Below are 54583 nucleotides of genomic sequence, written 5' to 3'. Positions count from 1 at the left end.
ACGCTGGCCCGGACCGTCCTTGATCCCCGGGAGGTGCCGGTGGGCGTCGTGACCTCCCTGATCGGGGTCCCGGCGTTCGTGGCCGTGCTGTACCGGACACGGAGGGCAGGGTGACGGGGGCGGAGCCATCGGCGGACAGCACCGGCCGCCGGGCCGGGCGGACCGGGGGCCGTGCCGGCGAGGCGCGGGGCGAGGGGGCTGAGCGGGCTGGGCTGCGTGCCGGCGAGGCGCGAGGCGAGAGGCCCGGGCGGGACGGCCGCCGTGCCGGCGAGGCACGGGGCGAGGGGGCTGAGCGGGCCGACCGCCGTGCCGGTGAGGCACGGGGCGAGGGGGCTGAGCGGGCCGGTCGCTATGCCGGCGAGGTGCGGGCCGGGCGGGTCGAGGGGCCTGGGCGGGTCGGCCGCCGTGCCGGTGGGGCACGGGGCGAGGGGGCTGAGCGGGCTGGGCTCCGTGCCGGCGAGGCGTCGGGCGAGGGGGTTGAGTGGCCCGGGCGACCGGCTGGCGAGGCGCGAGGTGAAGGGGCCGAGGGGCCCGGGCGGCCGGCCGGCGACGTGCGAGCCGAGTGGGGCGGGTGCCGGAGCGACGGGCTGCGGGCCGACGGGGTCGGGCGTCGGACCGACGGACGTCTCATCCTCGACGGCGTCGTCCTCGCGCCGGAGCCCGGCTCCACCGTCGGCGTCCTCGGCCCCAACGGCTCCGGCAAGTCCACGCTCCTGCGGCTGCTGGCCGGGCTGCTCACCCCGACCGCGGGGGTCGTCACCCTCGACGGCACGCCGCTGGGCGACCTGCCCCGCCGTACCGTCGCCCGCCGCCTCGCCGTCGTCGAGCAGCAGTCGGACAGCCAGGTCGAGCTGACGGTGGAGGACGTCGTACGCCTTGGCCGCATTCCGCACCGGCGGGCCTGGACACCCGCCTCGGCGGACGACGAGCGCGCCGTGCGGGCCGCCCTGGAGCGCACCGGCCTCGCCGACCGCGCCGGCCGGCGCTGGCACACCCTCTCGGGCGGCGAGCGCCAGCGCGTCCAGATCGCCCGCGCGCTCGCCCAGGAGCCCCGCGAACTCCTCCTGGACGAGCCCACCAACCACCTCGACATCCACCACCAGCTGGGCCTGCTCGCCCTGGTCGCGCGGTTGCCGGTCACCACCGTCGTCGCCCTGCACGACCTCAACCTCGCGGCGATGTACTGCGACCGGGTCGTCGTGCTGTGCGCGGGCCGGGTCGTGGCGGGCGGAACGCCGGCCGACGTCCTCACCGAGGAGCTGATCGCCGAGGTGTACGGGGTGCGGGCCGCCGTTCACTCGGACGGCCCCGAGGGGCGTCCCCACGTGCGGTTCCTGGGCACGCTGCACTGAGCGACGGCCCGGACGGGTCCGCCACGGTGACCGGAAAGCGGCGCGCATGACTGCGCGTCCGGGCCCACCCGCCTACGCTCGCCTCGTGCTGCGCATCATCGACGCCCGTACCGGCGAGCCGGCCGCCGCCGCCCCGGCCCGCCGTGGCCTGACGCGAGTCGAGGCACACGCGCCCGGCTCCGAACCGACGGACCTGCGGGTGCTGCTCGTCGCGGACCTGCTCGTGCGGGCCCTGGAGATCGGCGGCACACCCGTGTGGGCCATGCTGACCGGCGGCCACCGCCAGGCCGAGCTGCGGGCCCGGGCCACGGCCCTCGGCATCCGCCCCTTCGAGGACAGCCACGACGTCGGCGCGGGCCTGGGCGAGGCCCAGGTCGTCCACGTCGCGGCGGAGGGCGGCACGGCACCGGACGGGCTCCGGATCGCCGTCGCGCCGGTACGGCCCGACCCGCCCCGCCCCTCCGGCCCTCCCGGACCCTCCGGCCCTCCCGGCGCCGCCGACCCGGCCGACCCCGCCCACCCCGCCGACCCCGCCGTCCTGCGTCTCGCACTGTTCGCCCGGCACCACAGCGCCGGCGTCCGGCTGGACGAGGCCGCCCTGGAGGAGGCCCGCACCACCCTGGCCCGCTGGCGCACGGCGGTCGCCCGGTGGGCCCGCCGGCCGTCGCGGCCCGTCCCCGACGACGTGCGGGCGCGGCTGCGCGACGCCTGGGAGGACGACCTCGACGTGCCCGGGGTGCTGGAGGTCCTGCGCCGGGTGGAGAGCGACCCGGAACTGCCGGACGGCGCCCGCTTCGAGACCTACGCCCACGCCGACCGCCTCCTCGCCCTCGACCTCACCCGCGACCTGGGAACCTCCTCATGATCGAACGTGCCGGCACCGGTCCGCTGCGCCGCCTGGTCGTGCTGCGGCACGCCAAGTCCGCCTGGCCCGTGGACGTCGCCGACCACGAACGCCCGCTGGCCCCCCGCGGCCGCCGCGACGCCCCCGCCGCCGGGCGGGCCCTGGCCGAGGCCGACTGCCTGCCCGACCTCGCCCTGTGCTCCACCGCCGTACGCGCCCGCCGCACCTGGGAGCTGGCCGCCGCCGAGTGGGGCACGCCCCCGCCGGTCCGCCACGACCGGCGCCTGTACGCCGCAGGGCCCGCCGGTCTGCTGACCGTCGTGCGGGAGGTGCCCGCCGAGGTGGAGACGCTGCTGCTGATCGGCCACAACCCGGGCCTCGAGGAACTGGTCCTCGCCCTGGCGCGCGACGGCCTCGACGACACCCTGGAACGGGTCCGCACCAAGTTCCCCACCTCGGCGATCGCCGTCCTGTCCTGGCGCGGCACGACCTGGCGGGACCTCGGCCCCGGCACGGCGCTGCTGACGTCCCTGACCGTGCCCCGGGGCGCGAGGAAGTAGCCCCGGGCCCGCGCATAGGCTGGCCCGATGCAGGACGAATACCGCACGGTCGCCCGCGCGGGCGTTCACGAGACCGAGGTCAACCGCTCCCGCTTCCTGTGCGCCCTCGCACCGGCGGCCACCGAGCAGGAGGCCCAGGCGTTCATCGCCGCGGTCCGCAAGGAGCACGCCGACGCCAGCCACAACTGCTGGGCCTACGTCATCGGCGCCGACGCCTCCGTGCAGAAGGCGAGCGACGACGGCGAACCCGGCGGCACCGCCGGCGTCCCCATGCTCCAGATGCTGCTGCGCCGCGACATGCGGTACGTCGTCGCCGTCGTCACCCGCTACTACGGCGGGGTCAAGCTCGGCGCGGGCGGTCTCATCCGCGCGTACGGCGGGGCGGTCGGCGAGGCCCTGGACGCCCTCGGCACGCGCACCCGCCGCAGGTTCCGCCTCGCCACGGTCACCGTCGACCACCAGCGGGCCGGGAAGCTGGAGAACGACCTGCGCGCCACCGGACGCGAGGTCCGGGACGTGAGCTACGGCGAGGCGGTCACCATCGAGATCGCCCTCCCGGACGCGGACGTCGCGCCCTTCCGGGCCTGGCTCGCCGACGTGACCTCCGGCACGGCCGGCTTCGAGCCGGGCGGCGAGGCGTACGGGGACGCCTGACGTTACGCATCGAAGCGGTCATAACGGTCGCTTTCGTGGCGGGAGATGACGGTCGATACGGGAGTAACCACCCGTGCTGTCAGACCCGGCGGTTAGTCTCGGGGGATCATGAGACTGCTGCACACTTCCGACTGGCACCTCGGCCGGGCGTTCCACCGGGTCAACATGCTCGGGGCCCAGGCCGAGTTCATCGCCCACCTCGTCACGACCGTGCGGGAGCGGGCCGTGGACGCGGTGCTGGTGTCGGGAGACGTGTACGACCGGGCGGTGCCGCCGCTCGCCGCGGTCGAGCTGTTCGACGACGCCCTGCACCGTCTCGCGGATCTCGGCGTGCCCACGGTGATGATCTCCGGCAACCACGACTCGGCCCGCCGGCTGGGCGTCGGCGCGGGCCTGATCGGGCGGGCCGGTATCCATCTGCGGACCGAGCCGTCGGCGGCCGGCACCCCGGTGGTGCTGTCCGACGCCCACGGCGACGTCGCCTTCTACGGACTGCCCTACCTCGAACCGGCCCTGGTGAAGGACGAGTTCGGGGTGGAGAAGACCGGCCACGAGGCCGTGCTCGCCGCCGCCATGGACCGGGTCCGCGCCGACCTCGCCGGCCGTGCGCCCGGCACGCGCTCCGTCGTCCTCGCGCACGCCTTCGTCACCGGCGGCGAGCCCAGTGACAGCGAGCGGGACATCACCGTCGGCGGCGTCGCAGCGGTGCCCGCCGGCGTGTTCGACGGCGTCGACTACGTGGCGCTCGGGCACCTGCACGGCTGCCAGACCCTCACCGACCGCGTCCGCTACTCCGGCTCCCCGCTGCCCTACTCCTTCTCGGAGGCGGCCCACCGCAAGAGCATGTGGCTCGTCGACCTCGCCGCCGACGGCTCCGTCACCGCCGAACGCGTCGACTGCCCGGTGCCGCGCCCCCTGGCCCGGATCCGGGGTCCCCTGGAGGAGCTGCTCGCCGACCCGGAGCTGGCCCGGCACGAGGAGGCCTGGGTCGAGGCGACGCTCACCGACCCGGTCCGCCCGGCGGACCCGATGGCCCGGCTGGCCGCGCGCTTCCCGCACACCCTCAGCCTCGTCTTCGAACCCGACCGGGCCGAGGAGGACCCGGAGGTGTCCTACGCCCGCCGCCTGGCCGGCCGCAGCGACCAGCAGATCGCCGAGGACTTCGTCGCCCATGTGCGCGGCGCCGGACCCGACGCCCACGAGCAGGGGGTGCTGCGCGACGCCTTCGACGCGGTGCGCGCCGACGAGGCCGTACGGGAGGTGGCCCGGTGAGGCTCCACCGGCTCACGATCACCGCCTTCGGGCCCTTCGGAGGCACTCAGGCCGTCGACTTCGACGAGCTGTCGGCGGCCGGGCTGTTCCTGCTGCACGGACCGACCGGCGCGGGCAAGACATCCGTCCTGGACGCGGTGTGCTACGCCCTCTACGGCTCGGTCCCGGGCGCCCGGCAGGGCGGCGGGCAGGGCACCACCCTGCGCAGCGACCACGCCGCCCCCGCCACCCGCACCGAGGTCACGCTCCGACTCACCGTCGCCGGACGCCGCCTGGAGGTCACCCGCCAGCCGCCCTGGGAACGCCCCAAGAAGCGTGGCACGGGCACGACGGTGGACAAGGCCCAGACGTGGCTGCGCGAGTACGACGCCACGGCCGGGGCGTGGAAGGACCTCAGCCGCTCCCACCAGGAGATCGGCGAGGAGATCACCCAGCTGCTCGGCATGAGCCGGGAGCAGTTCTGCCAGGTCGTGCTGTTGCCGCAGGGGGACTTCGCGCGGTTCCTGCGCGCCGACGCCGAGGCCCGCGGCAAGCTCCTCGGCCGCCTCTTCGACACCCGCCGCTTCGCCGACGTGGAGAAGCGCCTCGCCGAACGCCGCCGGGCCACCGAGACCCGGGTCCGGGAGGGCGACGCCGCGCTGCTCGCCGACGCCCACCGCATGCAGCAGGCCGCCGGCGACGCCATGGAGCTGCCGGAACTGGCCCCCGGCGAACCCGGGCTCGCCGAGGCCGTGCTGAGCGCCGCCGCCGTCGCCCGCAGCACCGCCCGGGAGCAGCTCACCGTCGCCGCGTGCCGGCTCGCCGCCGCCGAGTCCGCGCAGGCCGCCACCGGCCGTGCCCTGGACGACGTACGCGAACTCGCCCGGCTGCAGCGGCGGTTCGCCGACGCGCGGGAGAAGGCGGCGCTCCTGGAGCAGGGCGCCGAGGCGTACCGCCGGGCGCAGGCGCTGATGGAGCGGGCCCGCAAGGCCGAGGCGGTCGCGCCCGCCCTGGAGCTGCGGGAGTCCGCCGAGGCCGAACACCGCAGGGCGGCCGACGCCGAGGCACGCGCGCGTGCGCTGCTGCCCGAGCGTTTCGCCGGCGAGGGCGCGGCCGGACTCGCCGCCGCCGCCCGTCGCGCCGCCGAGGAACTGGGCGGACTGGACTCCGCCCGCCGCGCCGAGCGGCGCCTGGCCGAACTCCTCGACGAACGCACCGGCCTGGACCGCCAGGAGCGCGCCGACGCCGACCTCCTGCACGAGGCGGAGGCCTGGCTCGACGGCTGGGAGGAGACCCGCGCCGCCCTGCAGGAGCAGGTCGACTCCGCGCAGCGGGCCGCGTCCCGCGCCGAACAGCTCGCCGTCCGGCGCGAACCCGCCCGGCAGCGCCTGAGGGCGGCCCGGCTGCGCGACCAGCTCGCCGAGGACACCGACCGGGCCGTCGAGCAGGTCCGCTCCGTGCGGCAGGAGGCGCTGCGCGCCCAGCAGCACTGGCTCGAACTCAAGGAACAGCGCCTCACCGGCATCGCCGCCGAACTGGCCGCGCAGCTCACCGACGGCGCGCCCTGCGCCGTCTGCGGCGCCACCGAGCACCCCGCCCCCGCCCGCAAGGTCGCCGGGCACGTCGACCGCGAGGCGGAGGAACAGGCCCTCGCCGCCTACCGGCGCGCCGACGCGCAGCGCGCCGACCAGGAACAGCGCCTCGCCGCCGTACGTGAGGCGCTGGCCGCCGCCTCCGCCGAGGCCGGTGACACGCCCACCGCGCACCTGGCCGCCGAGGTGGAGGAGCTGGAGAGGGAGTACGCGCACGCCCGGAGCGCCGCCGCCGAGCTGCACTCCGCGCAGGAGCGGCTGCGGCAGGCCGGGCAGGAGTACGAACGACGTGTCGCCGCCCGGCAGGAAGCCGCCGTGCGGGCCGCGGCCCGGGTCGGTCACCGGGAGCGGCTCGACCGCGAACGGGCCGCGCTGCAACAGGAGCTGGACCTCGCGCGGGGCGAGCTGGACAGCGTCGCGGCACGGGCCGCGCAGCTGCAGCGGCGTACCGCGCTGCTCACGGACGCCGCCGACGCCGCCCGGGTCGCCGAGGACACCGCCCAGCGGCTCAAGGACGCCGACGCGCGGCTCGCCGACGCCGCCTTCCGCGCCGGCTTCGAGACCCCGCAGGCGGCGGCTGACGCGCTGCTCGACCCCGCCGCCCACCGGGAGCTGCAGCACCGGCTCGACGCCTGGCAGACCGAGGAGGCCGCCGTACGGGCCGTGCTCGCCGAGGCCGACACGGCCGCGGCGGCCCAGGAGCCCCGGGCGGACGTCGAGTCGGCGCAACGGGCCGCCGACCTCGCCGCCCGGCGGGTGCGCGATGCCGCCTCCGCGCACGACGCGGCGGGCCGGCGCTGTGCCGAACTCGACCGGCTCTCCGCCCGGGCGGCCGAAGCCGTGCGCCGGCTGGGGCCGCTGCGCGAGGAGCACGACCGGGTCGCCCGCATGGCCGGGCTCACCGCCGGCACGTCCGCCGACAACGAACGCCGGATGCGCCTGGAGTCGTACGTCCTCGCGGCCCGGCTGGAACAGGTCGCCGCCGCGGCGACCGTGCGGCTGCGGCGCATGTCGTCCGGCCGCTACACCCTCGTCCACTCCGACGACCGCACCGGGCGCGGCCGCAGCGGGCTCGGGCTGCACGTCGTCGACGCCTGGACGGGCCGCGAGCGCGACACGGCGACGCTGTCGGGCGGCGAGACGTTCTTCGCCTCCCTCGCGCTCGCCCTCGGCCTCGCCGACGTGGTCACGGACGAGGCGGGCGGGGTGCGGCTGGACACCCTCTTCATCGACGAGGGCTTCGGCAGTCTCGACGACCAGACCCTCGACGAGGTCCTCGACGTCCTCGACTCGCTGCGCGAACGCGACCGCAGCGTCGGCATCGTCAGCCACGTGCCCGACCTGCGGCGGCGGATCCACGCCCAGCTGGAGGTCGTCAAGGGCCGCTCCGGTTCGGTGCTGCGGCAGCGCGGCACGGGCTGAGCTCAGCGGCCCAGGGGGCGCCGGGGGAGGGGCGAGGAGTACACGACGCTCGTCGTCACCGAGCCCAGGGCGCCGATCTTCCCGGACACCTCCTCCAGGTGGCGCATCGAGCGGGCCGTCACCTTGATGACGAAGCAGTCGTCGCCGGTGACGTGGTGCGCCTCCAGGATCTCCGGCGTGACGGCGACGAGGTCGTGGAAGGGCTTGTAGTTGCCGTTGGGGTAGCGCAGCCGCACGAACGCCAGGATCGGCAGCCCGAGCCGCTCCGGGTCGACCACCGCCGCGTACCCCTGGATGACCCCGGCCTCCTCCATGCGCCGCACGCGTTCGGTGACCGCGCTCGCGGACATGGAGACGGCACGGGCCAGTTCGGCGAAACTGGCGCGGCCCTCGCGCTGGAGGACGTCGAGGATGCGCCAGTCGGTGGCGTCCGGGGAATACGCGGTCATGGCCGAGGGATAGCAGGGAAATCCCCGGCGGATCAAGCCGAACGCAGCGGATCGCCGCTTCAGGGAGCGGTTCGGCGGCCGTAGCTTTCTGGTCATGACCACCACCGTGAACCCCGTCCTGCGAGTCGCCCCCGCCGCGCCGGCCGAGACCGCAGCCCATTTCCGCGCCTCCCTCGCCTTCCACACCGACGTGTCCGACGTCGCCGCCGCGCTCGCGTCCGGCGGCGATCCCGGCTTCGTCCTCGTCGACTCCCGCTCGATCGAGGCCTGGGACCGGGGCCGCCTCCCCGGCGCCCTCCACCTGCCGACCGCGCTCGTGGCCGAGCGGGCCGGACAGCTCCTGGACCCGGCGGTGCCGGTCGTGACGTACTGCTGGGGCCCGGGCTGCAACGGGGCCGCGCGGGCGGCCCTGGCCCTCGCCGAACTCGGCTACCGGGTCAAGGAGATGCTCGGTGGCTTCGAGTACTGGGTGCGTGAGGGCTTCACGTTCGAGACCCGGCAGGGCGGTGAGCGCCGGGACGCCGACCCGCTGACGGCGCCCGTGGACGGCGGGGACTGCGGCTGCTGAACCCCCTTGATCACACCGCGACTTGACCCTGTAGGTTCGTGCGCCATGGTGCGATACGCGGAACCGGGCGTCGTGGAGTGGGTGGAGTCGGGCGGCGGGCCGCTGATAGCGGTGCCCGAGACCGTCCTGCCGTTCTGGGCGGGCGCCGACGGCGAGGAGACGGCGTCGGACTACGACCGGGCCTGCGAGGTGGACGCAAGCGTCGGACTGCTGCCGGTGGGCGACTGCACCGCCCTCGTCCTGGGCGACGAGCCCGCCTCCACCGCGTACCTGCCCGACGAGGGCGCCTTCGTCCGGTGGCGGGCCGGCAACTCCGAGGCGGAACTGCTGGCCGGCGTCCCGTCGGCGATCGCCACCGCGGAGTGGGAGCCGGAGGTGCTCTGGAACGTGCCCGGCTCCGTCCTGCTGTTCGACGCGGCCTGGCCCGGCACGGGCCCCACGGACATCGACCAGGTCCGCGTCCCCCTGGAGCCGGGCCGCTACGCCGTCCGCGCGGCACGGGTCCAGCCCGGTCCGGAGACCTGGCTGGACCTGATCCAGCTCCGCCTGCTGGCGCCGCGCTAGCCGGCCCTCAGGACCGGGGCCGTACTGGTGTGCCGCTCCGCCGTGTGGCCGCGACCGGCCGCGGAAGCTCCGCCTCACGAGTTCTCGAGGATCATCCATGCCACGTTTTCCCCACCCCACCCGGGACGAACTGCGCCGCGACCCCCTGCCCCTGCGCGGGCGGACCGCGCTGGTCACCGGCGCCAGCCGCCGCGGCGGCATCGGGCACGCCGTCGCCCGCCGCCTCGCCGCCTACGGGGCGAGTGTCTACCTCCACCACCACGTGCCGCACGACGCGGCCCAGCCCTGGGGCGCCGACCGTCCCGAGGACGTCCTCGCCTCGGTGCGCGAGGCGCTCGGCGACCCGGCCGCCCGGATCCTCGCGGGCCCGGGCGACCTGGCCGACCCGGCCGCGCCCGCCGAACTCGTCGCCCGTGCCGCCGACGCGCTCGGCGGACGCCTCGACATCCTCGTCGCCAACCACGCGCAGAGCGGCTTCGACGGCACCCTCGACGAGATCGACGCCACGATGCTCGACCGGCACTGGGCGGTCGACACCCGGTCCGTGCTGCTGCTGGTCCAGGCGCACGCCCGGCTGCGGCCCGCCGGCCCCGGAGGGCGCGTCGTGATGATGACCTCTGGCCAGGACATCGCGGGTGGCATGCACGGCGAGATCGCCTACGCCCTCCAGAAGGGCGCCCTGGCCTCCATCACCCGCTCCCTGTCGTCCGCGCTCGCCGGGCAGGGGATCACGGTCAACACCGTCAACCCCGGCCCGGTCGACACGGACTACCTGACCGGCGCGGACTACGAGGCCGTCGCCGCTCGCTTCCCCTCCGGCCGGTGGGGGATGCCCGACGATCCGGCCCGCCTCATCGCCTGGCTCGCGACCGACGAGGCGGGCTGGATCACCGGCGAGGTCATCAACTCCGAGGGCGGCTTCCGACGCTGATCACAGGGCGGACAGCTCGTCCACCAGGTCGTCCAGCCCCAGTGAGCCCTGGGACAGCGCCGCCATGTGCCAGGCCTTCGGGTCGAAGGCGTCGCCGTGGCGCCTGCGGGCGTTCTCGCGGCCCAGGAGCCAGGCCCGCTCGCCGAGCTTGTAGCCGATGGCCTGCCCCGGCATGGACAGGTAGCGGGTCAGCTCGCTCTCCACGAAGTCGGCGGGCCGGCTGCTGTGCGCGCCGAAGAACTCCTGCGCCAGCTCCGGCGTCCAGCGCTCGCCGGGGTGGAAGGGCGAGTCGTCCGGGATCGTCAGCTCCAGGTGCATGCCGATGTCGATGATCACGCGCACGGCCCGCATCATCTGCGCGTCCAGGTAGCCGAGCCGGCGCTCCGCGTCGGTCAGGAAGCCCAACTCGTCCATCAGCCGCTCCGCGTACAGGGCCCAGCCCTCGGCGTTGGCGCTCACCATGCCGACGCTCGCCTGGTAACGGGAGAGGTCCTGCGCCACGTGCTTCCACTGGGCCAGCTGCAGGTGGTGGCCGGGCACACCCTCGTGGTACCAGGTCGACACCAGGTCGTAGACCGGGAAGCGGTCCTTGCCCATGGTCGGCAGCCAGGTGCAGCCCGGGCGGGAGAAGTCGTCCGACGGCGGCGTGTAGTACGGGGCCGCGGCGCTGCCCGGTGGCGCGATGCGCGACTCGACCCGGCGCACCCGCTCGGCCAGGTCGAAGTGGGTGCCGTCGAGCGCGTCCATCGCCTCGTCCATCAGGCCCTGCAGCCAGTCGCGCACCTCGTCGACGCCCTCGATGTGCGTGCCGTGCTCGTCGAGATGGGCCAGCGCCACCCACGGCGTGGCCGCACCCGGCAGGATCTTCTCCGCCTCGGCCCTCATCTCGCCGAGGAGGCGGTGGTACTCGGACCAGCCGTAGGCGTACGCCTCGTCCAGGTCGAGGTCGGTGCCGTTGAAGTAGCGGACCCAGCGCGCGTACCGCTCCCGGCCCACCACGTCCGGCGCGCCCTCGATCGCCGGTGCGTACACGTCCCGCATCCAGTCGCGCAGCGCCACCACGGCTTCCGTGGCCGTCCGGGCCGCCGTGTCCAGCTCCGTGCGCAGCGCCTCGGGGCCGGCGGCCGCGTACTGCTCGAACCAGCCCCGGCCCCGGCCGTCCGCGTCGGCCCACTCGCCGAGCTGCGCCACGAACGTGGCCGTGGCGCGGGGCCCGGCGTACAGCTTGCGCTCCAGGCCGAGCGCCAGGGACTCCCGGTAGCCCTCCAGCGCCGCCGGGACCCCGCGCAGCCGCTCGGCGATCGCCGCCCAGTCCTGCTCGGTCTGCGCCGGGGTCACGGTGAACACCTGGCGCACCGCGTGCGCGATCGAGCTGAGGTTGCTGACGGAGCGCAGGCTCTCGTCGGCCTCGTGCACAGCGAGTTCGGCGGTGAGCCGCTCGCGCAGCAGCCGGGCGCAGCGGCGCTCGATGTCGCTGTCCGCGCCGGGCCGCCGCTCGGCCTCGTCCAGCCGGGCCAGCGTCCGGCGCGCCAGCTCCGCGAGCGCCTCCTGGCCCGCGGGGGAGGTGTCGGGCAGCCTGCTGGAACTCTCGGAGACGCCGAGGAACGTGCCGGTGATCGGGTCGAGGGCGACGAGTTCGTCGACGTACGCGTCGGCGACCTCACGGGGCAGCGGGCTCTTGATCTCTGACATGCGGCCATCCTCGTACGACGGACCGCGCACGTCACGCGGATTGAGCCGTGGGCGAAGGCGGCAGCAGCGGCCCGCACTCCCACTGCTGGAAGATCAGCCGGGTCTCCACCCGGGCCACCTCCCGCCGCGCCGTGAACTCGTCCAGCACGAGCCGCTGCAGATCGGCCATGTCGGCGACCGCGACATGGACCAAATAGTCGTCGGGACCGGTCAGATGGAAGACCGTCCGCGACTCCGGCAGCGCCCGGATCCGCTCCACGAACGGCCCGACCAGCTCCCGCCGGTGCGGCCTGACCTGCACCGACAGCAACGCTTGCAGGCCTCGCCCCAGCTTGGCCGGATCCAGCTCCAGCCGGTGCCCGAGGATCACCCCCGAGCGCCGCAGCCGGGCCACCCGGTCCAGACAGGTCGACGGCGCCACCCCGACCTGCGCGGCGAGATCCCGGTACGTCGCCCGGGCGTCGTTCTGCAACAGCCGCAGAAGGTGAAGATCAACCGGGTCCAGTACGACAGAATCGGCCATCGGCCGAACGTAGCACGGGGTTCGCCGCCGCCGACCCGGCCGGTGTTCACCCTTCCGTCATGGACACAGCGAGCATGGGCGCCTACGACGACGTACGCACCGCACCGCGAGCACTCGCCACCGAGGCCGTGCACGCCGGCCGGGAGGATCTCGCCCGGCAGGGACTGCACGCCCCGCCGATCGACCTGTCCACCACCTACCCCTCGTACGACAGCCGCGGCGAGGCGGCCCGGATCGACGCCTTCGCCGCCACCGGCGCGGAGCCGGACGGCCCGCCCGTGTACGGGCGGCTGGGCAACCCGACCGTCGCCCGCTTCGAGACGGCGCTGGCCCGCCTGGAGGGCACCGAGGCGGCGGTCGCCTTCGCCAGCGGCATGGCCGCGCTGAGCGCCGTCCTCCTCGTACGCGGCGCGCTGGGCCTGCGTCACGTCGTCGCCGTGCGCCCCCTGTACGGCTGCAGCGACCACCTGCTCACCGCCGGGCTGCTGGGCTCGGAGGTCACCTGGACCGACCCGTCCGGTGTCGCCGACGCGCTGCGCCCGGACACCGGTCTGGTCATGGTGGAGTCCCCGGCCAACCCGACCCTCGCCGAGGTCGACCTGCGGGCCGTGGCGCACGCCTGCGGCTCGGTGCCGCTGCTGGTGGACAACACCTTCGCCACGCCGGTCCTCCAGCGCCCGGCCGGGCAGGGGGCGCGGCTGGTGCTGCACAGCGCCACCAAGTACCTCGGCGGGCACGGGGACGTGCTGGCGGGCGTGGTCGCCTGCGACGAGGAGTTCGCGGGGCGGCTGCGGCAGGTGCGCTTCGCCACCGGCGGCGTCCTGCACCCGCTGGCCGGCTACCTGCTGCTGCGGGGCCTGTCCACCTTGCCGGTCCGGGTCCGGGCCGCCTCCGCCACGGCGGCCGAACTCGCCCGCCGCCTCGCCGCCGACCCGCGCGTGGTCCGCGTCCACTACCCGCGCATCGGCGGCGCCATGGTCGCCTTCGAGGTCGACGGCGACCCCCACGAGGTCATCGCCGGGGTACGGCTCATCACCCCGGCGGTCAGCCTCGGCAGCGTCGACACCCTCATCCAGCACCCGGCGTCCATCAGTCACCGCATCGTGGACGCGGAGGACCGCAGGGGAGCGGGGGTGAGCGACCGGTTGCTGCGCATGTCCGTGGGCCTGGAGGACGTGGAGGACCTCTGGTCGGATCTCGACCAGGCCCTGAAGCGCTCCGAAAGGGGCGCGGGGAGCGGCGCGACCAGCCACCACGCACCCGCACCCGCCCGCTGACGCACGCCCCTACGGCGCGGAGGCGCTCCCCAGCTCCTCCGCACCCGTGGTCACCACGGACTCGTCCAGCCGCGCCGTGATGACCAGGGTCCCCTCCTCGACCTGGTACTCGAGCGGCAGCCCGAGCCCTCGCATCGCGGCGACCATCCCCGTGTTGGACGCCTGCGTCACGGCGTACACACTCGCGCACCCGGCCTCACGGGCCAGCGCGACCAGCCGTCCCAGCAGCTCCGCGCCCACGCCCCGCCGCTGCCACGCGTCCTCGACGAGCAGCGCGACTTCCGTCTCGTCGCCGTCCCACAGGAGGTGACCGAGCCCGACGATCCGCCCGGAGGCGGTCTGCACGGCGAGGGTGCGGCCGAAGCGCGGGCTCAGCAGGTGGTTGAGGTACCGGTCGGCATCGCCGACCGGCCCGTGGTAGCGCAGCTTCAGCGTGCGCGCCGAGCACCGCTCGTGCATCGCCCTGGCCGCCCCCAGATCACGGGTGTCGGCCCGCCGCACGGTGATGTCGCTGCCCTCGGCGAGGGTCAGCACGTCCCGGCCGCGCGGGACGCGCGGCCCGAGCCGGGCGTCCAGTTCGACCAGGGCCCGGGCCCGGGCGAACTCGGTCGGGGTGAAGGGCAGATAGGGCCGCTCCACGGTGATCACTCCGCCCTCCGGGGCGCGCAGCCGCATCACCGTGTCGTCGAGGGCGCCCTCCACGGGCAGGCCGCCCGCCATCCGGTCGCCACCGGCCGGTGCGGGCTGCGAGCGGATGGTGCACCGGCCCAGCAACTGGCGCAGTGCCAGCGGCAGTTCCGCCGCGTCCAGGGCGGTGCGGGCGGCGAGGGAGAGCACCCGGGTCGGCGCGTCCACCAGGTCGTGCGCGTCGGCCCGCTCGATCCAGGTGTCGCTGCCGCCGGCCGAGGAGACCGCCGTGGTGATCGCGGAGGCCGGCAGGTCGCCGGGGGCCCGCAGCAGGAACTCGTCCACCGTGCCCTCGGCCAGCGGATGCGTCTGGAGACTGAGGATGTCGACCCGGTGTCCGGCCAGGGCCGCGCACAGGGCGGCCAGGGATCCCGGTTCGTCCTTCACCGTGGTCCGCATCCGCCACAGGGTGTGCGCCCCCGGCACCGGCTCCGGTGCCGGGGACTCGGTATCACTCGTCGGCGGCGCGTGTTCGTGGCGTCGCGTTCGCCGGGACCGGAACGCCTCCGCGAACCGCTGCCACCGGGTGGCGGGTCGGCAGTCGTCGTTCCGGTGCGGCACCTGGGTCACTTCTCGCGTCATGCACCCACTGTGACGGAACGGTGTTGCGTCATCGAGAACGCACTGTGACCAGAGGGTAAAGGGGCCAGTTTCCCCCCATTGTCGACGCTTCAAACGTTGCGTTCCGTGCCTACTGGCCGACCCGGCCCGGCTGAAGGACCTTGGTGAACAGCACGGTGCCGTCCTGCTCGCGCAGACGCACCGTCAGCTCGCCACTGCCGCCGTCGATGTCGACCTCGCCGAAGAACTGGTAACCGCCGGCCGGGGAGACGTTGGCGGTGGTCGGGGCCTTCACGAACACCCGCTCGGGGCCGAAGGTCGCGTCCAGCGCGCTCGCCGGGAAGGCACCGGCGTTCAGCGGGCCCGAGACGAACTCCCAGAACGGCTCGAAGTCGGTGAAGGCGGCCCTCGACGGCTGGTAGTGCTGGGCCGAGGTGTGGTGCACGTCGGCGGTCAGCCACACCGTGCCGGTGATCCGCCGGTGCTTGATGTGCCGCAGCACCTCGGCGATCTGCAGCTCACGGCCGAGCGGCTTGCCCGGGTCGCCCTGGGCGACGGCCTCGATGTCCGTGCCGTCCGGCACGACCAGGCCGAGCGGCATGTCGGAGGCGATCACCTTCCACACCGCCCGGGAGCGGGACAGCTCGCGCTTGAGCCACTCCAGCTGCTCGCGCCCCAGGATGCCCTGCGCGTCGACGGGCTGGGTACCGGGGGAGTTGGCGTTGCGGTAGGTGCGCATGTCCAGGACGAAGACGTCCAGCAGCGGGCCGTGGTGCTGCACCCGGTAGACCCGGCCGTCGGGGCGGCGCAGCGTGGAGATCGGGAAGTACTCCGAGAACGCCTGGCGGGCCCGTGCGGCGAGCACGTCGACGCGCTTCTCGGTGTACCGGGCGTCGGTGAGGATCTCGCCCGGGTACCAGTTGTTGGTGACCTCGTGGTCGTCCCACTGGATGATGGACGGCACCCGGGCGTTGAAGGCCCGCAGGTTCTCGTCGAGCAGGTTGTAGCGGAAGTTGCCGCGGAACTCCCCGAGCGTCTCGGCGACCTTCGCCTTCTCCTCGGTGGTGACGTTCCGCCAGGTGCGGCCGTCCGGCAGGGCCACGGTCGCGCTGATCGGGCCGTCGGCGTAGATGTTGTCACCGCTGCACAGGAAGAAGTCGGGGTCCAGCGCGGCCATCGCGTTGTAGATCGTGTAGCCGCCGAACTCCGGGTTGATGCCCCAGCCCTGACCGGCCAGGTCGCCGGACCAGACGAAGCGCACCCCGTCGCGCCGCTTCACGGAGGCCGTACGGAAGGTGCCGGTGACCGGCTCGCCCGTGCGGCGCGGGTCGTCCGGGTCGGCGAGCAGCACACGGTAGTGGATCTGCTCGCCGGGCGGCAGGCCGCGCAGCCGGGTCGTGCCGGTGAAGTCCGTGCCGGAGCCCAGCAGCGGGCCGTGCCATCTGCGCGGGTTGCGGAACGACTCGGTGGCCGACGTCTCGACGATCATCCGGGCCGGCCGGTCGGAGCGCACCCACACCAGCCCGGAGTCGCAGGTCACGTCGCCCGCCTGGACACCCCAGCCCGCGGCGGGACGCCCCGAGCGCGCGAAGGCGGGCGCCGCGCCGAGCGCGGTGGGCAGGGACAGGGCCGCCGACGCGGCGAGGGAGCCGCGCAGGACGCTACGGCGCCCGGGGAACGGACGGTGGGACATGGATACGCCTCCAGGGACGGGATCCGGCCAGTGTGCACAGCCACAACTACTGGCACGCCGCAGCGCCCACACCAACCCCAAGTGAACAACCGACCGCGGGGTGAGGGAACCCGGCCGGGGGCGGTGTCAGCCGGTGGCGGCCCGCGCCATCAGCCGCACACCCTCGGCGATCCGGGCGGGCGGCACGTGCGCGTAGCCCAGCACGAGCCGGACCTCCTTCGCCTCGGCGCCCTGCTCGCCGGGAGCGTGGGCGTAGGCCGACAGCGGGCGCACCGCTACCCCGGCCGCCGACACGCGCGCGAGGAACCGCTCCTCGGGGCCGTACCGCTCCGGCAGCGTGGCGATGACGTGCAGTCCCGCGGCGATCCCGGACACCCGGGAGCCGGGGAAGTGCGCCTCCAGGGCGGCGACCAGCGCGTCGCGCCGCTCGCGGTAGGCGCGCTGGCAGCGGCGCAGCTGGCGGTCGTAGTCGCCGCGCTCCAGGAAACGGGCGAACAGGGCCTGGTCGAGGGCGGGGTGGCCGAGGTCCATGGTGCGTTTGCGCTCGACGACGTCGTCCGTCCACGCCTCCGGCACCAGCAGCCAGCCCAGCCGCAGGCCCGGGGCGAGCGACTTGCTGACCGAGCCCGTGTAGGCGACGTGGTCCGGGTCGAGCCCCTGGAGGGCGCCGACGGGGGCGCGGTCGTAGCGGAAGTCGCCGTCGTAGTCGTCCTCCAGGACGATGCCGTCCACGGACCGCGCCCAGTCCAGCAGCCCGGCGCGGCGGCGGGCCGAGCAGGCGACGCCGGTGGGGAACTGGTGGGCCGGTGTCGTCACCACGGCCCGCACGCCCGATGCCCGCAGCGGCTCCAGGGCGATCCCCTCACCGTCCACGGGCACGGGTACGGCCCGGACCCCGGCCGCCGCGTACAGCGTGTCGTGCTGGGGACTGCCGGGGTCCTCCACCCCGACCGTGCGCACCCCGCGCGCGTGCAGCGCGAAACCGAGCAGGGTCGTCGCCTGGGCGACTCCGGAGACCACCACGATCCGCTCCGGGTCGGCCACCACGCCCCGCCGCCGGGCCAGCAGTTCGGCCAGGGCCGTCCGCAGCCGGGGCAGCCCGCGCGGATCGGGATAACCCAGCTCCTGGTGCGGCAGCTCGGCCAGCACGCCGCGCTGGGCGGCCGCCCACGCCGAGCGCGGGAACAACGCGAGGTCCGGTGTCCCGGGCACGAAGTCCGCGCGGGTGCCGGGCGAGCGCGGGGCGAGGTCGTGCGCGCGCGGCGGCGCGGCCCGTACGGCCGCGCCCACCCAGGTCCCGGCACCCCGGCCGCTGCGCAGGTAACCCTCCGCCGTCAGCTGCTCGTACGCCTCCGTGACCAGTCCCCGTGACACCCCCAGGTCGGCCGCGAGGTCCCGGCTCGACGGCAGCCGGGTGCCCGGTGCCAGCCGGCCCGAGCGGACCGCCTCGCGCAGCGCCGCCTGCAGGGAGCGGCCACGCGTGCGTGCCGGTGCCGAAGCGGCCGGGAGGAGCAGCTCCCAGGCCGCGGACGCGGCATCTGTGCCCGCATCGCTCTGCCTTGCCCTCATGAGGGGAGACCTTAGAGGCTCCCGGGCCGGGGCGGTCGCGACCGTGCGGTCAGCGGCTGCCGTCGAGGACGACCCGGGCCACCAGCGCCGGGTCGTCGTTCATGGGGACGTGTCCGCAGCCGGGCAGCCGCACCAGGCGAGCCTTCGGGATGACGTTCTTGGCGCGCACGCCCTGGCGGGGGATGAGCAGCCGGTCCCGGTTGCCCCACGCGACGGTGACCGGCGTGCCGACGATGTCGTCGGTGAACCGCACGGTCCGGCCCGAGCGGAGTGTCTCCGAGAAGCCCTGGGCCCGGGCCAGCGCGAGCGTCTCGGCGACCACGGCCTCGGGAGCGCGGCGTCCCGGCCGGGCGTAGACGGTGCTCGTCAGCAGGGTCCGGCCGATCGCCGGGCGGGCCAGCCGCTCGACCACGGGCGGCGGGATCCGCCGGGCGATCTGCCGCATCGCGCTCAGCACCGTGAAGGCGTAGCGCCGTTCGGCGTCGTTCCAGAACCCGGCGGGGGACAGGGCCGTGACGGACCGCACCAGCCGCGCCCGGGCCAGGTCCAGGGCCAGCAGGCCGCCCAGCGAGTTGCCCGCCACGTGCGGCCGTTCGATCTCCAGCGCCGCGCACAGCGCCACCAGCACGGCGCTCATCGTCGGCAGGTCGTGCGCCATGCCGTCCGGGAGCGCCGGCGACTCACCGCAGCCGGGCAGGTCCACGGCGATCACGTCGCGCTCGGCGGCCAGCGCCGGGAGCACCGGGTCCCAGACCTGCCGGTGGTGGCCGATGCCGTGCAGCAGCAGGAGGGGTTCGCCGCTGCCCCGGCGGGTGTACGCGAGGGTCACGTGCTGTTCGCCGCGCGCGGTGGCGACGGGGAAGGAGACGGTGGTGGGCATGTGGTGCTCCTCGGCTGGACTCGCTGACGGACGCCGTAGACAGCTTGTCAGCAATTGCTACCGACGGGTAGGGCCGGGATGGCGCCGCGTTTCCGGGCCGCAGCGCGCCGACGTGCCCGGACTTGTCCGGGCACAGGCGGTTCCGCCTGGACAGGGCCGCGGCCGTGGGCTGGGATGGAGCCGTGACCACCGAGACCGCGACCGACGTGTTCGAAGCACACCGCCCCGTCCTGCTGGGCGTCGCCTACCGCATGCTGGGCCGCGTGGCCGACGCGGAGGACGTCGTCCAGGACGCCTGGCTGCGCTGGTCCGGCGCCGACCACGCAGACGTGCGCGAACCGCGCGGCTACCTCGTCCGGATCACCACCCGCCTCGCCATCGACCGGCTGCGCCAGATCAAGTCCCGCGGCGAGACCTACGTGGGCCCCTGGCTGCCGGAGCCGTACGTCACCGACTTCGGCGCCACCGTGCCGGACACCGCCGAGCGGGCCGTGCTCGCCGACTCCGTCTCGCTCGCCGTCCTCGTCGTCCTGGAGTCGCTGTCACCGCTGGAACGGGCGGTGTTCGTGCTGCGCGAGGCCTTCGGCTTCCCGTACGCCGACATCGCCGCCATGCTCGACCGCGGCGAACCGGCGGTGCGTCAGCTCGCCGGGCGGGCCCGCAGGCACGTCGAGGAGGGCAGGCCGCGCTACGAGGTCGACCTGGCCCAGCGCCGCGACCTCACCGAACGGTTCCTCGCCGCCGCCGCCGAGGGCGATCTCGAAGGGCTGATGGCGCTGCTCGCCCCGGACGTCCGGCTGGTCGGCGACAGCGGCGGCAAGGCCCGGGCGCCGCTGCGGGTGCTGGAGAGCGCGGACAAGGTGGGCCGCTTCCTCGTGGGCGCCGCGCGCAAGGGGCTGCACGACTTCTCCGTGCGGTTCCTGGAGGTCAACGGCGGCCCGGCCGTGCTGGTCCTGTCCGGCGACGAGCCCGACTCGGTCTTCCAGCTCGACGTCGCCGACGGGCGCATCCAGGCCGTGTACGTCGTGCGCAACCCCGACAAGCTGCGGTCGCTGACCGTCTGACGCAGGCCGCCGCGGCACCGCGAAGGCCGTATTGCTGTGCCGTGAACGTTCCCGGCATTGGTCTTGACCAAGGATCAGGGCCGCCCTATGGTCGCAGAGAAGTGCAACAACCTTTAATAAACAAGGGCGCTAAAACGCCGCCGGCCACGGCTATTGCGGAGGACAGGGTGGGGACCACGCAGCTGGAATCGGTGCCGGAACCGAAGTACTGGCATCTCAAGACCGTGCTCAGCCAAGCGCTCGACTCGGACTTCTCGGTGGGGGAGATCCTGCCCAACGAGCGTGATCTGGCGGCCCGTTTCGGCGTCGCCCGCGCCACGCTCCGCCAGGCCCTGGAGCAACTCGAACTGGAAGGCAGGCTGCAGCGCCGCCGCGGTGTCGGCACGACCGTCGCGCCGCCGCGCATGGGCGTCTCCCTCGGCACCGGCCCGCACACCTGGCCGGGCGGCCCCGAGGACGCCTGGCAGCCGGTCGACTGCACGGCTGCGGTGCCGCCCGCGGCCGTCGCCGACGCCTTGGAGACGGGCCGTGACGAGCCCGTGCACATCGTGCGCCGCTCCCGCGTCTCGCACGGCCGGCCGGTGGCCGCCGAACTGCTCTACGTCCCCGACTTCTCGGTGCCGGAGCTCTCCGGCATCGACGCGCCGTCCGGGGCGGCTCGCGCGCGTGCGGTGCTGCGCGAACTGCAGCGGCGGGACCTGGAGCGGCAGGAGAACGCGGTGGAGCTCGGCTCCGCCGGGGCGGACGACGCGAAGGAACTGGACCGGCTGCCCGGGGCGCCCGTCCTCGTCGTCACGACCCGCTTCGTCGCGGCCGGGCGCACGGCCGCGCTGTCGGTCGCGACGTACCGCGCCGACACATGCCGGCTGACCTTCGGTGACGCGGGGAGCGTGGAGATCCACACGGGGCCGCAACGGAAGGCGTCCTGAGCGTCGCGGCCCGCGGGTGAGGGTGCGTCAGGACCGGTCGCGTCCGCGCGGCGGGAAGGGCGTCGCCCTGCCCTCCACCCTGAAGAGCTGTTCCTCCACGTGGTCCAGGGCGAGGCGCAGGGCCCCCGTGGCCACGGCCGCGTCGCCGAGACGGGACAGGGTCACCTGCGGGGGGCGCAGGCAGTACCGGGCGAGTTCCCGGCGGAGGGGGTCCAGGACGCCGTCCAGGCCCGCCGCCCACCCGCCGACGACGACGAGTTCCGGGTCCAGGGCGAGGGCGAGGGCCGCCACGTCGTGGACCAGGCGCTGGATGAAGCGGTCGACGGCGGCCCGGGCCCGCTGGTCGCCCTCGCGGGCCTGCGCGAAGACCTCGGCGACCGCCTGCTCGTCGAGCGGGTGCAGGGGTTCGTCCGTGGTCGACAGCAACGTCTCGGGCGTCACCTCGCGGCCCAGCAGGTGCAGCGCCCCGATCTCGCCGGCCGCGCCGCCGTAACCCCGGTGCAGCCGCCCGCCGATCAGCGAACCGGCGCCCGGGCTGAGCCCGGCCAGGACGTACACCACGTCGTCGGTCTCGGTGGCCGCGCCCTTCCAGTGCTCGGCGACGGCCGCCGCGTTGGCGTCGTTCTCCACCAGCACCGGGCACTTGAACGACCGGCTGAGCCGATCGCCCAGCCGCAGCCCCGTCCACCCCGGCAGGGCGGTCCCCAGCCGTACCGTGCCGTCCGCCTCGACGATCCCGGGCGTCGCCACGCCTACGGCCCGCAGGGAACCCCGCGCGACGCCGGCCCGCCGCAGCAGCTCGGCCACGGCCCCGCGCAGCCGCTCCAGCCGCTCGTCGGCCTGCGCCGTCTCCGCCACGTCCTTGGCATGGGAGCCGATCACCCGGCCGTCCAGATCGGCGAGCAGCACGGCGACCCGGCGCGCGCCCACCTCCACGCCGAGCAGATGCCCGGCCTCCGCCCGGAACCGGAACCGCCGCGCCGGCCGCCCCTGCCGCCGGGCGGCTCCCTCCTCGGCCGCCTTCTCGACGACCAGGCCGGCCTCGATGAGTCCCTCCACGACGCCCTCGACCGTCGGTCTCGACAGGCCCGTCACCCGGGTGATCTCGGTCAGCGTCGCGCAGTTTGTGGCACGCAGCGCGTGCAGCACCACCGCGGAGTTGATCCTTCGCAGCAGCGAGGGATCCCCGCCGGTCAGCCGCCCCACCGTCCGTCCTCCCAGGTCGTGCGCGTGTTGGCCGGATCGTACTTCGGCACGGCGCGCCCCGGCGAGGGGCGGGCACCGCACCCGGGTGATCAGCCCGGTGCGACGAACCCCGATTCGTACGCCGCGATCACCGCCTGCGTGCGGTCCCGCGCCCCCAGCTTCGCCAGCACCGAGCTGACGTGCGACTTCACGGTCTCCGTCCCGACGACCAGCCGGTCCGCGATCTCCGCGTTGGACAGGCCCCGTGCCATCAGCCGCAGCACCTCCGCCTCGCGCTCGGTCAGCTGCGCCCGCTCCATGGCGGCCCGCGCGGCCCGGTTCCCGCCGCTGTCGCCGTACTCGGCGGCCAACTGCCGCACCGAGGCCGGGAACAGCAGCGACTCGCCCTCGGCGATCAGCCGCACCGCGTGCACGATCTCGGCGGGCCGGGCCCGCTTCAGCAGGAACCCGTCGGCGCCCGCGCGCAGCGCCTCGTAGACGTACTCGTCGTTCTCGAAGGTCGTCACCACGAGGATGCGCGGCGGCTCGTCGACCGACCTCAGCAGCGCCCGGGTGGCCTCGATGCCGTCCAGCAGCGGCATCCGCACGTCCATGGCCACCACGTTCGGCCGCAGTCGCCGCACCAGCGGGATCACCGCCGCCCCGTCGGCCGCCTCCCCGACGACCTCGATGTCGGGCTGCGCCTCCAGCACGGCCCGCAGACCCGCGCGCACGAGGGGTTCGTCGTCGACGAGCAGAACGGTGACCGGCATCGGACCAGCGTAGATCAACTCAGCGGCAGCTCGGCATGGACCTGCCAGTCGCCCTCGTCGGGGCCGGTCCGGGCCCGTCCGCCGAGCAGGGCGGCGCGCTCGCGGATACCGCGCAGGCCGCTGCCGCGCCCTCGGCCCGGTGCCCCGGCCGGCAGCGGATTGCGTATCGCGAGGACGAGCGTGCCGTCGGCGATCCGCACGCGGACCCGGACCGGGACCGCCCCCGCGTGCCGCAGCACGTTCGTGAGCGCCTCCTGAAGGATCCGGTAGCCCTCGCGGGACACCGGCCCGGGCACCGCCTCCACCGGTCCGGTCACCTCGGCGTCCACCTTCGCGCCCGAGGACCGCGCGGACTCCAGCAGTCGGCCGGCGTCCGCCAGGGTCGGTCTGCCGCCGACCGGCTTCCCCGACTCGCGCAGGACGCCGAGCACCCGCTCCAGGTCCTCCAGGGCGGCCCGGCCGGTCTCCTCGATGGCCCCCAGCGCCCGGTCGGTGAACGCGGCATCACCCGCGGCCCGCGCGGCCCCCGCCTGAACGACGGCGACTGTGAGCGCGTGGCCGATGGAGTCGTGCAACTCGCGGGCGATCCGGGTGCGTTCCAGCAGCTGCTCGGTGCGCTCCTCCAGGGCGGCGACCCGCTCGGCGGGGGAGGGGCCCAGCAGCCGCACGGCCAGCGCGGTGACGAGGTGGCCCGACCAGACGACCACCACGGGCAACAGCAGCAGGGGCACGGGCGCGAGCAGGCCGTACCACCAGTGGTGCCCCGAGAGGGGCAGCAGCGCACCGCCCCCCGGCTCCCCGCCCAGGGCCGTCGTCGCCAGGTCGATCGACAGGAGCGGCAACTGCATGGAGAGCATGGCCACGGTGTAGCCGATGACGAGCCGGGCCTCCAGCCACACCACGGTCCGGCCACGGTCGGCCCAGGTGGCCGACGGGGCGGCCCCGATCTCCTCGCTCGCGCTGTCGTGCCGGTGGCCGGTCAGCAGGAGCCGGGCCTGCAGCCCCTCCACGAGCCGCATCGCGGGCACGAGACCGGCGAGCCCGAGCAGCACGGCCGCCGTGGCCTGCGTCCACCACGTCTCCTCGATGAACAGCCACAGGGACGGCCACACGACGGCCATGGCCAGGTGCAGCCATCGCGTGTACGTCACCGCCCGGGTCAACGGGCGCAGCATGCGGACCATGGCGTCATCGTGCCAGCCGCCACCGACAGCGGGCCTCCCCCGCACGGGGGAGGCGATCTCCACCGCCGGGGGAGGCCCCGACCCCGCGCCGACGGCCACGCTTGCCGCCATGACCAGCATCGACGTCCAGGACCTCACCAAGGAGTTCGGCGGCCGGCGAGCCGTGGACCGGCTCTCGTTCCGTGTGCTGCCCGGCCGCGTCACCGGCTTCCTCGGCCCCAACGGCGCGGGGAAGTCCACCACCATGCGGCTGGTGCTCGGCCTCGACCGGCCCACCGCCGGTTCCGCCACGCTCGGCGGACGCGCCTACGCCACCCTGAGCGAACCCCTGCGCCACGTGGGCGCCCTGCTCGACGCGCAGGCGGCGCACGGTGCGCGCACCGCCCGTGACCACCTCCGAATCCTGGCCGTGAGCAACCGCATCCCGGACCGGCGGGTCGACGAGGTGCTGGAGCAGACCGGCCTTGCCTCCGTGGCCCGCCGCCGCGTGCGGACGTACTCCCTGGGCATGCGGCAGCGGCTCGGCATCGCCGCCGCCCTGCTGGGCGACCCCGGCGTGGTCATGCTGGACGAGCCGTCCAACGGGCTCGATCCCGAGGGGATCGCCTGGATCCGGCAGTTGCTGCGCCGCCTCGCGGCGGAGGGCCGCACGGTGCTGGTCTCCAGCCATCTGATGAACGAGACCGCGTCCTTCGCCGACCACCTCGTCGTCCTCGGCCGCGGCCGGCTGCTCGCCGACACCCCGGTGCGGGACTTCATCCACGCGCGTGTGCGTCCCCGGGTGCGGATCCGCACCACCGACCCCGCCGCCCTGAGCAGCGCCCTCGCCCGGCACGGCCACGCCGCCGTGGAACACCCGGACGGGCACTGGATGGTCCCCCACGCGCGCGTGGACGACATCGGCCGTATCGCCTCGGCGGCGGGCGTGCCCGTCCTGGAACTCGCCGCGGAGGAGGCCACCTTGGAGCAGGCCTACTTCGACCTCACCGGCACCGAGACCGAGTTCACCGCACAGCCGCAGGAGGCCTGACCATGGACCACACGCCCGTACTCCGCTCCGAGTGGCTGAAGATCCGCACCCTGCGGTCCCTGCCCGGAGCGCTGCTGGCCCTGTTCGCCGCCACCACGGCGTTCTCCGCGATCGCCGGTGTCTCCGAGACGTCCGCCCCGGACTTCGACCCGCTGTTCACGGCCCTGTCCGGTGTCGTACCGGGACAGATCGCGGCCGTCTCCTTCGGGGCGATGGCCGTGTCGGCGGAGTTCCGGCCGGGTGCGCTGCGGCTCTCGCTGGCCGCGGTGCCGCGGCGGGGCCGGTGGTTCGCGGCCAAGGCGGCCGTCGTCGCCGCAGCGGTGTTCCCGGTGGGGCTGTTGACGGCTTCGGCGGCCCTGTTCGTGGCGCGGGCGGGGCTCGGCGCGGCGGCCGACGGGCTCGGTGCCGCGCAGCAGGTGCGCGGTGTCGTGGGCTGCGCCGTCTACCTGACACTGATGGCCCTGCTCGCGGTGGGGCTCGCCGCCCTGCTGCGCAGCGGGGTCGCCACCCTGTCCCTGCTGATCCCCTTCCTCCTCGTCGTGTCCTTCGTGATCGGCGACGCGGCGGGCACGGTCGCCGGCTTCCTCCCCGACAAGGCGGGACAGGTGGTCCTCCACGAGACGTACGACGGGACCCTCGGGCCCTGGTCGGGGCTGGCGGTGACCGCGCTGTGGACGGGCGCCGCCCTGCTGGTGGGAGGGTGGAGCCTGCGGCGCAGGGACGCCTGAGAGGGGGCCGGCCTGATGCCCCGCCAAGTGTCAGTGGGGCCCGGTTTACTGGAGCCATGAACATCGCACAGCACATCGCCCTCATCGACGAGCTGTGCTACCGCCCCTTCCCGGCGGAGCACGGCCCGTCGGACGTCGGCGCCTCGGGACCCGGCCGGCACGTCGCGGTGTTAGACGCCGCGGCGGACGACGACCCGGCGCGGTGGGCGGTGGTGGTGGACCAGCTGGAGAAGGAGCGGGACGCCGTCTGCGAGCTGCTGGCCTCGCGGTGGGGCGACACGCCGCCGTACGGCCTGCAGACGGTATTGCTGCGCACCGAGCGCGAGGAGATACCCGGGCCCTGGGCCGAGTTGAGCGAGCGCGCGAGCCTGGCCCACGTGTGGGAAGTGGAGGGCACCGGCCGCTGGGTCGCCGTGGCGGTCACCGACCGCGACGCGACGCAAGGACCCCGACTGGTGGCGCTGGTGACGGAGATCCCCCCGCCCTGAGGGGGAGCGCCCTGACAGGGATCGACGCGTCGTGGGCGCTCAGCCCTCGGCCGCTTCCCGCAGGCGGGCGAACTCCTCGGCCATCGTCTCGGCCGTCCAGTGCGCGTTCAGTCCGCTCGGATTGGGCAGCACCCACACGCGCGTGTCACCGATCGTCCGAGCCTGCGGCCCGACCCGGGCCTTGCGGTCGTCGAACGCGGCGCGGTAGGCGGTCACTCCCACCACCGCAAGCCAGCGTGGGCGCAGCCGCTCCACCTTCTGCGCGAGCAGGCGGCCGCCCTCCCGGTACTCCTCGGCGCTCAGCTCGTCGGCCCGGGCGCTCGCCCGCGCCACGACGTTGGTGATGCCCAGCCCGTACGACAACAGCTGTTCCTGCTCGGCCGGCTTCAGCAGCCGCGGCGTGAACCCCGACCGGTGCAGCACCGGCCAGAAGCGGTTGCCCGGGCGGGCGAAGTGGTGGCCCGTCGCGGCCGTCATCAGCCCGGGGTTGATCCCGCAGAACAGCACGCGCAGGTCCTCCGCGACCACGTCGGGCACGACGCGGTCGCGGGCGGCCTCCAGCTCCTCAGGGGTGAAACGGGGCATGGCGTGCGGCGCTTCAGAGGATCGCGCCGGGGGTGTAACCCGCGGCCCGGGGGTGCTGCTTGACGATCTCCTCGACCCGGGCGACGACCGTGGCGACCTGGTCGCCCGCGGCACCCGTGAAGGACAACTTGTCCGCCATCAGCGCGTCCAGCTGGGCCCGGTCCAGCGGGATGCGCGCGTCCGAGGCCAGCTTGTCGAGCAGTTCGTTGCGCTCGGCGCCCTGCTCGCGCATCGCGAGCGCGCAGGCCACGGCGTTCTCCTTGATCGCCTCGTGCGCGAGCTCCCGGCCGACGCCCGCGCGCACGGCGCCCATCAGCACCTTGGTGGTGGCGAGGAACGGCAGGTACCGGTCGAGCTCGCGGGCGACGACCGCCGGGAACGCGCCGAACTCGTCGAGCACCGTCAGGAACGTCTCCAGCAGGCCGTCCAGCGCGAAGAACGCGTCCGGCAGCGCGACCCGGCGCACCACCGAGCAGGACACGTCGCCCTCGTTCCACTGGTCGCCCGCCAGCTCACCGGTCATCGAGGCGTAGCCGCGCAGGATGACCATCAGGCCGTTGACGCGCTCGCAGGAGCGGGTGTTCATCTTGTGCGGCATCGCCGAGGAGCCGACCTGGCCGGGCTTGAAGCCCTCGGTGACCAGCTCGTGCCCGGCCATCAGCCGGATCGTCTTCGCCAGCGACGAGGGCGCCGCGGCCAGCTGCACCAGCGCGGTGACGACCTCGTAGTCCAGGGAGCGCGGGTAGACCTGGCCGACCGAGGTGAACGCCTGCGAGAAGCCCAGGTGCGCGGCGATGCGCTGCTCCAGGTCCGCGAGCTTGGCGGCGTCCCCGCCCAGCAGGTCGAGCATGTCCTGCGCGGTGCCGACCGGACCCTTGATGCCGCGCAGCGGGTACCGGCCCAGCAGTTCCTCGACGCGGCCGTAGGCGACCAGCAGCTCGTCGGCCGCGGTCGCGAAACGCTTGCCGAGGGTGGTGGCCTGCGCGGCCACGTTGTGGGAGCGGCCGGCCATGACGAGCTCGCCGTACTCGCCGGCGAGCTTGCCGAGACGCGCCAGGACCGCGACCGTGCGGTCACGCATCAGCTCAAGCGAGAGCCGGATCTGCAGCTGCTCGACGTTCTCGGTGAGGTCGCGGGAGGTCATGCCCTTGTGCACGTGCTCGTGCCCGGCGAGGTCGTTGAACTCCTCGATCCGCGCCTTCACGTCGTGCCGCGTGACCTTCTCGCGCTCGGCGATGGAGGCCAGGTCGACGGTGTCGAGGACCCGCTCGTAGTCGGCGAGCGCCGCGTCCGGCACCTCGATCCCGAGGTCCTTCTGGGCGCGCAGCACGGCGAGCCAGAGCTGTCGCTCCAGCCTCACCTTCTGCTCGGGCGACCAGAGCGTGGCGAGCTCGGCGGAGGCGTAGCGTCCGGCGAGGACGTTCGGGATGCGGGGCTTGGCGGGAGCGGAAGTCACGTGGACGGATTCTACTGGCGATTCGTGCAGGCCAGCGCAGCGGGTGGGTTCGTCGGAACCTACGAGAGCGTCCCGGGTGCGGCGGGGGCGCGGGCGGAGCGGCGTGACGCGGTCACCGGGGCACGGCGCGGCCGCAGGTGGCGACCCGCTACGCCAGGTCCTGCCACGGCAGCAGTTCGGGCCGCTTGGGCGGGAGGCCGTCCCCCGAGGAGCGGCCCGTCAGGCGGCGGCCTATCCACGGCAGCAGGTGCTGCCGGGCGAACCGCACGTCCGCCGCGCGCCGCATGACCCAGCCCGGGGGCAGCGTCGCCGGCATCGGCGTGCGCCACTCCGGGTCCTCCGGCTCGTAGCCGAGGGCCTGCCAGACCGCCTCGGCGACCCGGCGGTGGCCCTCCGCCGTCAGGTGCAGCCGGTCCACGTCCCACAGCCGCGGGTCGGCGAGCGAAGGGGCGCCGTACAGGTCGACGACGAGCGCGCCGTGCCGCGCGGCCAGCTCGTCGACGCAGGTGAACAGCTCCTCCATGCGCGGCCGGAACCGCTCCAGGACCGGGCCCTGACGGCCGGGGCTGCGCATCAGCACGAGCTGCCGGCAGGCGGGGGCCAGCTTCTCGACGGCCTCCTCCAGGAGACCGCGCACCCGGCCCATGTCGCACTTGGGCCGCAGGGTGTCGTTGAGCCCGCCCACCAGCGTGATCACATCCGCGCCCATGGCCGCCGCGACGCCCACCTGCTCGTCGACGATCTGGCGGATCAGCTTGCCGCGCACCGCGAGGTTGGCGTACCGGAAGCCGGGCGTACGGGCGGCCATCCGCGCGGCGAGCAGGTCGGCCCAGCCCCGGTAGGTGCCGTCGGGCAGCAGGTCCGACATGCCCTCGGTGAAGGAGTCACCGAGGGCGACCAGGCTGCTGTGGGTGGGGTTCGTGTCCATGGCGGCGGAAATGATATCCCGTGCACATACCCAGCAGTCGGTCACCCGTCCCGGAGCACCGGCGACCGGTGCCTCACGCCCGCTGCCCGAACAGCTCCCGCAGCACGTCCTCCATCGTCACCAGCCCGGCCAGCCGCCCGTCCGATCCGAGGACGGCCGCCAGGTGCGTCCGGCTGCCCCGCATCGCCGTGAGGACGTCGTCCAGCGGTGTGTGCTCCCGCACGCGCGCGATGGAGCGCATGTCGCGCAGCCGGAACGGCACGTCGCGTCCGATGGCGTCCAGGGCGTCCTTCACGTGCAGGTAGCCGACGATCCGCCGTCCCTCGTCCACCACCGGGAACCGGGAGAACCCGGACTCCGCCGACAGCCGCTCCAACTGCTCCGGGGTGACACCCACGCGCGCGTAGACCACCCGCTCCAGGGGCATCACCACGTCGCGCACCGGGCGGCGGCCCAGTTCCAGCGCGTCGTGCAGCCGCTCCTGGGCGCGGTCGTCGATGAGGCCGGCCTCGCTGGAGTCCTTCACGATCTGCGCGATCTCGGCGTCCGAGTAGGAGGCGGCGACCTCCTCCCGGGCCTCCACGCGCAGCAGCTTCAGCAGCGCGTTGGCGAAGGCGTTCACCGTGAAGATCACCGGCCGCAGCGCCCGGGACAGCGCCACCAGGGGCGGGCCGAGGGCCAGCGCGCTGCGCACCGGCTCGGCCAGCGCGATGTTCTTCGGCACCATCTCGCCGAACAGCATGTGCAAATACGTCGCCAGGGAGAGCGCGATCACGAAGGACACCGCGTGCCCGGCGCCCTCGGGCACGCCCATGGCGTGGAACGCCGGCTCCAGCAGGTGTGCGATCGCGGGCTCGGCCACCACGCCCAGCACCAGCGTGCACAGCGTGATGCCGAGCTGCGCGGCCGCCATCAGCGCGGACACGTGCTCCAGCCCCCACAGCACGCTCTTGGCGCGCCGGTCGCCCTGGTCGGCGTGAGGCTCGATCTGGCTGCGGCGCACCGAGATCAGCGCGAACTCGGCGCCGACGAAGAAGGCGTTGACGACGAGCGTCGCCAGGCCGATCAGCAGCTGGACGGCGGTCACAGCTCCACCCCCTTTGCGGCGCGCTTCGCGTCGGGCTTCTCGTCGTCCAGGGGCGCGCGCAGCAGGACGCGGGCGGCCCGCCGGCCGGTGGCGTCCAGGACCTCCATCCGCCAGCCGGCGACCTGGAGGGTGTCACCCGGGGCCGGTATGCGGCCCAGCTCCGTCGCCACCAGCCCGGCGAGCGTCTCGTAGGGCCCCTCCGGCGCGCGCAGGCCCACGCGCTCCAGGTGGTCCACGCGCGCGGAGCCGTCCGCCGAGAAGAGGGCGTGCCCGCTCTCGTCCGTACCGGCCGGCGCGAGGTCCGGCAGCTCGTGCGGGTCGTGTTCGTCCCGCACCTCGCCGACGACCTCCTCGACGATGTCCTCCAGGGTGGCCACGCCCGCGGTGCCGCCGTACTCGTCGATCACGACGGCCATGGTGCGCTTGCCGGAGAGCCGGTCCAGGAGGCGGTCGACGGTGAGCGACTCGGGGACCAGCAGCGGCTCGCGCATCAGCTCGGAGACGTGGACCCGGGTGCGCTGCTCGGCCGGGACCGCCAGCACGTCCTTCACGTGCGCGGTGCCGACGACCGAGTCGAGCGTCCCGCGGTAGACGGGGAACCGGGACAGGCCGGTCGCCCGGGTCGCGTTCGCCACGTCCTCCAGGGTCGCCTGCACCTCCAGGGCGACCACCTGCACCCGGGGCGTCATCACGTTCTCCGCGGTCAGGTCGGCGAGGTTCAGCGTCCGTACGAACAGTTCGGCGGTGTCGGCCTCCAGGACGCCCTCCCTGGCGGAGTGCCGGGCGAGCGCCGCGAGCTCCTGCGGCCCGCGCGCCGAGGCCAGCTCCTCGGCGGGCTCGACGCCGATCCGGCGCACGACGCGGTTCGCCGTGTTGTTGAGGTGCGTGATGAACGGCCGGAACGCGGCGCTGAACCAGCGCTGCGCGTTGCCCACGGTCTTGGCGACGGTCAGCGGTGAGGAGATCGCCCAGTTCTTGGGCACCAGCTCGCCGACGACCATCAGGAACACCGTCGACAGGGCCGTGCCGATCACCAGCGCGAGGCTGCGCGAGGCGGAGCGCGAGACCCCGGCGTCCTCCAGCGGACCGGCGATCAGCGCGGCGATGGACGGCTCGGCCAGCATGCCGACGACCAGGTTCGTGACGGTGATGCCGAGCTGTGCACCGGAGAGCTGGAACGTCAGGTTCCGTACGGCCTTCAGGGCGCCCTGGGCGCCGCGTTCGCCGCGCTCCACCGCGCGTTCCAGCTCCGCGCGCTCGACCGTGGTGAGGGAGAACTCGGCCGCCACGAAGGCGCCGCAGGCCAGCGAGAGCAGGATCGCCGCCAGGAGGAGGAGCACTTCGGTCATCGGTTCACCCCCGTTCCATGGTTCTCCAGGACCGGGCGGGGCGCGCGGCGTGGCGCGCTGGGAGGCTCGCCCATGGGCGGACGCTCACAACCTTTCATAAAGAACCGAGTGGCCATCCAAGAGTAAAGGATGGGCAAAGTCCTTCGGTCGGGTGATCGGCCGGCGCCTCCGGGCGACGACGGAGAGGGCCCGACGGCCCTGTGCCCGACGGCCCTGTGCCCGGCCGGCCCTTCAGTCGGCCAGCGGCTTCACCCAGCGGCGCCACTGCTCCTCGGCCCCGTACCCGGCGGCGCCCCACGCGTGGTGCGCGGTCTCGTTGCGGGTGAGGACCATCGCGTCGGCACGCCGCCCGCCGAGCCGCACGAACCGCTCCTCGGCGGCGGCGAGCAGCGCGGAGGCGATCCCCCGGCGGCGGTGGTCCGGGTGCACGGCCAGACGGTAGAGATGGCAGCGCCAGCCGTCGAACCCGGCGATGACCGTGCCGGCCAGCTCGCCGTCCCGCTCGGCCAGGACGAGCGCCTCGGGGTCGCGCGCCACCAGGCGCTCCACACCGCCCCGGTCGTCACTGATGCTCGTGCCCTCGGCTGCCACCTTCCAGAAGGCCAGCACGGCGTCGAGGTCGTCGGGTGTGGCGGCCCGGATGCGCAGTTCGCTCATGCGGTGATCACACCACGCGGCGTTCGGGGGAGCAGGCCGTTTCAGGATGCGGACAGTCACAGGGCGGGGCACGCCACTGGCACCCCGAAGCGGTTGGGGTGCCCGCCCGTGGTGCCGTCACTCGTGTGCGATGGCCGCCAGTACGTTCATGCGCGAGGCGCGCAGCGCCGGCAGCAGCGCCGCCGCCACCCCGACCACCGCCGAGCCCACCACCACCGCCACGATCGTGAACCACGGGATCGCCAGGGCGGTCATCCCCTGCAGCGCCAGCACCTGCTGCATGCACACGCCCCACACCAGCCCCAGGACGAGCCCCAGGACCGCGCCGAACACCGCGATCACCACCGACTCCAGCCGGATCATGCGCCGCAGCTGACGGCGGGCCAGCCCGATGGCCCGCAGCAGCCCGATCTCCCGGGTGCGCTCGACGACCGACAGGGCGAGCGTGTTGACCACGCCGAGCACCGCGATGACGATCGCCAGTCCGAGCAGCGCGTACACCAGGTACAGCAGCACCGAGATCTGGTCGCGGACCAGCTGTTTGTAGTCGGCCAGGTCCTGCACCCGCACCTGCGGGTACCGCTCCAGGGTCTCCTCCAGACCGGCGCGCAGGGCCTCGTCGCCCGTGCCGGGGGCGGCGTTGACGTACAGCGCGGAGTCCTGCCCGCCCGGCGCGTACCGCTCCAGGGTGGCCAGCCCGAAGTAGAGCCCGCCCCGGGTGCCGAAGCCCTCGGCGGAGTCCTGGTCGGTGAGCGCGCCGACCCTCAGCTCCGCGCTGCGCCCGCCCTGGAACGACACCGGGAGCGCGCTGCCCACCCGCACACCGTGGTCGCGTGCGAAGTCCCGGTCCATGGCCAGGCGCCCCGGCGCGAGCGCGGCCGCGGTGTCCCCCTGCGTGTAGGTGATGTTGGCGACCTCGTCGAGCCGCGGATCGTAGCCCGCGGCGGTCGTCTCCACGCGGTCGCCGTCCGGCAGCCGCACCGCCACCGGCGAGAACCGCCCGCGCACCACCAGCCCCACCCCCTCGGTGTCGCGCACCGCGTCGGTGACCTCCCGCGGGAACGGCAGGAAACCGGTGTTCTGGACGACGAAGTCGGCCCCCAGCGTCCGGTCGATCTGCCGGTCGAACGATCTGGTCATCGACTCGCTGGCCACGGACAGCCCGCCGACCAGCGCGATGCCCACCATCAGCGCGGCCGCCGTCGCCCCCGTACGGCGCGGGTTGCGCAGCGCGTTGCGCTGGCTCATCCGGCCGACCGCCCCGAACAGTGCGGGGAACGCCGCGCCGAGGACCCGGATCACCGGGCGCACCAGCAGCGGCCCCGCGATCACGGCCGCGATCAGGGTCAGCACCACCCCGAGCCCCAGCAGGGACGCCGCCGACGCCGTCCGCCCGGACGCCGCGCACCCCGCGAGCGCCGCCGCACCGGCCGCCCCGACGACCGCGCCCGCCACCGCGCGCACCCGCAGCGGCCGGCCCACCCCGGCCACCTCGGCGTCCGACAGCGCCGCCATCGGAGAGACGCCCGCCGCCCGCCGCGCCGGGAGGTACGCGGCGACGAAGGTGACGCCGAGACCGACGGCGTACGCCGCCACGGGAGTCACCCGGCCGATGACCATCTCGTCGGCGTCGATGTTGGTCCCGAGCAGGCCCATCAGCTCGATGAGCCCGGCCGCGAGCCCGATGCCGGCGGCGAGCCCCAGCGTGGAGCCGGCCAGACCGAGCAGGAAGGCCTCGGCGAGGACGGAACGGCGGACCTGGCGCCGGTCCGCCCCGAGCGCGCGCAGCAACCCCAGTTCACGGGTGCGCTGGGCGATGAGCATGGAGAAGGTGTTGACGATCAGGAACACCCCGACCAGCACGGCGACCCCGGCGAAGCCGAGCATCACGTACTTGATGACGTCGAGGAACCCGCCGAGCTGCTCGACGTCCGACTCGGCCTGCTCGCCGGCCGTCCGGAAGTCGTAGGTGCGCGGGCCGAGCGCGGCGGCCACGCGCCGCTTGAGCCGCTGGTCGTCCACGCCGTCCGCCGCGTCGACCGCGAGGGAGGTGGCGGCGCCCGGGGCGCCGAGCAGCTTCGCCCGGGCGGTGGGGGCGTCGAAGTAGATCCGGGCGGCGCCGGGGTTGGTGGTCGTGAAGGTGACGAGGCCGACGAGCCGGACCCGGAACGAGCCGGGAGGTGCGATCACCGTGAGCGTGTCGCCGACGCCCACGTCCTCGCGACCGGCGGTCTCCGAGTCGAGCAGGGCCTCGGCGGGGCCTCGCGGGGCGCGGCCCGAGCTCAGCTCGACGGGGCTGCGCGGGCTCGGGAGCCAGGCGCTGCCGAGCGTGGGTGCGCCGGTGGTGGGGCTCACCGGCTCGTTGTCCCGGTCCGTGACGGTGAGGCCCTCCACCTCCACCTCGGCGCGCGCGGCCGCGACCCCGTCGACCCGGCGCACCCGTTCGGCGAGCGCCGCCGGCAGGGTCGCCGTCCGGCCGGAGGGCACCGCCTCGTCGAGGTCCTCCTTCGGACTGACCGTGACATCGGCCGCGGTGGAGGCGAACAGCCGGTCGAAGGTCCGGCCGACCGTGTCGGAGAAGATCAGGCTCCCCGTGACGAACGCGACCGACAGCAGGACGGCGAGCGCCGAGAGCAGCAGCCGCCCCTTGTGTGCCAGGAAGCTCCTCAGGGTCGCCTTGAGCACCGGGTCAGTTCTCCTCGGCCGGGGCGCCCTCGGAGCGGGTGCGGATCACGTCGAAACGCTTCATACGTTCCAGTACGGCCTCCGCGGTCGGCTGCCGCATCTCGTCGACGATCCGGCCGTCCCCGAGGAACAGCACCAGGTCCGAGTGGGCGGCGGCCCCCGGGTCGTGGGTGACCATGACGACGGTCTGCCCCAGCCGGTCCACGGCCTCGCGCAGGAAGCCGAGCACCTCCAGACCGGCGCGCGAGTCGAGGTTGCCCGTCGGCTCGTCCGCGAAGATCAGCTCGGGCCGGGAGGCCAGGGCCCGCGCGCAGGCCACGCGCTGCTGCTGGCCGCCGGAGAGCTGCGACGGCCGGTGCCTCAGCCGGTCGCGCAGGCCCAGCGTGTCGATGACCCGGTCCAGCCACTGGGGGTCGGGCTCGCGGCCCGCGATGTCCATCGGCAGGGTGATGTTCTCCAGCGCGTTCAGGGTCGGGATCAGGTTGAACGACTGGAACATGAAGCCGATCCGGTCCCGGCGCAGCCGCGTCAGCTCGCGCTCCTTCAGGCCCGTGATCTCGATGTCGCCCAGCCACACCTGACCGGCCGAGACCGTGTCGAGCCCGGCCAGGCAGTGCATCAGCGTGGACTTGCCGGAGCCCGAGGGCCCCATCACCGCGGTGAACCGGCCGCGGACCACGTCCACGTCCACCGCGTCGAGTGCGAGCACAGCCGTCTCGCCCGACCCGTAGGCCTTGGTCAGACCGCGGGCCCGGGCCGCGATCCCGTCGGCCGGCGCGAGGCCGGGTGCGTGCTCCGCAGCAGGTGTGGACAAGGCCGCCTCCTCGAGGGTCGGTGCCGGGACTCCCGGCTCTGCCCGAGGGTAATGTGACCGGGCCCACACCCGGCATCCTCCGCGGGTCGGACCCCGGACCGGAATCCTGCCGGTGCCGGCACGAGCGCGCCGGCTTCGAAGTACGGCGAAGACCCAGCCGAACGCGTACGTCGACGCGGGACCGCCAAGCGCTCCAACGCCCCGTTCGCCTCCGCTGTCGCCTACGCCTGCCTCGTCGCCGGCGGTGCCAGGGCCGTCACCCCGTCACCTCGCCCGAGCAGGTCCGCGACCTGGACCCGGTTCGTCAAGAGCGGCGAGGCCTCCGTCCGCGACAGCGGGCGGGAAGTGCTCCCGTGGAGAGCCGGTGAGGAAACCGGCGAGCGGGGCCTGCGCCCGGATGGCCTAGGCGCCGGCCCCGGGCCGCCACGCCGTGCCCAGCACGCAGTACGACGTGGGCAGCACCGGCCCCTGCTCCGGCATCAGCACCCGGCGGTAGGGGCCGAGTTCGAACCCGGCCTCCCGCAACGCCCGCACCGGCTCGCGGGACAGATGGCAGCCCCCGTTCAGCAGCGGCCACACCGTCCGGTCCAGCGCGTGCTGCGTGACGCCCATCGCCCTGCCGCCGCCCCGGCCGTGCTCGAAGAACCGCACCTCACCGCCCGGCCGCAGCACCCGCTTCAGCTCCGCGAGCGCCCGGGGCACGTCCCGCACGCTGCACAGCACCAGCGACACCACCGCCGCGTCGAAGCCCTCGCTCTTGACCGGCAGCGCCTCGGCCGCACCCGGCACCACGTCCACCGGCACCTCGGCGCGCAGCGCGGCCTGAACGGCCAGTTGCCGCAGCCGCCGCTCCGGTTCGATGGCCACGACCTCCGCGACGGTGCCCGGGTAGTGCGCGAAGTTCAGGCCGTTGCCCGCCCCGATCTCGATCACCCGCCCGGACAGCCCGCCGAGCAGTCTCTCGCGCACCCGGCCCATGCCCATCCGCGTCTGAGCGGTGACGCTGACCCGGGCGTAGTAGCGGGCGAACAGCGGGTGGCGCACGGCGTCCCGCGGCAGCGTGCCGGAGCGGAGCGGCATGGGGACCTCCCTGGACAAGGCTCCCTGGACAAGGCCGGCCTCACCGCGATTCTCCCCCGGACGGGCCCGGCCCACCCCTGCCGGCTACGGCAGACGGGCGCGGCCCAGCACCTGGTCGCTGCGCGCCACCGGCAGGACGGACGGCCAGCTGAACGCGAATCCCACGCGCTCTCGCCGCACCGGCCCCCGACCCGAGTACGTCCAGCACGCGGGCCAGGCCCTAGACGAGTTCCGCGGCCAGCAGCGCGGCCGTCTTCGCCACCAGCGGGTTGTCGGCCGGGGCGTCCTCCTCCGGCTGGGTCGTCAGCACCGACATCACGATCGGCGGACCGTCCGGCGGCCAGGTGACGCCCACGTCGTGGTTGCCGCCGTAGCGCCCGCCGCCGGTCTTGTCGGCGATCAGCCAGTCGGCGGGCAGGGCCTTGCGGAACTTCTCGGCGCTGGTGGTGTTGCGCAGCAGCCAGTCCGTGAGCCGGGCCCGGTCCCGCGGCGCCAGCGCGTCGCCCAGCACGAGCCGGGCGTAGGTCAGGCCGATGGGGCGCGGAGTGGTCGTGTCGGTCACGCGCCAGGGTTCGGCGCTGTTCAGCTCGGGCTCCCAGCGGTCCAGCCGGGTGACGTCGTCGCCGACCGAGCGGGCGAAGCGGGTGATCGCGGTCGGCCCGCCCAGCTCCTTCAGCAACAGGTTGCCGGCGGTGTTGTCGCTGAAGCGGATGGTGGCGTCGCACAGCTCGCCGACGGTCATGCCGGTCGCGACGTGCTGCTCGGTGATCGGGGAGTACCCGGACCTCGTCACGCAGGCCTGGGTGTAGCGCACCCGCCGGGACAGGAACTCGCCGTCACGGTCGAGGTCGCGCAGTACGGCCGCCGCGGCGAGCGTCTTGAACACCGAGGCCATCGGGAAGCGCTCGTCGGACCGGTAGGCCACCGTCCGGCCCGTGCGCAGGTTGCGGGCGTAGACGCCCAGCCGGGCGGTGTGCTCCCGCTCCAGCTCCCGCAGCCGGGCGGTGACACCGCCGGTCGCCGGTGCAGCGTGGGCCGTGCCGCCGCCCAGCGCGAGGGCGGCGGCCGCACCCAGCACGAGTGCCGTGCGGCGGGAGGGGCGTGGCTGTTCGGTGTGCACGGTGTTTCCCTTCGACGGTGATCGCGTACGAAGGTCGACACGCGAGAGACGTCCGCGCCGGTTTCACCCCGCGCCCCGCCGGAACCTCAGGACGCTGCAGGCGCCTGTCTCATCCGGAAGGCCTCCGCGTCCCACGTGCCGTCCAGCCGGGGCGCCAGCCAGTGCCGGGCCGAGGCCCGGAAGGCGGCGGGGGAGAGGGCCGCCGACCCGGCGGGCACGGCTCCCAGCAGCGGCGCCCGGGTCACGTCCGGCAGATCGGCGAGATTGCAGCGCGCGGCCAGGTCCGGCTCGGCGGGCCAGCTGCCGATCACGATCCCGGCCAGGTCCAGCCCCCGGTGCCGCAGTTCACGCGCGGTCAGCTCCGTCGTGTTGAGGGTGCCCAGACCCGCCGCGGTCACGACCAGCACGGGCGCCGACAGCAGCCCGGCCGCGTCCGCCAGGGTGCCGCCGGCCGCGTCGAACCGCACGAGCAGTCCGCCCGCTCCCTCCACCAGCACCAGGTCGTGCTCGGTGGCCAGCTTGGCGGCGGCCTCCGCGACCTCGTGCGGGTGCACCGGGGCCCGGCCGGCCCGGCGCGCGGCCGTGGCCGGGGCCAACGGGTCCGCATAGCGGGCCAGTTCGGCCGTCGTCACCGCGCCCGCGAGGCGCGCGACCTCCGCCGCGTCGCCCGCCTCGCCCGGGAGCACGCCCGTCTGCGCGGCCTTCAGCACGGCCACCGAACGGCCCGCCGCCAGCGCCGCCGCGGCGACGGCCGCGGTCACGACCGTCTTGCCGACCTCCGTGCCCGTACCCGTGATCACCAGTACCGTCATGTCATCCCTCCCGCGCCGCCGCGCACACCGCTCGCGCGATGCGCCCCAGGTCCGTGTCGCCCGTGACGTACGGCGGCATGGTGTAGATCAGGTCGCGGAACGGCCGCAGCCACACGCCCTCGCGGACGGCCGCCTCCGTCGCGGCCTTCATGTCCACGGCGCGGTCCAGTTGCACGACGCCGATGGCCCCGAGGACCCGTACGTCCCGCACGCCCGGCAGGTCCCGTGCCGCCGCGAGTCCCTCGCGCAGGCCCGCCTCGATCCGCTTGACCTCGGCGAGCCAGTCCTGCCCGAGCAGCAGTTCGATCGAGGCGCAGGCCACGGCCGCCGCCAGCGGGTTGCCCATGAACGTCGGGCCGTGCGCGAGCACCGGCACCTCGCCGCGGGAGATGCCGTCGGCCACCCGCGCGGTGCACAGTGTCGCCGCCATCGTCAGATAGCCGCCGGTCAGCGCCTTGCCCACGCACATCACGTCCGGTGCGACCGCCGCGTGCTCCGCCGCGAACAGCGCGCCCGTGCGGCCGAAGCCGGTGGCGATCTCGTCGAACACCAGCAGCACACCGTGCGCGTCGCACGCCTCGCGCAGCACCCGCAGATAGGCGGGGGAGTGGAACCGCATCCCGCCCGCGCCCTGCACCACCGGCTCGACGATCACCGCGGCCAGTTCGTCGGCGTGCCGCGCGATCAGCGTCCGCAGGTGCTCGGCGTAGACCTCGTCGTACGCGGCCGGGGGCGGGTCCGCGAACACCTGGCGCTGGAGCACCCCGCTCCACAGCTCGTGCATCCCGCCCTCGGGGTCGCACACCGACATCGGCTGCCAGGTGTCGCCGTGGTAGCCGCCGCGCCAGGTCAGCAGCCGCCGCTTGCCGGGGCGGCCGAGCGAACGCCAGTACTGCAGGCACATCTTGACCGCCACCTCGACCGACACCGACCCGGAGTCGGCGAGGAAGACGTGCTCGAGACCGTCCGGCGACATGTCGACAAGGAGCTTCGCCAGGCGTACGGCGGGCTCGTGGGTGAGCCCGCCGAACATCACGTGGCTCATCCGCCCGAGCTGCTCGCGCGCGGCCTCGTTCAGCACCGGGTGGTTGTAGCCGTGGATCGCCGACCACCAGGACGACATCCCGTCGACCAGCTCGCCCGAACCGTCCGCGAGCCTGAGGCGCACCCCGCTCGCCGACTCCACGACGAGCGGTTCCTGCCGTCCGGGCATCGGGCCGTAGGGGTGCCACACGTGCCGCCGGTCGAGCTCCAGCAGCTCGGCGACCGACCGCTCAGGCATTGGGCGCGAGGTCCGTCCCGGCGCCCCGGCGGCGCACGGCGACCAGGTCGGTCCGGGGCTCGGCGGGCTGCGCGGCCGGCACGGAGCCGCACACGCTCCCGCTCTCGGAGCCGCAGCCGCCATCGCCGCTTCCGCAGCCGCTCGCGGTCCGGTGCTCGGGCAGCGTCACCTGACCGGTGCCCTCCACCTCGAACCCGGCGTCCGCGATCATCTCCAGGTCCGCCTTGCCCGCCTGGCCCTCGCTGGTGAGGTAGTCGCCCAGGAAGATCGAGTTGGCCAGGTGCAGGGCGAGCGGCTGCATCGTGCGCAGATGGACCTCGCGCCCGCCCGCGATGCGGACCTCCACGTCCGGGCAGACGAACCGGGTCATCGCCAGGATCCGCAGGCACCGCTGCGGGGTGAGGTTCCACTCCTTGCCGAGCGGGGTGCCCTCGAACGGGATCAGGAAGTTGACCGGAACCGAGTCCGGGTCCAGCTCGCGCAGCGAGAACACGACGTCGACCAGGTCCTCGTCGCTCTCGCCCATGCCCGCGATCAGCCCGGAGCAGGCGGACAGACCGGCCGCGTGCGCCTTGTTCACCGTGTCGACCCGGTCGGCGTACGTGTGGGTGGTGGTGATGTCTCCGTACGTCGCCTCGGACGTGTTGAGGTTGTGGTTGTAGGCGTCGGCTCCGGCCTCGCGCAGCCGCTCCGCCTGGCCGTCGGAGAGCAGGCCGAGGCAGGCGCACACCTCGACGCCCTCGTTGTTCTCCTTGATCGCCCTGATCGTCTCGGAGACCCGGTCCACGTCACGGTCGGTGGGGCCACGCCCGCTGGCCACCAGGCAGACCCGCTTGGCGCCCCCGGCCACCCCGGCCGCGGCGGCGTCGGACGCCTGGTCCGGCTTGAGCCAGGTGTACTTCAGGATCCCGGCCTCGGAGCCGAGCCGCTGCGAACAGTACGAGCAGTCCTCGGGGCACAGGCCGGACTTCAGGTTGACGAGATAGTTGAGTTTCACCCGCCGGCCGAACCAGTGCCGGCGCACCTTTCCGGCCGCGGCCACCACATCGAGCAGGTCGTCGTCGGACGTCGCGAGGACGGCCAGTGCCTCGTCCCGGGTCGGCAGTTCGCGCCGAAGCCCCTTGTCCACCAGCGTGTTCAGCAGGTCCATGAGAGCCGATCCTGTCCTACCGAGGCGGTCCGGGCCAAGGAGAGTTCGCACAACAGAGTCCCTTCGAGGTGTGGGTATTGCCACACAGTGACCTGCTGGTCGTCCCGCTAGTGTCTGTGCACTGCCTACAAATTCCGCGGAGGACCACCCATGGCGTTCGGCTGGATCGACGAGCAGGCGGAGCAGCGCCGCCGTGCCGGACTCGTGCGGACCCTGCGTCCCCGTCCGGCGCGTTCCCCGCTCCTCGACCTGGCGGGCAACGACTACCTGGGGCTGGCCCACCACCCCGAGGTCACCGAGGGCGCGGCCCGTGCGGCGAGGACGTGGGGCGGCGGCTCGACCGGCTCCCGGCTCGTCACCGGCACCACCGAACTGCACACCGAGCTGGAACGGGAACTGGCCGGATTCTGCGGATTCGAGGCGGCCCTCGTCTTCTCCTCCGGCTACACCGCCAACCTGGCGGCGGTCACCGCGCTGGCCCCGCACGGCTCGCTGATCGTCTCCGACGCGGGCAACCACGCCTCGCTCATCGACGGCTGCCGGCTGGCCCGCGGCACGACGCAGGTCGTGGCGCACGCCGAGCCGGAGGCCGTGCGCAAGGCGCTGGCGGGCCATGAGGGCACGGCGATCGCCGTGTCCGACACGGTCTTCTCCGTCGACGGCGACGCGGCTCCGCTCGCCGCGCTCGCCGAGGCCTGCCGGGAGCACGGCGCCGGACTGGTCGTGGACGACGCCCACGGTCTGGGCGTGCTCGGCGACGGTGGCCGCGGCGCCCCGCACGCGGCGGGACTCGCCGGCGCCGACGACGTCGTCGCGACGGTCACGCTGTCCAAGTCGCTCGGCAGCCAGGGCGGAGCCGTCCTCGGCCCGGCCCGGGTCGTCGACCACCTGGTCAACGCGGCACGGACGTTCATCTTCGACACGGGCCTCGCTCCCGCCGCGGCGGGAGCCGCCCTGGCGGCCCTGCGGCTGCTGCGCCGCGAGCCGGAACGGGCGGAGCGGGCCCGCGCGGTGGCGGACGAGCTGTACACACGCCTGACCACCGCGGGTCTGGAGGCGGTGCGTCCGGACGCCGCGGTGGTCTCGGTGCGGGCGCCCTCTCCCGAGGACGCCGTGCGCTGGGCGGCCGACTGCCGCGCGGCGGGCCTGGCCGTGGGCTGTTTCCGCCCGCCGTCCGTGCCGGACGGCGTCTCACGGCTCAGGCTGACCGCCCGCGCGGACCTGACCGGTCAGCAGATCGATCGCGCTGTACGGGTGATCGGCGAGACGCGGCCATGAGTCGGCGTGACACGGCCGTGCGTCGCACGATGACGGACGGATCGGCAGGGTTCAGATGCGGTCGACCGCGGACGTGAAGTCGGCCCAGCTCCGCGCGGAGAAGAGCAGTGCGGGCCCGTCCGGGGCCTTGGAGTCGCGCACGGCGAGCAGTCCGGCCCAGGGCGGGCTGTCCGGACACGCGGTCTCGACGCAGTTGTTCGCGCCGGTGCTGTAGCTGCTGCGCAACCACCGCACACCGTGCAGTTCGCTGCTTGAGGGGACATGACGAGGCAGTGCACGCATGGTGCCTCCTTACGCGCCGGCGGCTGTCCCGGCGATGAAATCCAACGAGTCCTCGGGCGAAAGGGCGTGGATCTGAAGGGCGTTGAAGGCCTCCGTGTACGCCTGGAGGTCTTCTTTCCGTTCCAGGTAGAGGCTACTCGTCAAGTGGTCGAGAACAACCACATCCAGATCAGAAGTGCTCGAAAATGAGAAAATAACGAAAGGTCCCGTGACGCCGATGTGCGCCCCGGCGGCGAACGGGAGTACCTGCAACCGCACTTGGGGCAGGCGGGCCGCCTGGACCAGCCGTTCCAGCTGCCGGGCCATGACCCCGGGCCCGCCCACCTCCCGCCGCAGCACCGCCTCGTCCAGGACGGCGCTCAGTTCCAGGGGAGGATCCGCGCGCAGCACGTCCTGCCGGGCCAGCCGCACCTCGACCAGGGTGTCCAGCCGGTCCTCCGGCAGCCCCTCCACCGCCGCCCGCGTCACCGCACGCGCGTACTCGGGCGTCTGCAACAGGCCCGGGACGACGGTCGTCTCCAGCGTGCGCATCGTGCCGGCCTGCGACTCCAGGCTGATGAAGTCCCGGTAGGTCGGCGGCAGCACCCCGCGGTAGGCGTGCCACCAGTGCTGCCGCCCGCCGCTGTCGTCGGAGCCGGCCAGCATCGTGAGCAGCTCGCGCAGTTGGGTGTCGGCCACGTCGTAGGCGTCGAGCAGTAGCCGCACATCGGCCGGTTTCACCCCGCTCGTGCCCGTCTCGATCCGGCTGACCTTGGACTGGTGCCAGCCCACCAGGCGGGCCGCCTCACCGCTGGTGAGACCCGCCGCGGCGCGCAGCGCGCGCAGTTCGGCGCCCAGCTTCCGGCGGCGCACCGCGGGACCGTGCTGCATGGGCTTCTCCTTACTCCTTCCGTGCCACCCACATACGGTCTCGCGTCGCAGAGTTCACCGCATCGAGCGACAGATATATGCACATCTTGGTGGATCGCCGTCCTTCACGGGTGATTCGGTGGCAGTCTGGCGGACGAAGCACCAGTCCGGGACCGTACTCGAACCATCCGCTCCGTGTCGGACCGCGGTCCCGTGGGAAAGGGACGACGTCGCCATGGCAGACCATCTGGAAGCATCCGTCACTCTGCCGAGCGATCCGGCCTCGGTCGCGGCGGCACGTGCCTACGTGGTGGGCACGCTCGCGGAGTGGGGGCTGCCGGCGGGCACGGAGGTGTCCGACACCATCCGGCTCATCATCTCCGAACTCGCCACCAACGCCGTCCAGCACACCTTCGGGCAGTCGCCCACCTTCACCGTTGACCTCGCGCTCGACCGCGACGAGCGGCTGCGCATCGGCGTCACGGACAGCCATCCGCGCTTCCCCAGACGGCTCCCCGCCGCCGTCCAGCAGGACAACGGCCGCGGCCTGGTCATCATCCGGTGGCTGACCGCCGAGTGCGGCGGCCGGTTCAGGATCCGCCCCACGCGCGAGGGCGGCAAGACCATCTCGATCGAACTGCCGTGGGCCATCCCCGCCCAGCCCGTGACGACGGCCGTCCAGCGGGAGCCCTAGCCGCCCTCACCGGTGCCGTGCCGAGGCCTCCCGGCGTGGTGCCGCGCCGTACGGCTCGGACGGCCGCCCGACGGTGTGCCGCAGCGGTGCGGGGACCCTCGTACCGTCCCGGGACGGCGTCCCCGGGCTCTCGGACGCCGAGGTCCCGCTGTCCTCCTCGCGCGGTCCCGCCCGCCGCACCAGCCGGGGGAGCAGCCCCCACGGACCGACGCAGGCCAGAAACGTTCCTGCGCTCGCGGCGGCGCCGCCGGCCCGGCCCGTGGTCACATCGACCACCAGCAGCACCGGACCGCTGAACGCGAACACCAGCACCACAAGACCGGCGGTGGCCAGCTTCGAGGAGACCCGCACGATGCGCGGCTTGGCGCCCCGCTGGAACAGGGAGCGGTGCAGCGCGGCCGTCGCGGTGAACGGCGCCGCGGCCAGGACCGCCAGCAGCAGCGTGATGACGTAGGTGACGCGCTGGGACGGGCCGAGGTCCTCGAAGCGCGAGGTGAAGGCGAGCGACAGCAGGAACGCGAAAAGGATCTGCACGCCCGGGGGGACGGGTGCCCGTGCATGCCCGTGTCACGCTCCGGCGTGCGGCGGCGCGTCAGGGACGCCGCCGCACGCCGGAGGGATCACTTCACGCGCCCGTACCAGACGCTCTTGGTCCAGATCTTCTGGAGCCGCACCACGTCCCCGCTCTTCGGGGAGTGCCAGAGCTTGTTCTTACCCGCGTAGATACCCACGTGGTAGACGCTGCTGCCCGAGTGGAAGAACACCAGGTCCCCCGCCTTGCGGTTCTTGGCGGAGATGTGGCGCGTCTTGTTGTACTGCTGGGCGGCCGTGCGCGGGAGCTTCTTGCCGGCCTTCTTGAACGCGTAGAGCGTCAGCCCCGAGCAGTCGAACCGGTGCGGTCCGGTGGCCCCGTACTTGTAGGGCGAACCCTTCTTGGAGGCCGCTATCTGGAGTGCCTTCGTCGCCGGCGTGGCTGCCGCCGCTTCGGACGAGAAGCCGGGCGCCACGATCGAGCCGCCCACGGCGGCGATGGTGAGGGCCGAGGCCGTGCCGGCCCGGACCATCAGCGACGGGACACGATTGAGCGCAGTCATGCGCAACCCTTCGTCAGCCGCCTGTGAAGGATGACCTGTCGGATTCGGGCTGGCGAAGTTGCCCGGCCGCTGACGCGGCTTCACCCCAAGGGCTGCTCGGACCCGGTCATGGCGTGACCGTCCCGGCGACCCGTCGTGCTTGGGTCCTCCACTCCTGCCGATCCACTCCTGTCGACCGGTCATCCGGGCGGCGGCAGGACTCGGCGTCCGCCCGGATCGCCCCGCCGCTGTGGCGGGGGCTTGTCGTCAGACAGGGATCTTGGCGCATGGATGTCCTGAAATCCCAACGGAACCGGGGATTTGTGTTGTTACTCACCACTCACCCGTTCGGGTGGACACGTCAGTGTTCGAGCCGTCGTCCACGGCTGCGCGGACGGCCGGACCAGCGATGGAACGCCCCATTGCGCCCCATGACCCCGCGCGTTGCGCAACCGCGGGGGGTCAAAAAAAGGATCCGTGTCTACTCCGAACAGGGGTACGTCGTTCGGTCCGTTTCGACTCAGGCCCGGACGCTCCGCCGACCGCACGGGCACCCGGGCCGTCGGAATCGCCTCAACTCGCGGACTGTGGCGGCAGCGTGACCCGCGCCGTGCGCCGCTCGCCGTCCAGGACCCGCAGCGCCCGGGCCAGCGTGCCGGCGTGCAGCTCCGTCTCGCCCCGCTGGTGCATCACGGTCAGGGCGTCGCGCAGCGCGGTCGCCTTGCCGACCAGGGCCTGGGCGGCGCGCAGTCCGCGGTAGGTGTCGCCGTGCAGCGCCGGGTTGATCCGGCCGAGCAGGTCGACGACGTCCAGGTAGCGGTCGATCAACTCCGCCTCGGCGCGCGTCAGGGCGGGCAGCGGCGGCAGTTCGTCGGGCAGCACGGGCGGTTCACCGTCCCGTCGGCACGGCCGGGCGGACCTCGCGGTCGGGCATGATCCGGTCCACCAGGCCGTACTCCACCGCCTCCTGGGCGGTGAGGATCCTCTCCCGCTCGATGTCCGCGCTCACCTGCTCCAGGGTGCGGCCGGTGTGGCGGGCGAGCAGCTCCTCCATGCGGGTCCGCATGCGCGTCAGTTCGTCCGCCTGGATGGCCAGATCACCGGCCTGGCCCCTGACCGGCTCCGGCAGCGCGGGCTGACGGAGCACCATGCGGGCGTCCGTCAGTGTGAATCGCTTGCCGGGGGTGCCCGCCGCCAGCAGCACGGCGGCGACCGGGCCCGCCTGGCCCAGGCAGACCGTCTCGACGTCGCAGGAGACGTACTGCATCGTGTCGTGGATCGCCGTCATGGCGTGGAAGCTGCCGCCGGGCGAGTTGATGTACAGCGAGATGTCGCGGTCCGGTGCCCGGTGCTCCAGGTACATGAACTGGGCCAGCACGTCGTTCGCCGAGTTCTCGTCCACCGGCGCGCCCAGGAAGACGATCCGCTCCTCCAGGAGCTTGGAGTACGGATCCATCGTCCGTGGCCCGGCTCCCGTGCGTTCGGTGAACTCGGGCAGTACGTGACGGGCGGACGGTCGGGCCATGGCGAACCCCTCCTCGCGGGCCGGGCTGTCTCCGGCGACGACGACGCTTTCTCTGTAGAAAATGTACAGGACGTACGTACCGTTATGATGGGGACATGGCCTATGAGATTCCGGTGACGCAAGCCAGGGCTGAGCTCGCCGACCTGATCAACCGCGTGGTGTACGCCGGGGAACGTGTCGTCGTCACCCGCCACGGCAAGCCGCTCGTCGCCCTCGTCTCCGCCGATGACCTGCGGCGACTGGAGGAGGCGCGGGAGCTCGCGGAGCCGGCCGAGGAGCAGGTGATCAGTGCGGTGTCCACCGTCCGCGAGGTCGCGTCCGCCGCCGGCGAACGGCAGCGGTTCGGGATCGCGGCGGAGCACCGGGGTCCCGGCCCCGCCTAGCCGGCCCCGAGCAGGACCGTGCACCCCGTCCGCCGCGGGCCGGGGTGCACGGTCGTTCTGTCGCGCGGTCCGCTTCCGCGGCCGCCCGGTCGTGGGGCAGCGGCTAGCCGACGGCCGTCGGTTCCCGCGGGTCGGCCGCGGGCGCCCCGGCGCGCTTCCGTGAGCGGAGCGTGCCCCCGAGCAACACGGCACCCAGGCCCAGCGCCGCCCACCAGGCCAGTGTCAGGGCGGGCCCGGTGGCCGCCGCGCCGTCGAAGTACGACACCGAGCGCAGCAGGGTCGTGCCCGCGCCGGGCGGCAGCCACCGGCCGATCGCGCCGGCCGGCTCGGGCAGCATCTGCGGTGCGGACGAGGCGCCGGAGAAGGGGTTGCCGAGCAGCATCACCACGCCACCGGCGATTCCGATGCCGGCGGGGCCCATCAGCGCGGCGAGTCCGGCGACGGCACCGCTGACGGCCAGGGACGACAGTCCGAGCACGGCCGCCTCCGCCCACCAGCCGCCGGTGAGGACGCCGAGCCAGCTGTGCGCGATCCCGGCCGCGACCAGGCCGACCAGGGTGGAGGCGCCGAGCAGCGCCGCCACGGCCCGTGGCCCGCGCAGCCCCAGCAGGGTGACCACCGCGCCCGCCGCGATACCGGCCAGCGCGAGGGGCAGCACGGACGAGTTGAGCGCCGCGCCCCGCGGGTCGCTCTGTGGAGCGGGCACCACGTCGACCGTCCTGACCTGCGTGCCCTCCGCGACGGCCTGCCGGGTCACGGCCTGCTGGAGCAGCTGGGCCACGGCCGGACCCGCGGCGGACGCCGTGAGCAGCTCGGGCCCCTGAGGCGTGACCACGATCGCGCCGTACACCGCGCGGTCCTCGACGGCGTCCCGGGCGGCGGCCTCGCCGGTGTAGCGGTGGATCTCGAAGGCGCCCTCGTGCCCCTCCAGCTGCCGCTCCATCCGGTCCGCCGCGGCGGGCGGTCCGGCGACGCCCAGCGGCAGGTCGCGCGGCGCGGTGCGGGCGGCCGGCCAGGCGAAGGCCCACAGGGCGAGGGCGGCCAGGACGGGAACGAGGACGACGACGGCGATCAGCCGGCGGTCGGGGGTGTGGGACATGAGAGTCTCCTGCGAGCGGCGGACCGGCCGTGGCACGGTCGGCAGTAAAAAGAAGGATCGTTCGTTTTTGCTCTGGCATCACCGTGCTCCGCCGGTCGCGCCTTGTCAAGAATGAATATTCGTTTTACGTTGGGACCATGGCCCGCGTGTCCCAGGAACACCTCGACGCCCGCCGCCGCCAGATCCTCGACGGCGCCGCGGTCTGCTTCGCCCGCAACGGCTTCCACGCCACGTCGATGCAGGACGTGCTCAAGGAGGTCGGCCTCTCCGCCGGTGCGGTCTACCGCTACTTCAGCGGCAAGGAGGAACTGATCGCCGCGATCGTCAGCGAGGTGCTCGGCTCGGTCCGCGCCGCGTTCGAGGACGCGCTGCGGCAGAGCCCGCCCCCGCCGCCGGACGAACTCGTCGCGGCCGTCCTCGGCACGGTGCTCGGCGCCCGCGAGTCCCTGCTCCTCGACGGCAGGCCAGCCTTCCCGCGCCTCGTCATCCAGGTGTGGCCGGAGACCCTGCGCAACGAGGAACTGGCGGCCGTCCTGCGAGAGGGCTACGGCTCCGTCCGCGCGGCCTGGGCGAAGATCGTCGAGGATTACCAGCGGGCCGGGATGATGCGCCCGGACGTCGAGCCGGACCACGTGGCCCGCACGATGATCGCCGCCGTACTCGGGTTCATCGCCCAGCAGTCCCTCTTCGGGCCCGCCCCGGTCGAGGTCCTCCGCGACGGTCTGCGGGCCCTGATGAGCATGCCGGGCGACCACGCCCCGGCCGAGCGGTCACAGCTTGGTTAACGTGCCCGAAACGCGGTCCAACTAGCCTGCCGCTCCACGCCACCTGGCACTTTGCCCCGTGGCCGCGGCATCCGGGCCCCGCACGGTCCGGAGCGAGGACTGTGAGGTGGGACGTGCAGCTGACCCCGCACGAACAAGAGCGACTGCTGATTCACGTGGCGGCGGACGTGGCCGAGAAGCGCCGGGCCCGCGGCCTGCGGCTCAACCACCCCGAGGCGGTCGCCCTCATCACGTCGCACATCCTCGAAGGCGCACGCGACGGCCGTACCGTCGCCGAACTCATGTCCTCCGGACGCACGCTGCTCACCCGGGACGACGTCATGGAGGGCGTCCCGGAGATGATCCACGACGTCCAGGTCGAGGCCACCTTCCCGGACGGCACCAAGCTCGTCACCGTCCACGAGCCGATCGTCTGAGGGGCTCCGATGATTCCCGGAGAGATCCTCTTCGCCGACGAGCCGATCGCCTGCAACGAAGGCCGCGAGGTCACCCGGCTCACCGTCCTCAACGCTGCCGACCGGCCCGTTCAGGTCGGCTCCCACTACCACTTCGCCGAGGCCAACCCCGGTCTGGAGTTCGACCGTGCCGCGGCGCGCGGCAAGCGGCTGAACGTCGCCGCCGGTACGGCCGTGCGCTTCGAGCCGGGGATCCCCGTCGACGTCGAACTCGTCCCGCTCACCGGCGCCCGGGTCGTGCCCGGCCTGCGCGGGGAGACCGGAGGTGCCCTCGATGCCTGAGATCTCGCGTGCCGCGTACGCCGACCTGTTCGGCCCGACGACCGGCGACCGGATCCGGCTCGCCGACACCGACCTGCTCGTGGAGATCGAGGAGGATCGTTGCGGCGGTCCCGGGCGCGCCGGTGACGAGGCCGTGTTCGGCGGCGGCAAGGTCATCCGCGAGTCCATGGGCCAGTCGCGCGCCACGCGGGCGGAGGGCACCCCGGACACCGTCATCACCGGAGCGGTGATCATCGACCACTGGGGGATCGTCAAGGCCGACGTCGGCATCCGTGACGGGCGGATCACCGGCATCGGCAAGGCCGGCAACCCCGACACCATGGACGGCGTCCACCCGGACCTGGTCATCGGTCCGGAGACCGAGATCATCGCCGGCAACGGGCGGATCCTCACGGCCGGCGCGATCGACGCGCACGTCCACTTCATCTGCCCGCAGATCGCGGACGAGGCCCTGGCGTCGGGCATCACGACCCTGGTGGGCGGCGGCACCGGCCCGGCGGAGGGCTCCAAGGCGACGACCGTGACCCCCGGTCCCTGGCACCTGGCGCGGATGCTGGAGGCCATGGAGGCCTACCCGCTCAACATCGGCTTCCTCGGCAAGGGCAACACCGTCTCCCACGAGGCGATGCTGTCGCAGATCCGGGGCGGCGCGCTCGGGCTGAAGCTGCACGAGGACTGGGGCTCCACCCCGGCCGTCATCGACGCCTCGCTGACCGTCGCCGAGCGGACGGGCATCCAGGTCGCCATCCACACGGACACGCTGAACGAGGCCGGGTTCGTCGGCGACACGCTCGCCGCGATCGCCGGGCGGGGCATCCACGCCTACCACACCGAGGGCGCGGGCGGCGGGCACGCGCCGGACATCATCACCGTGGTCTCCGAGTCACACGTGCTGCCCAGCTCCACCAACCCGACGCGGCCCTTCACCGTCAACACCGCCGAGGAACACCTCGACATGCTGATGGTGTGTCACCACCTCAACCCGGCCGTGCCGGAGGACCTGGCGTTCGCCGAGTCCCGGATCCGGCCCTCCACCATCGGCGCGGAGGACGTGCTGCACGACCTCGGCGCGATCTCCATCATCTCCTCCGACTCGCAGGCGATGGGCCGCGTGGGCGAGGTCGTGCTGCGGACCTGGCAGACCGCCCACGTCATGAAGCGGCGGCGCGGCGCGCTGCCCGGCGACGGCCGGGCCGACAACCACCGGGTGCGCCGCTACGTCGCCAAGTACACGATCAACCCCGCGCTCGCGCAGGGCCTCGCCCGTGAGATCGGGTCGGTGGAGACCGGCAAGATGGCCGACGTGGTGCTGTGGGAGCCCGCGTTCTTCGGCGTGAAGCCGCATCTGGTCGTCAAGGGCGGGCAGATCGCGTACGCGCAGATGGGCGACGCGAACGCCTCGATCCCGACTCCGCAACCGGTCCTGCCGCGCCCGATGTACGGCGCGACCGGCCGGGCGCCCGCAGCCAACTCCGTCAACTTCGTCGCGCCCCTGGCCGTGGAGGACGGGCTGCCGGAGCGGCTGGGACTCGGCAAGCGGTTCGTGGCCATCGAGTCGACCCGCTCGGTCACCAAGGCCGACATGCGCGAGAACGACGCGCGGCCCGACGTGCGGGTCGATCCCGACAGCTTCGCCGTGCACATCGACGGTGAGCTCGTCGAGGCGACGCCCGCGGCCGAACTGCCCATGGCGCAGCGCTACTTCCTCTTCTGAAGGCGAGGTCCCGATGTCACGGGCGGCACTGCTCGTCCTGGCCGACGGCCGGTTCCCCGCCGGAGGGCACGCGCACTCCGGCGGGGCCGAGGAGGCCGTCAAGGCCGGGCGGATCAGCGGGGCGGCGAGCCTGGCGGACTTCTGCCGGGGGCGGCTGCACACGGCCGGGCTGGTGTCGGCGGCCCTCGCGGCGGCCGCGGCGCTCGGCATCGACCCCGTCACGCTGGACGGCGCGGCGGACGCCCGTACGCCCTCGCCCGCACTGCGGGCCGCCGCGCGCAAGCTGGGACGGCAGCTGATGCGGGCCGCCCGGGCGACCTGGCCGTCCGCCGAACTGGACGCACTGGGACGGGAGTTCCCCAAGGGCGCGCACCAGCCGGTGGTCCTCGGACTCACGGCGCGGGCGGCGGGCCTTGGGCCGGTGGACGCGGCGTACTGCGCGGCGTACGAGAGCGTGAGCGGGCCGGCCACGGCGACCGTGCGCTTGCTGAGCCTGGACCCCTTCGACGCGACGGGTGTGCTGGCCCGGCTGGCCCCCGAACTGGACCGGGTCGCGGACCGGGCGGTGGAGGCGGCCCGGCGGGTCGTCGACGAGGGGGCCGACGCGCTGCCCGCCGGTTCCGCGCCGCTGCTGGAGATCGGAGCGGAGCTGCATGCGGGGTGGCCCGTACGGCTGTTCGCCTCGTAGCCGCCCTCCGAACGCCGTGCGGACCGCCCCCGCTGGGACGCGGGGAACTGCCCGACCAGCCCCCACCCACCCGCACCCCGGCACCCAGACCCCACCCACCCGCACCCCGGCACCCAGCCCCCACTCACCCGCACCCCGGCACCCAGACCCCGCCACCCCATACCCAGTCGCCCGCAGTCCCGGGCCCGCCCCACCAGGAGGCGCACATGCACCTCGACCACGACCACGACGGCCCCACTGCGGTGAGCGCCGACGCCCGCCGCCCCGACGGCAGCCGCCGCGCCCTGCGGATCGGGCTCGGCGGTCCCGTCGGCTCGGGGAAGACCGCCACCGTCGCCGCGCTCTGCCGGGCGCTGCGCGACGAGCTGGCGCTCGCCGTCGTCACCAACGACATCTACACGCGGGAGGACGCCGAGTTCCTGCTCCGGGAGGCCGTGCTGCCGCCCGAGCGGATCACCGCCGTCGAGACGGGGGCCTGCCCGCACACCGCGATCCGGGACGACATCTCCGCGAACCTGGAGGCGGTGGAGGACCTGGAGGACGCGGTCGGGCCGCTGGACCTGGTGCTCGTGGAGTCCGGCGGGGACAACCTCACCGCCACCTTCTCCAAAGGGCTCGTCGACGCGCAGATCTTCGTCATCGACGTGGCCGGGGGCGACGACATCCCGCGCAAGGGCGGGCCCGGCGTGACCACCGCCGACCTGCTCGTGGTGAACAAGACCGACCTCGCCCCGTACGTCGGCTCCGACCTGGCGCGCATGGCGGCCGACGCCAAGGCGCAGCGCGCCGAACTGCCGGTGGTCTTCCAGTCGCTGCGCGGCGGTGCCGGGGTCGCCGACGTGGCCGCGTGGGTGCGGGGGCGGCTCGCCGCGTGGACGGCGGGAGCGTGAACGCGGCCGGGGTGCGGTCCCTGGCGCGGATCGTCGCCCGGGACGACGGCCGGGGCGGGACCGCGCTGCCCGTGCTGGCGAGCGACGGACCGCTGGCGCTGCGGCGCACCCGCGCCACCGGCGCCGGCGCACGGGTCATGCTGGTCGGCGCGATGAGCGGCCCGCTCGGCGGCGACCACTTCGCGGTGCGGGGCCGGGTCGAGCAAGGCGCACGGCTGACCGTCGGATCGGCCGCCGCCACCATCGCGCTGCCCGGCCAGACCAAGGGCGAGGCCCGCTACGACGTCGCCCTCGACGTCGCCGACCACGCCGAACTGCACTGGCTGCCCGAGCAGCTGATCTCCGCGCAGGGCAGTGACCTGTACGTCACGACCCGGGTCGAGCTCGCCGCGACGGCCCGGCTCGTGCTGCGCGAGGAGCAGGTCCTGGGGCGGGCCGGTGAGCGACCCGGACGCCTCACGAGCCGGCTGACCGTGCGGGTGGCCGGGCGGCTCGTGCTCGACCAGGAACTGGCCTGCGGGCCCGGCGCACCGGGCGGCTGGGACGGACCGGCGGTCCTCGCCGGGCACCGCGCGATGGGGCAAATCATAGTGGTTCGTCCCGAGTTCGCCACCGAACCGGTGGACAGCGTGATGCTGGGCCCGGGAGCGGCACTCATGCCGCTCGCGGGCCCAGCCGCCCTGGTCACGGCGGTGGCCCCGGACGCCCTGAGGCTGCGGCGGCTGCTCGACGAGACCCTCGCGACCCTCGGGTAGCCGTCCGCCCAGCAGAAGCGGTGCTCCGTTTATCGGATTGGCAAAGAAGGGCGTCCGCCCCTGTTGCCGGGGACCTCGCAACGGCGAGGATCGCCCGTACTGACCGCAACTCTGTACGGGGAGGTCCCACTTGAGGGGTACGAGACCGAAGAGGCGGGTGGCGGCGCTCGGCTCGGCCGGCGCGCTCGTCACGGCCACGCTGATAGCCGGCGCCGTCGCGGCGCCCACGGCGAACGCGAGCGCGGGCAGCGGCCCCGGCCAGGACCGCGAGGCCCGGGGCGCCGCCATCGCCGCCGACCGGGCCGCGGCGGCCGGCATCGACTGGCAGGACTGCCCCGCCGACTGGAACCTGGCCAAGCCGATCCAGTGCGGGTAC

Annotated in this window: 56 protein-coding genes and 1 pseudogene (2 of these 57 running past the window's edge); 27 read left to right on the top strand and 30 right to left on the bottom strand. The window is 74.1% G+C overall.

Annotated features, from left to right (window positions below):
* From ABTZ58_RS21405 to ABTZ58_RS21375, 7 genes are all read left to right on the top strand, one after another.
* Positions 1-114, top strand: the 3' end of a protein-coding gene (locus tag ABTZ58_RS21405; protein ID WP_502996111.1) for a FecCD family ABC transporter permease. 939 nt of this gene lie to the left of the window's left edge; the window shows 114 of its 1053 coding nt (coding positions 940-1053); its start codon lies off the left edge, out of view; it ends in the stop codon at positions 112-114.
* A gap of 437 nt (positions 115-551) precedes the next feature.
* Positions 552-1352, top strand: a complete 801-nt coding sequence (locus ABTZ58_RS21400; protein ID WP_351358824.1) for an ABC transporter ATP-binding protein — start codon at positions 552-554, stop codon at positions 1350-1352.
* Between the two features lie 46 nt (positions 1353-1398).
* A complete protein-coding gene (locus ABTZ58_RS21395) occupies positions 1399-2217 on the top strand; it encodes a hypothetical protein (protein ID WP_351358821.1) in 819 nt (272 codons plus the stop codon).
* On the top strand, positions 2214-2756 hold the full coding sequence (locus tag ABTZ58_RS21390) for a SixA phosphatase family protein (protein ID WP_309093821.1): 543 nt from the start codon (positions 2214-2216) through the stop codon (positions 2754-2756). The genes ABTZ58_RS21395 and ABTZ58_RS21390 overlap by 4 nt, the downstream gene beginning before the upstream one ends.
* 27 nt (positions 2757-2783) lie before the next feature.
* Complete coding sequence (locus ABTZ58_RS21385; RefSeq protein ID WP_351358818.1) at positions 2784-3410, top strand: YigZ family protein; 627 nt, start codon at positions 2784-2786, stop codon at positions 3408-3410.
* A 108-nt stretch (positions 3411-3518) separates the two neighbouring features.
* Complete coding sequence (locus ABTZ58_RS21380) at positions 3519-4682, top strand: exonuclease SbcCD subunit D (RefSeq protein WP_351358815.1); 1164 nt, start codon at positions 3519-3521, stop codon at positions 4680-4682.
* The gene (locus tag ABTZ58_RS21375; protein ID WP_351358812.1) at positions 4679-7675 is read left to right on the top strand and encodes an AAA family ATPase; all 2997 of its coding nucleotides are present in this window, start codon (positions 4679-4681) and stop codon (positions 7673-7675) included. Before ABTZ58_RS21380 ends, ABTZ58_RS21375 begins: the two co-directional genes overlap by 4 nt.
* Before the next feature lie 2 nt (positions 7676-7677).
* On the opposite strand, the gene ABTZ58_RS21370 is transcribed toward ABTZ58_RS21375, so the two are convergent.
* Positions 7678-8124, bottom strand: a complete 447-nt coding sequence (locus tag ABTZ58_RS21370) for an Lrp/AsnC family transcriptional regulator (protein WP_309093817.1) — start codon at positions 8122-8124, stop codon at positions 7678-7680.
* Positions 8125-8218: 94 nt separating this feature from the next.
* Here ABTZ58_RS21370 and ABTZ58_RS21365 point away from each other — a divergent pair, with 94 nt between their 5' ends.
* From ABTZ58_RS21365 to ABTZ58_RS21355, 3 genes are all read left to right on the top strand, one after another.
* Positions 8219-8692: a rhodanese-like domain-containing protein gene (locus ABTZ58_RS21365; protein WP_351358808.1), complete on the top strand. Its 474-nt coding sequence runs from the start codon at positions 8219-8221 to the stop codon at positions 8690-8692.
* A gap of 45 nt (positions 8693-8737) precedes the next feature.
* A complete protein-coding gene (locus ABTZ58_RS21360; protein ID WP_351358805.1) occupies positions 8738-9256 on the top strand; it encodes an immunity 21 family protein in 519 nt (172 codons plus the stop codon).
* 97 nt (positions 9257-9353) lie between these two features.
* Positions 9354-10187, top strand: a complete 834-nt coding sequence (locus ABTZ58_RS21355; protein ID WP_351358802.1) for an SDR family oxidoreductase — start codon at positions 9354-9356, stop codon at positions 10185-10187.
* On the opposite strand, the gene ABTZ58_RS21350 is transcribed toward ABTZ58_RS21355, so the two are convergent.
* Both ABTZ58_RS21350 and ABTZ58_RS21345 read right to left on the bottom strand, forming a co-directional pair.
* Positions 10188-11879: a DUF885 domain-containing protein gene (locus ABTZ58_RS21350; protein ID WP_351358799.1), complete on the bottom strand. Its 1692-nt coding sequence runs from the start codon at positions 11877-11879 to the stop codon at positions 10188-10190.
* Positions 11880-11910: 31 nt separating this feature from the next.
* Positions 11911-12402 carry an Lrp/AsnC family transcriptional regulator gene (locus ABTZ58_RS21345; protein ID WP_351358796.1) on the bottom strand — a complete coding sequence of 164 codons (492 nt, stop codon included), beginning with the start codon at positions 12400-12402 and terminating at the stop codon, positions 11911-11913.
* 59 nt (positions 12403-12461) lie between these two features.
* Here ABTZ58_RS21345 and ABTZ58_RS21340 point away from each other — a divergent pair, with 59 nt between their 5' ends.
* Positions 12462-13679 (top strand): trans-sulfuration enzyme family protein, encoded by a 1218-nt coding sequence (locus ABTZ58_RS21340; protein ID WP_351358793.1) that lies wholly within the window; start codon positions 12462-12464, stop codon positions 13677-13679.
* A 9-nt stretch (positions 13680-13688) separates the two neighbouring features.
* Here the strand turns inward: ABTZ58_RS21340 and ABTZ58_RS21335 are convergent, their stop codons facing one another.
* From ABTZ58_RS21335 to ABTZ58_RS21320, 4 genes are all read right to left on the bottom strand, one after another.
* Complete coding sequence (locus ABTZ58_RS21335) at positions 13689-14948, bottom strand: GNAT family N-acetyltransferase (RefSeq protein ID WP_351358790.1); 1260 nt, start codon at positions 14946-14948, stop codon at positions 13689-13691.
* Positions 14949-15057: 109 nt separating this feature from the next.
* The gene (locus ABTZ58_RS21330; protein ID WP_351358787.1) at positions 15058-16620 is read right to left on the bottom strand and encodes an alkaline phosphatase D family protein; all 1563 of its coding nucleotides are present in this window, start codon (positions 16618-16620) and stop codon (positions 15058-15060) included.
* 126 nt (positions 16621-16746) lie between these two features.
* Positions 16747-18189 (bottom strand): MocR-like pyridoxine biosynthesis transcription factor PdxR, encoded by a 1443-nt coding sequence (pdxR, locus tag ABTZ58_RS21325; RefSeq protein WP_351358784.1) that lies wholly within the window; start codon positions 18187-18189, stop codon positions 16747-16749.
* A gap of 49 nt (positions 18190-18238) precedes the next feature.
* Positions 18239-19069, bottom strand: coding sequence for an alpha/beta fold hydrolase (locus tag ABTZ58_RS21320; protein ID WP_351358781.1), 831 nt, complete (start codon positions 19067-19069; stop codon positions 18239-18241).
* A gap of 182 nt (positions 19070-19251) precedes the next feature.
* Between ABTZ58_RS21320 and ABTZ58_RS21315 the strand changes: the two genes are divergently transcribed.
* Complete coding sequence (locus ABTZ58_RS21315) at positions 19252-20133, top strand: RNA polymerase sigma-70 factor (RefSeq protein ID WP_351358778.1); 882 nt, start codon at positions 19252-19254, stop codon at positions 20131-20133.
* Between the two features lie 167 nt (positions 20134-20300).
* Positions 20301-21062 carry a GntR family transcriptional regulator gene (locus ABTZ58_RS21310; RefSeq protein WP_351358775.1) on the top strand — a complete coding sequence of 254 codons (762 nt, stop codon included), beginning with the start codon at positions 20301-20303 and terminating at the stop codon, positions 21060-21062.
* 27 nt (positions 21063-21089) lie between these two features.
* On the opposite strand, the gene ABTZ58_RS21305 is transcribed toward ABTZ58_RS21310, so the two are convergent.
* The 3 genes from ABTZ58_RS21305 to ABTZ58_RS21295 all read right to left on the bottom strand — a co-directional run bounded on the left by ABTZ58_RS21305 (position 21090) and on the right by ABTZ58_RS21295 (position 24204).
* Positions 21090-22268, bottom strand: coding sequence for an ROK family transcriptional regulator (locus ABTZ58_RS21305; protein WP_351358772.1), 1179 nt, complete (start codon positions 22266-22268; stop codon positions 21090-21092).
* Positions 22269-22357: 89 nt separating this feature from the next.
* Complete coding sequence (locus tag ABTZ58_RS21300; protein ID WP_351358769.1) at positions 22358-23020, bottom strand: response regulator transcription factor; 663 nt, start codon at positions 23018-23020, stop codon at positions 22358-22360.
* A 14-nt stretch (positions 23021-23034) separates the two neighbouring features.
* Positions 23035-24204, bottom strand: coding sequence for a sensor histidine kinase (locus tag ABTZ58_RS21295; protein ID WP_351359025.1), 1170 nt, complete (start codon positions 24202-24204; stop codon positions 23035-23037).
* A 109-nt stretch (positions 24205-24313) separates the two neighbouring features.
* Here ABTZ58_RS21295 and ABTZ58_RS21290 point away from each other — a divergent pair, with 109 nt between their 5' ends.
* The 3 genes from ABTZ58_RS21290 to ABTZ58_RS21280 are packed head-to-tail and all read left to right on the top strand — an operon-like array spanning position 24314 to position 26450.
* Positions 24314-25234: an ABC transporter ATP-binding protein gene (locus ABTZ58_RS21290; RefSeq protein ID WP_351358766.1), complete on the top strand. Its 921-nt coding sequence runs from the start codon at positions 24314-24316 to the stop codon at positions 25232-25234.
* A 2-nt stretch (positions 25235-25236) separates the two neighbouring features.
* On the top strand, positions 25237-25962 hold the full coding sequence (locus ABTZ58_RS21285) for an ABC transporter permease (protein ID WP_351358763.1): 726 nt from the start codon (positions 25237-25239) through the stop codon (positions 25960-25962).
* A gap of 56 nt (positions 25963-26018) precedes the next feature.
* A complete protein-coding gene (locus ABTZ58_RS21280; protein ID WP_351358760.1) occupies positions 26019-26450 on the top strand; it encodes a hypothetical protein in 432 nt (143 codons plus the stop codon).
* A 39-nt stretch (positions 26451-26489) separates the two neighbouring features.
* Here ABTZ58_RS21280 and mug read toward each other — a convergent pair whose 3' ends face one another.
* From mug to bioB, 13 genes are all read right to left on the bottom strand, one after another.
* Complete coding sequence (mug, locus tag ABTZ58_RS21275; protein WP_351358757.1) at positions 26490-27035, bottom strand: G/U mismatch-specific DNA glycosylase; 546 nt, start codon at positions 27033-27035, stop codon at positions 26490-26492.
* A gap of 13 nt (positions 27036-27048) precedes the next feature.
* The gene (gene purB, locus ABTZ58_RS21270) at positions 27049-28491 is read right to left on the bottom strand and encodes an adenylosuccinate lyase (RefSeq protein ID WP_351358754.1); all 1443 of its coding nucleotides are present in this window, start codon (positions 28489-28491) and stop codon (positions 27049-27051) included.
* 148 nt (positions 28492-28639) lie between these two features.
* A complete protein-coding gene (locus ABTZ58_RS21265; protein ID WP_351358751.1) occupies positions 28640-29419 on the bottom strand; it encodes an SGNH/GDSL hydrolase family protein in 780 nt (259 codons plus the stop codon).
* A 73-nt stretch (positions 29420-29492) separates the two neighbouring features.
* A complete protein-coding gene (locus tag ABTZ58_RS21260; RefSeq protein ID WP_351358748.1) occupies positions 29493-30506 on the bottom strand; it encodes a hemolysin family protein in 1014 nt (337 codons plus the stop codon).
* Positions 30503-31855, bottom strand: coding sequence for a hemolysin family protein (locus ABTZ58_RS21255; RefSeq protein ID WP_351358745.1), 1353 nt, complete (start codon positions 31853-31855; stop codon positions 30503-30505). The genes ABTZ58_RS21260 and ABTZ58_RS21255 overlap by 4 nt, the downstream gene beginning before the upstream one ends.
* Before the next feature lie 231 nt (positions 31856-32086).
* On the bottom strand, positions 32087-32512 hold the full coding sequence (locus ABTZ58_RS21250) for a GNAT family N-acetyltransferase (protein ID WP_351358742.1): 426 nt from the start codon (positions 32510-32512) through the stop codon (positions 32087-32089).
* 117 nt (positions 32513-32629) lie between these two features.
* The gene (locus tag ABTZ58_RS21245) at positions 32630-35197 is read right to left on the bottom strand and encodes an ABC transporter permease (RefSeq protein ID WP_351358739.1); all 2568 of its coding nucleotides are present in this window, start codon (positions 35195-35197) and stop codon (positions 32630-32632) included.
* 4 nt (positions 35198-35201) lie between these two features.
* Positions 35202-36011, bottom strand: coding sequence for an ABC transporter ATP-binding protein (locus ABTZ58_RS21240; protein ID WP_351358736.1), 810 nt, complete (start codon positions 36009-36011; stop codon positions 35202-35204).
* Between the two features lie 402 nt (positions 36012-36413).
* Positions 36414-37091 (bottom strand): class I SAM-dependent methyltransferase, encoded by a 678-nt coding sequence (locus ABTZ58_RS21235; RefSeq protein ID WP_351358733.1) that lies wholly within the window; start codon positions 37089-37091, stop codon positions 36414-36416.
* Between the two features lie 220 nt (positions 37092-37311).
* On the bottom strand, positions 37312-38211 hold the full coding sequence (gene bla, locus ABTZ58_RS21230) for a class A beta-lactamase (protein WP_351358731.1): 900 nt from the start codon (positions 38209-38211) through the stop codon (positions 37312-37314).
* Positions 38212-38297: 86 nt separating this feature from the next.
* Positions 38298-39023, bottom strand: a complete 726-nt coding sequence (gene bioD, locus ABTZ58_RS21225; protein WP_351358728.1) for a dethiobiotin synthase — start codon at positions 39021-39023, stop codon at positions 38298-38300.
* A gap of 1 nt (position 39024) precedes the next feature.
* Positions 39025-40305: an adenosylmethionine--8-amino-7-oxononanoate transaminase gene (locus ABTZ58_RS21220; RefSeq protein ID WP_351358725.1), complete on the bottom strand. Its 1281-nt coding sequence runs from the start codon at positions 40303-40305 to the stop codon at positions 39025-39027.
* Entirely contained in the window at positions 40298-41455 is a 1158-nt protein-coding gene (gene bioB, locus ABTZ58_RS21215; protein ID WP_309093786.1) for a biotin synthase BioB, read from the bottom strand. The genes ABTZ58_RS21220 and bioB overlap by 8 nt, the downstream gene beginning before the upstream one ends.
* Positions 41456-41605: 150 nt before the next feature.
* Here bioB and ABTZ58_RS21210 point away from each other — a divergent pair, with 150 nt between their 5' ends.
* Complete coding sequence (locus tag ABTZ58_RS21210) at positions 41606-42733, top strand: 8-amino-7-oxononanoate synthase (protein WP_351358722.1); 1128 nt, start codon at positions 41606-41608, stop codon at positions 42731-42733.
* Between the two features lie 51 nt (positions 42734-42784).
* Here ABTZ58_RS21210 and ABTZ58_RS21205 read toward each other — a convergent pair whose 3' ends face one another.
* Both ABTZ58_RS21205 and ABTZ58_RS21200 read right to left on the bottom strand, forming a co-directional pair.
* A complete protein-coding gene (locus ABTZ58_RS21205) occupies positions 42785-43015 on the bottom strand; it encodes a DUF397 domain-containing protein (RefSeq protein WP_351358719.1) in 231 nt (76 codons plus the stop codon).
* Positions 43016-43024: 9 nt separating this feature from the next.
* The gene (locus tag ABTZ58_RS21200) at positions 43025-43885 is read right to left on the bottom strand and encodes a helix-turn-helix domain-containing protein (RefSeq protein WP_351358716.1); all 861 of its coding nucleotides are present in this window, start codon (positions 43883-43885) and stop codon (positions 43025-43027) included.
* Positions 43886-44099: 214 nt separating this feature from the next.
* Here ABTZ58_RS21200 and ABTZ58_RS21195 point away from each other — a divergent pair, with 214 nt between their 5' ends.
* Positions 44100-44558, top strand: coding sequence for an ATP-binding protein (locus ABTZ58_RS21195; RefSeq protein ID WP_351358713.1), 459 nt, complete (start codon positions 44100-44102; stop codon positions 44556-44558).
* 6 nt (positions 44559-44564) lie between these two features.
* On the opposite strand, the pseudogene ABTZ58_RS21190 reads toward ABTZ58_RS21195, so the two are convergent.
* The 4 genes and pseudogenes from ABTZ58_RS21190 to ABTZ58_RS21175 form a co-directional block, all read right to left on the bottom strand.
* Positions 44565-45095 (bottom strand): annotated as a pseudogene (locus ABTZ58_RS21190) (DUF6328 family protein); the annotation flags it as partial.
* Positions 45096-45178: 83 nt separating this feature from the next.
* Positions 45179-45652: a C40 family peptidase gene (locus ABTZ58_RS21185; protein WP_094054314.1), complete on the bottom strand. Its 474-nt coding sequence runs from the start codon at positions 45650-45652 to the stop codon at positions 45179-45181.
* 552 nt (positions 45653-46204) lie between these two features.
* Positions 46205-46513, bottom strand: a complete 309-nt coding sequence (locus ABTZ58_RS21180) for a hypothetical protein (protein ID WP_351358709.1) — start codon at positions 46511-46513, stop codon at positions 46205-46207.
* 7 nt (positions 46514-46520) lie between these two features.
* Positions 46521-47156: an ATP-dependent Clp protease proteolytic subunit gene (locus tag ABTZ58_RS21175; protein ID WP_351358706.1), complete on the bottom strand. Its 636-nt coding sequence runs from the start codon at positions 47154-47156 to the stop codon at positions 46521-46523.
* 95 nt (positions 47157-47251) lie between these two features.
* On the opposite strand from ABTZ58_RS21175, the gene ABTZ58_RS21170 reads away from it, so the two are divergent.
* Positions 47252-47539 (top strand): type II toxin-antitoxin system Phd/YefM family antitoxin, encoded by a 288-nt coding sequence (locus ABTZ58_RS21170; RefSeq protein ID WP_351358703.1) that lies wholly within the window; start codon positions 47252-47254, stop codon positions 47537-47539.
* Between the two features lie 103 nt (positions 47540-47642).
* On the opposite strand, the gene ABTZ58_RS21165 is transcribed toward ABTZ58_RS21170, so the two are convergent.
* Positions 47643-48638: an ABC transporter permease gene (locus ABTZ58_RS21165; protein WP_351358700.1), complete on the bottom strand. Its 996-nt coding sequence runs from the start codon at positions 48636-48638 to the stop codon at positions 47643-47645.
* 137 nt (positions 48639-48775) lie between these two features.
* Between ABTZ58_RS21165 and ABTZ58_RS21160 the strand changes: the two genes are divergently transcribed.
* The 8 genes from ABTZ58_RS21160 to ABTZ58_RS21125 all read left to right on the top strand — a co-directional run.
* Positions 48776-49423, top strand: coding sequence for a TetR/AcrR family transcriptional regulator (locus ABTZ58_RS21160; RefSeq protein ID WP_351358697.1), 648 nt, complete (start codon positions 48776-48778; stop codon positions 49421-49423).
* Positions 49424-49536: 113 nt separating this feature from the next.
* Positions 49537-49839 (top strand): urease subunit gamma, encoded by a 303-nt coding sequence (locus ABTZ58_RS21155; protein ID WP_010041087.1) that lies wholly within the window; start codon positions 49537-49539, stop codon positions 49837-49839.
* A 9-nt stretch (positions 49840-49848) separates the two neighbouring features.
* Positions 49849-50160 carry an urease subunit beta gene (locus ABTZ58_RS21150; RefSeq protein WP_351358694.1) on the top strand — a complete coding sequence of 104 codons (312 nt, stop codon included), beginning with the start codon at positions 49849-49851 and terminating at the stop codon, positions 50158-50160.
* Positions 50153-51874 (top strand): urease subunit alpha, encoded by a 1722-nt coding sequence (locus ABTZ58_RS21145; protein ID WP_351358691.1) that lies wholly within the window; start codon positions 50153-50155, stop codon positions 51872-51874. The genes ABTZ58_RS21150 and ABTZ58_RS21145 overlap by 8 nt, the downstream gene beginning before the upstream one ends.
* A gap of 13 nt (positions 51875-51887) precedes the next feature.
* Positions 51888-52562: an urease accessory protein UreF gene (locus ABTZ58_RS21140; RefSeq protein WP_351358688.1), complete on the top strand. Its 675-nt coding sequence runs from the start codon at positions 51888-51890 to the stop codon at positions 52560-52562.
* Between the two features lie 206 nt (positions 52563-52768).
* Positions 52769-53452, top strand: coding sequence for an urease accessory protein UreG (gene ureG, locus ABTZ58_RS21135; RefSeq protein WP_309096764.1), 684 nt, complete (start codon positions 52769-52771; stop codon positions 53450-53452).
* Positions 53449-54207 (top strand): urease accessory protein UreD, encoded by a 759-nt coding sequence (locus ABTZ58_RS21130; RefSeq protein WP_351358684.1) that lies wholly within the window; start codon positions 53449-53451, stop codon positions 54205-54207. The genes ureG and ABTZ58_RS21130 overlap by 4 nt, the downstream gene beginning before the upstream one ends.
* A 130-nt stretch (positions 54208-54337) precedes the next feature.
* Positions 54338-54583, top strand: the 5' portion of a protein-coding gene (locus ABTZ58_RS21125) for an alpha/beta hydrolase (protein WP_351358681.1). It continues 1356 nt past the right edge of the window; 246 of the gene's 1602 nt are visible here — the first part of the coding sequence; the start codon lies at positions 54338-54340; its stop codon lies off the right edge, out of view.

It is taken from the genome of Streptomyces sp. NPDC094143, assembly GCF_040303825.1.
Classification (GTDB): Bacteria; Actinomycetota; Actinomycetes; order Streptomycetales; family Streptomycetaceae; genus Streptomyces.
The sequence above is the reverse complement of the archived record's forward strand: the minus strand, read 5'-3'. Positions and strand labels throughout refer to the sequence as shown.

What these genes read in the sequence shown, in the direction of transcription:
- ureG (WP_309096764.1), top strand. Translation starts at nt 52,769, where the DNA reads ATGCACCTCGACCACGACCACGACGGCCCCACTGCGGTGAGCGCCGAC.
- ABTZ58_RS21210 (WP_351358722.1), top strand. Translation starts at nt 41,606, where the DNA reads ATGGCGTTCGGCTGGATCGACGAGCAGGCGGAGCAGCGCCGCCGTGCC.
- ABTZ58_RS21170 (WP_351358703.1), top strand. Translation starts at nt 47,252, where the DNA reads ATGGCCTATGAGATTCCGGTGACGCAAGCCAGGGCTGAGCTCGCCGAC.
- ABTZ58_RS21200 (WP_351358716.1), bottom strand. Translation starts at nt 43,885, where the DNA reads ATGCAGCACGGTCCCGCGGTGCGCCGCCGGAAGCTGGGCGCCGAACTG.
- pdxR (WP_351358784.1), bottom strand. Translation starts at nt 18,189, where the DNA reads ATGAGGGCAAGGCAGAGCGATGCGGGCACAGATGCCGCGTCCGCGGCC.
- ABTZ58_RS21205 (WP_351358719.1), bottom strand. Translation starts at nt 43,015, where the DNA reads ATGCGTGCACTGCCTCGTCATGTCCCCTCAAGCAGCGAACTGCACGGT.
- ABTZ58_RS21290 (WP_351358766.1), top strand. Translation starts at nt 24,314, where the DNA reads ATGACCAGCATCGACGTCCAGGACCTCACCAAGGAGTTCGGCGGCCGG.
- ABTZ58_RS21370 (WP_309093817.1), bottom strand. Translation starts at nt 8,124, where the DNA reads ATGACCGCGTATTCCCCGGACGCCACCGACTGGCGCATCCTCGACGTC.
- ABTZ58_RS21385 (WP_351358818.1), top strand. Translation starts at nt 2,784, where the DNA reads ATGCAGGACGAATACCGCACGGTCGCCCGCGCGGGCGTTCACGAGACC.
- bioD (WP_351358728.1), bottom strand. Translation starts at nt 39,023, where the DNA reads ATGACGGTACTGGTGATCACGGGTACGGGCACGGAGGTCGGCAAGACG.
- ABTZ58_RS21255 (WP_351358745.1), bottom strand. Translation starts at nt 31,855, where the DNA reads ATGACCGAAGTGCTCCTCCTCCTGGCGGCGATCCTGCTCTCGCTGGCC.
- ABTZ58_RS21150 (WP_351358694.1), top strand. Translation starts at nt 49,849, where the DNA reads ATGATTCCCGGAGAGATCCTCTTCGCCGACGAGCCGATCGCCTGCAAC.
- ABTZ58_RS21390 (WP_309093821.1), top strand. Translation starts at nt 2,214, where the DNA reads ATGATCGAACGTGCCGGCACCGGTCCGCTGCGCCGCCTGGTCGTGCTG.
- ABTZ58_RS21330 (WP_351358787.1), bottom strand. Translation starts at nt 16,620, where the DNA reads ATGTCCCACCGTCCGTTCCCCGGGCGCCGTAGCGTCCTGCGCGGCTCC.
- ABTZ58_RS21140 (WP_351358688.1), top strand. Translation starts at nt 51,888, where the DNA reads ATGTCACGGGCGGCACTGCTCGTCCTGGCCGACGGCCGGTTCCCCGCC.
- mug (WP_351358757.1), bottom strand. Translation starts at nt 27,035, where the DNA reads ATGCCCCGTTTCACCCCTGAGGAGCTGGAGGCCGCCCGCGACCGCGTC.
- ABTZ58_RS21350 (WP_351358799.1), bottom strand. Translation starts at nt 11,879, where the DNA reads ATGTCAGAGATCAAGAGCCCGCTGCCCCGTGAGGTCGCCGACGCGTAC.
- ABTZ58_RS21165 (WP_351358700.1), bottom strand. Translation starts at nt 48,638, where the DNA reads ATGTCCCACACCCCCGACCGCCGGCTGATCGCCGTCGTCGTCCTCGTT.
- ABTZ58_RS21380 (WP_351358815.1), top strand. Translation starts at nt 3,519, where the DNA reads ATGAGACTGCTGCACACTTCCGACTGGCACCTCGGCCGGGCGTTCCAC.
- ABTZ58_RS21300 (WP_351358769.1), bottom strand. Translation starts at nt 23,020, where the DNA reads ATGCCGGTCACCGTTCTGCTCGTCGACGACGAACCCCTCGTGCGCGCG.
- ABTZ58_RS21365 (WP_351358808.1), top strand. Translation starts at nt 8,219, where the DNA reads ATGACCACCACCGTGAACCCCGTCCTGCGAGTCGCCCCCGCCGCGCCG.
- ABTZ58_RS21285 (WP_351358763.1), top strand. Translation starts at nt 25,237, where the DNA reads ATGGACCACACGCCCGTACTCCGCTCCGAGTGGCTGAAGATCCGCACC.
- ABTZ58_RS21320 (WP_351358781.1), bottom strand. Translation starts at nt 19,069, where the DNA reads ATGCCCACCACCGTCTCCTTCCCCGTCGCCACCGCGCGCGGCGAACAG.
- ABTZ58_RS21145 (WP_351358691.1), top strand. Translation starts at nt 50,153, where the DNA reads ATGCCTGAGATCTCGCGTGCCGCGTACGCCGACCTGTTCGGCCCGACG.
- ABTZ58_RS21335 (WP_351358790.1), bottom strand. Translation starts at nt 14,948, where the DNA reads ATGACGCGAGAAGTGACCCAGGTGCCGCACCGGAACGACGACTGCCGA.
- ABTZ58_RS21360 (WP_351358805.1), top strand. Translation starts at nt 8,738, where the DNA reads ATGGTGCGATACGCGGAACCGGGCGTCGTGGAGTGGGTGGAGTCGGGC.
- ABTZ58_RS21175 (WP_351358706.1), bottom strand. Translation starts at nt 47,156, where the DNA reads ATGGCCCGACCGTCCGCCCGTCACGTACTGCCCGAGTTCACCGAACGC.
- ABTZ58_RS21160 (WP_351358697.1), top strand. Translation starts at nt 48,776, where the DNA reads ATGGCCCGCGTGTCCCAGGAACACCTCGACGCCCGCCGCCGCCAGATC.
- ABTZ58_RS21355 (WP_351358802.1), top strand. Translation starts at nt 9,354, where the DNA reads ATGCCACGTTTTCCCCACCCCACCCGGGACGAACTGCGCCGCGACCCC.
- ABTZ58_RS21345 (WP_351358796.1), bottom strand. Translation starts at nt 12,402, where the DNA reads ATGGCCGATTCTGTCGTACTGGACCCGGTTGATCTTCACCTTCTGCGG.
- bioB (WP_309093786.1), bottom strand. Translation starts at nt 41,455, where the DNA reads ATGGACCTGCTGAACACGCTGGTGGACAAGGGGCTTCGGCGCGAACTG.
- ABTZ58_RS21250 (WP_351358742.1), bottom strand. Translation starts at nt 32,512, where the DNA reads ATGAGCGAACTGCGCATCCGGGCCGCCACACCCGACGACCTCGACGCC.
- ABTZ58_RS21220 (WP_351358725.1), bottom strand. Translation starts at nt 40,305, where the DNA reads ATGCCTGAGCGGTCGGTCGCCGAGCTGCTGGAGCTCGACCGGCGGCAC.
- ABTZ58_RS21295 (WP_351359025.1), bottom strand. Translation starts at nt 24,204, where the DNA reads ATGGTCCGCATGCTGCGCCCGTTGACCCGGGCGGTGACGTACACGCGA.
- ABTZ58_RS21195 (WP_351358713.1), top strand. Translation starts at nt 44,100, where the DNA reads ATGGCAGACCATCTGGAAGCATCCGTCACTCTGCCGAGCGATCCGGCC.
- ABTZ58_RS21395 (WP_351358821.1), top strand. Translation starts at nt 1,399, where the DNA reads ATGACTGCGCGTCCGGGCCCACCCGCCTACGCTCGCCTCGTGCTGCGC.
- ABTZ58_RS21280 (WP_351358760.1), top strand. Translation starts at nt 26,019, where the DNA reads ATGAACATCGCACAGCACATCGCCCTCATCGACGAGCTGTGCTACCGC.
- ABTZ58_RS21185 (WP_094054314.1), bottom strand. Translation starts at nt 45,652, where the DNA reads ATGACTGCGCTCAATCGTGTCCCGTCGCTGATGGTCCGGGCCGGCACG.
- ABTZ58_RS21265 (WP_351358751.1), bottom strand. Translation starts at nt 29,419, where the DNA reads ATGGACACGAACCCCACCCACAGCAGCCTGGTCGCCCTCGGTGACTCC.
- ABTZ58_RS21340 (WP_351358793.1), top strand. Translation starts at nt 12,462, where the DNA reads ATGGACACAGCGAGCATGGGCGCCTACGACGACGTACGCACCGCACCG.
- ABTZ58_RS21235 (WP_351358733.1), bottom strand. Translation starts at nt 37,091, where the DNA reads ATGCCGCTCCGCTCCGGCACGCTGCCGCGGGACGCCGTGCGCCACCCG.